Source organism: Oenococcus oeni, from assembly GCF_020510245.1.
In the GTDB taxonomy this organism is placed as follows: Bacteria; Bacillota; Bacilli; order Lactobacillales; family Lactobacillaceae; genus Oenococcus; species Oenococcus oeni.
On the sequence record NZ_CP084701.1, the window covers coordinates 1,094,858 to 1,152,528 of the forward strand.

At 36.0% G+C, this 57,671-nt stretch carries 56 protein-coding genes, 2 pseudogenes and 1 other annotated feature (1 of these 59 cut by a window edge); of the genes and pseudogenes, 19 read left to right on the forward strand and 39 right to left on the reverse strand.

All coding sequences use genetic code 11. The features are described 5' to 3' along the window. From pheS to J3U91_RS05890, 22 genes are all read right to left on the reverse strand, one after another. Window positions 1–622: the 5' portion of a phenylalanine--tRNA ligase subunit alpha gene (gene pheS, locus J3U91_RS05785; RefSeq protein WP_002820541.1), read on the reverse strand. Its footprint begins 422 nt before the window's first position; only the first 622 of its 1,044 coding nucleotides appear in the window; the start codon lies at window positions 620–622; its stop codon lies off the left edge, out of view. 41 nt (window positions 623–663) lie between these two features. Further along, window positions 664–866: a binding site (T-box leader), on the reverse strand. Then, window positions 862–1,170, reverse strand: coding sequence for a winged helix-turn-helix transcriptional regulator (locus J3U91_RS05790; protein ID WP_002816374.1), 309 nt, complete (start codon window positions 1,168–1,170; stop codon window positions 862–864). (Overlaps the previous feature by 5 nt.) Window positions 1,171–1,191: 21 nt before the next feature. Continuing rightward, window positions 1,192–1,959, reverse strand: a complete 768-nt coding sequence (locus J3U91_RS05795) for a TrmH family RNA methyltransferase (RefSeq protein WP_002820543.1) — start codon at window positions 1,957–1,959, stop codon at window positions 1,192–1,194. Beyond that, the gene (gene yidC / locus J3U91_RS05800; RefSeq protein WP_002826725.1) at window positions 1,959–2,993 is read right to left on the reverse strand and encodes a membrane protein insertase YidC; all 1,035 of its coding nucleotides are present in this window, start codon (window positions 2,991–2,993) and stop codon (window positions 1,959–1,961) included. The genes J3U91_RS05795 and yidC overlap by 1 nt, the downstream gene beginning before the upstream one ends. Before the next feature lie 11 nt (window positions 2,994–3,004). After that, complete coding sequence (locus J3U91_RS05805) at window positions 3,005–3,550, reverse strand: DUF177 domain-containing protein (RefSeq protein WP_002820545.1); 546 nt, start codon at window positions 3,548–3,550, stop codon at window positions 3,005–3,007. Then, the gene (locus tag J3U91_RS05810; RefSeq protein WP_002820546.1) at window positions 3,547–4,680 is read right to left on the reverse strand and encodes a nucleotidyltransferase; all 1,134 of its coding nucleotides are present in this window, start codon (window positions 4,678–4,680) and stop codon (window positions 3,547–3,549) included. The genes J3U91_RS05805 and J3U91_RS05810 overlap by 4 nt, the downstream gene beginning before the upstream one ends. Next, window positions 4,680–5,420: a class I SAM-dependent DNA methyltransferase gene (locus tag J3U91_RS05815; protein WP_002820548.1), complete on the reverse strand. Its 741-nt coding sequence runs from the start codon at window positions 5,418–5,420 to the stop codon at window positions 4,680–4,682. The genes J3U91_RS05810 and J3U91_RS05815 overlap by 1 nt, the downstream gene beginning before the upstream one ends. 3 nt (window positions 5,421–5,423) lie before the next feature. Further along, window positions 5,424–5,786 carry a ribosome silencing factor gene (gene rsfS, locus J3U91_RS05820; protein WP_002820549.1) on the reverse strand — a complete coding sequence of 121 codons (363 nt, stop codon included), beginning with the start codon at window positions 5,784–5,786 and terminating at the stop codon, window positions 5,424–5,426. 4 nt (window positions 5,787–5,790) lie between these two features. Next, window positions 5,791–6,360, reverse strand: coding sequence for a bis(5'-nucleosyl)-tetraphosphatase (symmetrical) YqeK (yqeK, locus tag J3U91_RS05825; protein ID WP_002820550.1), 570 nt, complete (start codon window positions 6,358–6,360; stop codon window positions 5,791–5,793). Next, window positions 6,360–7,022, reverse strand: coding sequence for a nicotinate (nicotinamide) nucleotide adenylyltransferase (gene nadD, locus J3U91_RS05830; protein ID WP_002821125.1), 663 nt, complete (start codon window positions 7,020–7,022; stop codon window positions 6,360–6,362). The genes yqeK and nadD overlap by 1 nt, the downstream gene beginning before the upstream one ends. Continuing rightward, window positions 7,006–7,326 carry a YhbY family RNA-binding protein gene (locus J3U91_RS05835; protein ID WP_002820552.1) on the reverse strand — a complete coding sequence of 107 codons (321 nt, stop codon included), beginning with the start codon at window positions 7,324–7,326 and terminating at the stop codon, window positions 7,006–7,008. The genes nadD and J3U91_RS05835 overlap by 17 nt, the downstream gene beginning before the upstream one ends. Window positions 7,327–7,340: 14 nt before the next feature. Next, window positions 7,341–8,498, reverse strand: coding sequence for a ribosome biogenesis GTPase YqeH (gene yqeH / locus J3U91_RS05840; protein ID WP_002820553.1), 1,158 nt, complete (start codon window positions 8,496–8,498; stop codon window positions 7,341–7,343). Next, window positions 8,485–9,006: a YqeG family HAD IIIA-type phosphatase gene (locus tag J3U91_RS05845; protein ID WP_002820554.1), complete on the reverse strand. Its 522-nt coding sequence runs from the start codon at window positions 9,004–9,006 to the stop codon at window positions 8,485–8,487. The genes yqeH and J3U91_RS05845 overlap by 14 nt, the downstream gene beginning before the upstream one ends. A gap of 39 nt (window positions 9,007–9,045) precedes the next feature. Further along, the gene (locus J3U91_RS05850; RefSeq protein WP_002820556.1) at window positions 9,046–10,014 is read right to left on the reverse strand and encodes a 3'-5' exoribonuclease YhaM family protein; all 969 of its coding nucleotides are present in this window, start codon (window positions 10,012–10,014) and stop codon (window positions 9,046–9,048) included. Continuing rightward, the gene (locus tag J3U91_RS05855) at window positions 10,007–12,472 is read right to left on the reverse strand and encodes an ATP-binding protein (RefSeq protein WP_002820557.1); all 2,466 of its coding nucleotides are present in this window, start codon (window positions 12,470–12,472) and stop codon (window positions 10,007–10,009) included. Before J3U91_RS05855 ends, J3U91_RS05850 begins: the two co-directional genes overlap by 8 nt. After that, on the reverse strand, window positions 12,472–13,713 hold the full coding sequence (locus J3U91_RS05860; protein ID WP_002820558.1) for a metallophosphoesterase family protein: 1,242 nt from the start codon (window positions 13,711–13,713) through the stop codon (window positions 12,472–12,474). Before J3U91_RS05860 ends, J3U91_RS05855 begins: the two co-directional genes overlap by 1 nt. Window positions 13,714–13,731: 18 nt before the next feature. Continuing rightward, on the reverse strand, window positions 13,732–14,076 hold the full coding sequence (locus J3U91_RS05865) for a YlbF family regulator (RefSeq protein ID WP_002820559.1): 345 nt from the start codon (window positions 14,074–14,076) through the stop codon (window positions 13,732–13,734). Window positions 14,077–14,118: 42 nt separating this feature from the next. Further along, window positions 14,119–16,182, reverse strand: coding sequence for a transglycosylase domain-containing protein (locus tag J3U91_RS05870; RefSeq protein WP_002820560.1), 2,064 nt, complete (start codon window positions 16,180–16,182; stop codon window positions 14,119–14,121). 2 nt (window positions 16,183–16,184) lie between these two features. Beyond that, window positions 16,185–17,885 carry an arginine--tRNA ligase gene (argS, locus tag J3U91_RS05875; protein WP_002820561.1) on the reverse strand — a complete coding sequence of 567 codons (1,701 nt, stop codon included), beginning with the start codon at window positions 17,883–17,885 and terminating at the stop codon, window positions 16,185–16,187. Window positions 17,886–17,960: 75 nt separating this feature from the next. Further along, window positions 17,961–18,242 (reverse strand): hypothetical protein, encoded by a 282-nt coding sequence (locus J3U91_RS05880; RefSeq protein ID WP_002816692.1) that lies wholly within the window; start codon window positions 18,240–18,242, stop codon window positions 17,961–17,963. Window positions 18,243–18,268: 26 nt separating this feature from the next. Then, window positions 18,269–19,768, reverse strand: coding sequence for a Mur ligase family protein (locus tag J3U91_RS05885; protein ID WP_002820562.1), 1,500 nt, complete (start codon window positions 19,766–19,768; stop codon window positions 18,269–18,271). Between the two features lie 91 nt (window positions 19,769–19,859). After that, window positions 19,860–21,053 (reverse strand): AAA family ATPase, encoded by a 1,194-nt coding sequence (locus J3U91_RS05890; protein WP_002820564.1) that lies wholly within the window; start codon window positions 21,051–21,053, stop codon window positions 19,860–19,862. Between J3U91_RS05890 and J3U91_RS05895 the strand changes: the two genes are divergently transcribed. The 6 genes from J3U91_RS05895 to J3U91_RS05920 all read left to right on the forward strand — a co-directional run bounded on the left by J3U91_RS05895 (window position 21,052) and on the right by J3U91_RS05920 (window position 27,897). After that, window positions 21,052–22,233 (forward strand): aminotransferase class I/II-fold pyridoxal phosphate-dependent enzyme, encoded by a 1,182-nt coding sequence (locus J3U91_RS05895; protein WP_002820565.1) that lies wholly within the window; start codon window positions 21,052–21,054, stop codon window positions 22,231–22,233. The two genes, J3U91_RS05890 and J3U91_RS05895, sit on opposite strands and share 2 nt — an antisense overlap. Beyond that, complete coding sequence (locus J3U91_RS05900; protein WP_002820567.1) at window positions 22,226–23,404, forward strand: pyridoxal phosphate-dependent aminotransferase; 1,179 nt, start codon at window positions 22,226–22,228, stop codon at window positions 23,402–23,404. Before J3U91_RS05895 ends, J3U91_RS05900 begins: the two co-directional genes overlap by 8 nt. A gap of 35 nt (window positions 23,405–23,439) precedes the next feature. Next, entirely contained in the window at window positions 23,440–24,012 is a 573-nt protein-coding gene (locus J3U91_RS05905; protein ID WP_002820568.1) for a LemA family protein, read from the forward strand. A gap of 257 nt (window positions 24,013–24,269) precedes the next feature. Then, a complete protein-coding gene (gene gndA / locus J3U91_RS05910) occupies window positions 24,270–25,703 on the forward strand; it encodes an NADP-dependent phosphogluconate dehydrogenase (RefSeq protein WP_002816698.1) in 1,434 nt (477 codons plus the stop codon). Window positions 25,704–25,845: 142 nt separating this feature from the next. Beyond that, on the forward strand, window positions 25,846–26,310 hold the full coding sequence (locus J3U91_RS05915) for a nucleoside 2-deoxyribosyltransferase (protein WP_002816702.1): 465 nt from the start codon (window positions 25,846–25,848) through the stop codon (window positions 26,308–26,310). Between the two features lie 159 nt (window positions 26,311–26,469). Continuing rightward, window positions 26,470–27,897, forward strand: a complete 1,428-nt coding sequence (locus tag J3U91_RS05920) for a nicotinate phosphoribosyltransferase (protein WP_002820569.1) — start codon at window positions 26,470–26,472, stop codon at window positions 27,895–27,897. Between the two features lie 2 nt (window positions 27,898–27,899). On the opposite strand, the gene J3U91_RS05925 is transcribed toward J3U91_RS05920, so the two are convergent. Beyond that, window positions 27,900–30,182: an ATP-binding cassette domain-containing protein gene (locus J3U91_RS05925; RefSeq protein WP_002820570.1), complete on the reverse strand. Its 2,283-nt coding sequence runs from the start codon at window positions 30,180–30,182 to the stop codon at window positions 27,900–27,902. 293 nt (window positions 30,183–30,475) lie between these two features. Here J3U91_RS05925 and J3U91_RS05930 point away from each other — a divergent pair, with 293 nt between their 5' ends. Next, entirely contained in the window at window positions 30,476–30,958 is a 483-nt protein-coding gene (locus J3U91_RS05930; RefSeq protein ID WP_002820571.1) for a glutathione peroxidase, read from the forward strand. Between the two features lie 62 nt (window positions 30,959–31,020). Here J3U91_RS05930 and J3U91_RS05935 read toward each other — a convergent pair. The 4 genes and pseudogenes from J3U91_RS05935 to J3U91_RS05950 all read right to left on the reverse strand — a co-directional run bounded on the left by J3U91_RS05935 (window position 31,021) and on the right by J3U91_RS05950 (window position 36,945). Next, window positions 31,021–32,444 (reverse strand): annotated as a pseudogene (locus tag J3U91_RS05935) (MFS transporter). Between the two features lie 282 nt (window positions 32,445–32,726). After that, window positions 32,727–34,112, reverse strand: a complete 1,386-nt coding sequence (locus tag J3U91_RS05940; RefSeq protein WP_226489924.1) for an MFS transporter — start codon at window positions 34,110–34,112, stop codon at window positions 32,727–32,729. Between the two features lie 353 nt (window positions 34,113–34,465). Beyond that, window positions 34,466–35,209 (reverse strand): LytTR family transcriptional regulator DNA-binding domain-containing protein, encoded by a 744-nt coding sequence (locus J3U91_RS05945; RefSeq protein ID WP_002818822.1) that lies wholly within the window; start codon window positions 35,207–35,209, stop codon window positions 34,466–34,468. Beyond that, entirely contained in the window at window positions 35,206–36,945 is a 1,740-nt protein-coding gene (locus J3U91_RS05950) for a sensor histidine kinase (RefSeq protein WP_002818821.1), read from the reverse strand. Before J3U91_RS05950 ends, J3U91_RS05945 begins: the two co-directional genes overlap by 4 nt. A 234-nt stretch (window positions 36,946–37,179) precedes the next feature. Here J3U91_RS05950 and J3U91_RS05955 point away from each other — a divergent pair, with 234 nt between their 5' ends. Continuing rightward, on the forward strand, window positions 37,180–38,715 hold the full coding sequence (locus J3U91_RS05955; protein WP_002818818.1) for an amino acid permease: 1,536 nt from the start codon (window positions 37,180–37,182) through the stop codon (window positions 38,713–38,715). Between the two features lie 21 nt (window positions 38,716–38,736). Here the strand turns inward: J3U91_RS05955 and J3U91_RS05960 are convergent, their stop codons facing one another. Then, window positions 38,737–39,984 carry a peptidoglycan bridge formation glycyltransferase FemA/FemB family protein gene (locus tag J3U91_RS05960; protein WP_002818817.1) on the reverse strand — a complete coding sequence of 416 codons (1,248 nt, stop codon included), beginning with the start codon at window positions 39,982–39,984 and terminating at the stop codon, window positions 38,737–38,739. Window positions 39,985–40,231: 247 nt separating this feature from the next. Here J3U91_RS05960 and J3U91_RS05965 point away from each other — a divergent pair, with 247 nt between their 5' ends. Further along, the gene (locus J3U91_RS05965) at window positions 40,232–40,747 is read left to right on the forward strand and encodes an FMN-dependent NADH-azoreductase (protein WP_235043484.1); all 516 of its coding nucleotides are present in this window, start codon (window positions 40,232–40,234) and stop codon (window positions 40,745–40,747) included. Window positions 40,748–41,174: 427 nt separating this feature from the next. On the opposite strand, the gene J3U91_RS05970 is transcribed toward J3U91_RS05965, so the two are convergent. Beyond that, window positions 41,175–42,029, reverse strand: coding sequence for a metallophosphoesterase family protein (locus J3U91_RS05970; protein WP_002818810.1), 855 nt, complete (start codon window positions 42,027–42,029; stop codon window positions 41,175–41,177). A gap of 192 nt (window positions 42,030–42,221) precedes the next feature. Then, entirely contained in the window at window positions 42,222–42,686 is a 465-nt protein-coding gene (locus J3U91_RS05975; protein WP_002818808.1) for a MerR family transcriptional regulator, read from the reverse strand. 171 nt (window positions 42,687–42,857) lie between these two features. Between J3U91_RS05975 and J3U91_RS05980 the strand changes: the two genes are divergently transcribed. Together J3U91_RS05980 and J3U91_RS05985 are read left to right on the forward strand one after the other, a co-directional pair. Continuing rightward, the gene (locus J3U91_RS05980; protein ID WP_002818807.1) at window positions 42,858–44,348 is read left to right on the forward strand and encodes an MDR family MFS transporter; all 1,491 of its coding nucleotides are present in this window, start codon (window positions 42,858–42,860) and stop codon (window positions 44,346–44,348) included. Further along, window positions 44,348–45,076: a DUF4811 domain-containing protein gene (locus tag J3U91_RS05985; RefSeq protein WP_002818806.1), complete on the forward strand. Its 729-nt coding sequence runs from the start codon at window positions 44,348–44,350 to the stop codon at window positions 45,074–45,076. The genes J3U91_RS05980 and J3U91_RS05985 overlap by 1 nt, the downstream gene beginning before the upstream one ends. A 115-nt stretch (window positions 45,077–45,191) precedes the next feature. Here J3U91_RS05985 and J3U91_RS05990 read toward each other — a convergent pair whose 3' ends face one another. Continuing rightward, the gene (locus tag J3U91_RS05990; protein WP_002818803.1) at window positions 45,192–45,749 is read right to left on the reverse strand and encodes an NADPH-dependent FMN reductase; all 558 of its coding nucleotides are present in this window, start codon (window positions 45,747–45,749) and stop codon (window positions 45,192–45,194) included. Window positions 45,750–46,028: 279 nt separating this feature from the next. Here J3U91_RS05990 and J3U91_RS05995 point away from each other — a divergent pair, with 279 nt between their 5' ends. The 3 genes from J3U91_RS05995 to J3U91_RS06005 all read left to right on the forward strand — a co-directional run bounded on the left by J3U91_RS05995 (window position 46,029) and on the right by J3U91_RS06005 (window position 47,178). Beyond that, entirely contained in the window at window positions 46,029–46,175 is a 147-nt protein-coding gene (locus J3U91_RS05995) for a ribbon-helix-helix domain-containing protein (protein ID WP_002818801.1), read from the forward strand. Window positions 46,176–46,556: 381 nt separating this feature from the next. After that, on the forward strand, window positions 46,557–46,781 hold the full coding sequence (locus tag J3U91_RS06000) for a hypothetical protein (protein WP_002816438.1): 225 nt from the start codon (window positions 46,557–46,559) through the stop codon (window positions 46,779–46,781). A gap of 166 nt (window positions 46,782–46,947) precedes the next feature. After that, window positions 46,948–47,178 (forward strand): hypothetical protein, encoded by a 231-nt coding sequence (locus J3U91_RS06005; protein WP_002816439.1) that lies wholly within the window; start codon window positions 46,948–46,950, stop codon window positions 47,176–47,178. A 53-nt stretch (window positions 47,179–47,231) separates the two neighbouring features. Here J3U91_RS06005 and J3U91_RS06010 read toward each other — a convergent pair whose 3' ends face one another. Further along, on the reverse strand, window positions 47,232–48,479 hold the full coding sequence (locus tag J3U91_RS06010) for a threonine/serine exporter family protein (protein ID WP_002818799.1): 1,248 nt from the start codon (window positions 48,477–48,479) through the stop codon (window positions 47,232–47,234). An 801-nt stretch (window positions 48,480–49,280) separates the two neighbouring features. Between J3U91_RS06010 and J3U91_RS06015 the strand changes: the two genes are divergently transcribed. Then, entirely contained in the window at window positions 49,281–50,564 is a 1,284-nt protein-coding gene (locus tag J3U91_RS06015; RefSeq protein WP_002818797.1) for an MFS transporter, read from the forward strand. A 76-nt stretch (window positions 50,565–50,640) separates the two neighbouring features. Here J3U91_RS06015 and J3U91_RS06020 read toward each other — a convergent pair whose 3' ends face one another. The 7 genes from J3U91_RS06020 to J3U91_RS06050 all read right to left on the reverse strand — a co-directional run bounded on the left by J3U91_RS06020 (window position 50,641) and on the right by J3U91_RS06050 (window position 55,637). Continuing rightward, window positions 50,641–51,165 (reverse strand): GNAT family N-acetyltransferase, encoded by a 525-nt coding sequence (locus J3U91_RS06020; RefSeq protein WP_002818796.1) that lies wholly within the window; start codon window positions 51,163–51,165, stop codon window positions 50,641–50,643. A gap of 39 nt (window positions 51,166–51,204) precedes the next feature. Next, window positions 51,205–51,420, reverse strand: coding sequence for a hypothetical protein (locus tag J3U91_RS06025; RefSeq protein ID WP_002816443.1), 216 nt, complete (start codon window positions 51,418–51,420; stop codon window positions 51,205–51,207). A gap of 39 nt (window positions 51,421–51,459) precedes the next feature. Then, the gene (locus J3U91_RS06030; RefSeq protein WP_002818795.1) at window positions 51,460–51,963 is read right to left on the reverse strand and encodes a GNAT family N-acetyltransferase; all 504 of its coding nucleotides are present in this window, start codon (window positions 51,961–51,963) and stop codon (window positions 51,460–51,462) included. Window positions 51,964–53,042: 1,079 nt separating this feature from the next. Then, entirely contained in the window at window positions 53,043–53,684 is a 642-nt protein-coding gene (locus tag J3U91_RS06035) for a hypothetical protein (protein ID WP_002818792.1), read from the reverse strand. 75 nt (window positions 53,685–53,759) lie between these two features. Continuing rightward, window positions 53,760–54,260 carry an acyltransferase family protein gene (locus J3U91_RS06040; RefSeq protein WP_002818791.1) on the reverse strand — a complete coding sequence of 167 codons (501 nt, stop codon included), beginning with the start codon at window positions 54,258–54,260 and terminating at the stop codon, window positions 53,760–53,762. 168 nt (window positions 54,261–54,428) lie between these two features. Further along, entirely contained in the window at window positions 54,429–55,268 is an 840-nt protein-coding gene (locus J3U91_RS06045; RefSeq protein ID WP_002818790.1) for a hypothetical protein, read from the reverse strand. Between the two features lie 90 nt (window positions 55,269–55,358). Next, window positions 55,359–55,637 carry a hypothetical protein gene (locus tag J3U91_RS06050; protein WP_002818788.1) on the reverse strand — a complete coding sequence of 93 codons (279 nt, stop codon included), beginning with the start codon at window positions 55,635–55,637 and terminating at the stop codon, window positions 55,359–55,361. Between the two features lie 226 nt (window positions 55,638–55,863). Between J3U91_RS06050 and J3U91_RS06055 the strand changes: the two genes are divergently transcribed. The 4 genes and pseudogenes from J3U91_RS06055 to J3U91_RS09870 all read left to right on the forward strand — a co-directional run bounded on the left by J3U91_RS06055 (window position 55,864) and on the right by J3U91_RS09870 (window position 57,665). Then, a complete protein-coding gene (locus J3U91_RS06055; protein ID WP_002818787.1) occupies window positions 55,864–56,151 on the forward strand; it encodes a DUF3892 domain-containing protein in 288 nt (95 codons plus the stop codon). Between the two features lie 673 nt (window positions 56,152–56,824). Then, window positions 56,825–57,193: pseudogene (locus J3U91_RS06060) on the forward strand (helix-turn-helix domain-containing protein). 114 nt (window positions 57,194–57,307) lie between these two features. Then, window positions 57,308–57,523: a CsbD family protein gene (locus J3U91_RS06065; protein ID WP_002816448.1), complete on the forward strand. Its 216-nt coding sequence runs from the start codon at window positions 57,308–57,310 to the stop codon at window positions 57,521–57,523. Between the two features lie 16 nt (window positions 57,524–57,539). Next, window positions 57,540–57,665: a hypothetical protein gene (locus tag J3U91_RS09870; protein ID WP_002818783.1), complete on the forward strand. Its 126-nt coding sequence runs from the start codon at window positions 57,540–57,542 to the stop codon at window positions 57,663–57,665. Window positions 57,666–57,671: the final 6 nt, after the last annotated feature.

Consider the following 57,671-nt stretch of genomic DNA (forward strand, 5'->3'; position numbering starts at 1 on the left):
TTGCATCATCATTATCTCGACGATAAACTTTTCCTGGACTAATCATCTTTAAAGGTCCGGTCGAGAAATCATGCTTATCCATCGCTCGAGCCTGCATAGCTGAAGTCTGTGTTCTCAAAAGCACATTCGGCGTAAGGTAAAAGGTATCTTGCATATCACGAGCAGGATGGTCCTTTGGCAAATTCATTCTTTCAAAATTATACTCATCTGTTTCAATCTCTCGGCCATACATTACCTGATATCCCTGGCTTAAAAAATGATCTTCAATTTGATCTTGGATTTGTTGCAAAACATGTTTCGTACCAATTTGAAAAGTTTCACCAGGCAAAGTTACATCGATTTTCTCAGAAGCAAGCTGAGCATCCAGCTTATTTTCCTCAAGAATATGTTTTTTTTGAGAAATCATTGTTTCCAATTGAGTCCGGATTTTATTAGCCATTTGACCAACGACCGGTTTTTCACGAGGGTCCAAATCTTTCAGTCCTTTAAGGATCTTCGTCAAATCGCCCTTCTTGCCAAGCAGGTGTACGCGAATGTTTTCAATCAGATCAACACTGCTCGACTTATCGATCTCAACGGAAACTTTCTTTTTTAATTCTTCTAATTCTTCCTTAATATCCATCTTTTTTCCTGACTAATAAAAAAAATCCCTCGTGCAAACGCACCAGGGACGAATTTATCGTGTTACCACCCAAATTTATAGAAAACAAAAAACTTTTCTAACTCTTAAAGCTTATAACGGAGCCATCCGCCAGCTATTAACTAGAATAATTGGAAGTGAAATTCAGCTTTTACTGTTATCGGCTTCCACCAATCCCGATTCGCTTGCAACATCACAGCCTACTAATCTTCCACAAATTTTTAAATATTTTCAGCAGCCCAACGAGAAATTTCCGACATCAACGGTCGCATTGAACTACCCTTCTCTGTTAAACGGTAGCCCAGTTTCCCATTATCGGGGCAACAGACACGTTTAATAATACCAGCGTCTTCCAACTCTTTCAACCTAACTGTCAGAACCCGATCACTGCAGGCATGCACGCTTCTCGATAATTCGGCAAAATGAAGAGAGCCTCGATCACTATCCAATAAGGACTGGATAATTAATCCATTCCACTTTCTTCCTAGAATTTCAAACGCCGACTCTGTGAACTCTAATCTCTCGGTCATACTTACATATTATTAGGAAAATCAATTTAATGCAAACATTAAAATTCCACCCGCAACGGCGACGTTTAATGATTCGGCTTTGCCTAAGAAATTAATATGCAAATTTTCACTAGTTTTAGCTTGAATTTCCGGATCGATCCCCTGTCCCTCATTACCAAGAATCAAAGCGAAATTCTTTTCCGGAACCACTGTTTTATAGTCAACTGAATTTTCTGACAAAGTACTACCGTAAACGTTATAATCATTAGCTTCAAGTTTATCGACCCAATCATTCAAATCGACTTCTTTAACCAACTTCAAATGAAACTGACTGCCCTGCATTGCCCGAACGACTTTTGGATTAAAAGGATCAGCAGATTCTTTTGATAGTGCAACGCCAGAAAAACCAGCGGCATCCGCCGTTCTAATCAAAGTACCAACATTTCCCGGATCCTGTATTCTGTCCAAAAGAAGCCAGGAACCATTATGCACATATTTAGGATCAAAAGAATTGTTTGGAAGGCTTGTTTGAGCGAAAATCCCCTGTGGAGTATTGGTTTTAGCAATATGGCGGGCAACCTCCTCGCTTACTTGAAAAGCCGGTACACCCTGAGGAACGTCAATCAAATGCTGATCCATCTGCTCTTCAGTAGCAATTACAGCCTGAATTGGTGCCGCTTGATTCAAAGCCTCTTGAACCAGGTGCCAACCGTCAAGCATATAAGTTCCGGATTTTTCGCGGCCCTTTAAAGTTTGTAGACTAGTCCAAATTTTAACTCTTGAATTTTGATTCGAAGTAATAATTTCCATTATATTTTTGGTTTCCTTTGCTGTTTACCAGCATTGCGCTTATGAGCGTTATTTTTTTTGTTATTTTTTTTAGGTGAAACTTCTGTTTCCGTTGAAACTTCATTCGTAATATCCTTGACGAGTTCTCCTTGACTGGAATTATTGGTTGCCTTGGCCAACAAATCATCAACGACATTTTTCACTTTAAATTCTTTGCGAATCTTTTCCTGCAATTTTGGATGAATTTTGAGCAATATCAAGGTTTGAATCAAAACGAAAAATCCACCAACAACAAAGTAAAGTCCTAAGGCTGCTGATTGAAAAATTGCAAAGAAGAACATCATAATCGGTGTAAACCATATCATTGTTTGCATTTGCTTTCTCTGAGCTTCAGGAGTTGTTTTCAACATAAACCAAGACTGGGCAAGATAAAAAATTCCGGCAATAACAGCAATCGTTATCGAAGGTTTATATAATGCAATACCAAAAAAATGAGACCCATTCAACAAAAAGGAGGAACTATAAGTTGCCGGGTTAATGTGATCAGTTTTTAAAACACTTGTTGACAATCGGATAGCTGTATACAAACTGGAAATAATCGGTAATTGAATCAGCATTGATAGAAAATTAACACCACCAATCATCGATACATTGTTTTCTCGATATACAGACATCATGGCTGTATTCACTGCAACTTTTTCTTCTTGAGTCTGAGCCGTTTTCATAGCAGCTTGGACTTTTGATAGCTGCGGCTGAAGCATTGCCATTTTTTCCGATTGAATGGTAGCCTTGCGCTGTTGATCAAACATAATCGGAAACAGAACAATTCGAATAACAGCTGTTATCGCAATGATTGCAAAACCAATACCATTGGTTGATTTGAAAACATCATTTGCCATCCAATGCATAAAAGCAACCATATATTGACCAATCCACAACCAGGTTCGACCGGTCTTCGTATACCCGCCAGTCATTAATAAAATTTCCAAAGCAATCAAGAGCAGTATGATTAATCGTCTAACTGATTGCCATGCACTCGTTTTTTCTTTACTCATAAGATAATATTCTACCTGTCTTCATCGTTGTCTGGAAAGAAATCACCAAGATTCTGTGTTGTTTCTTTATGATCTCCGCTTTCAGGTTCAACGTAATCCTCTTCATCGATCAATTTCCAACCCTTGCCGGAAATAGGTTTCTCCTTTAATTCTTCATCAGTATAAACAGCAATCGGCAATTCGGTAACAATATTTTCCAAAATAGCCGCATCCAAATCCAACTGGTTTCTTTCGATTAAAAATACCTGTTCGGTTTGCGCAAACGCATCAAGAGTTTCCTGGTCCTGAACGTAAAGTTCATCCATTGGTATTTCAAAAGAATATTGAACCGGATAAAAACTGCGTGCCGAAGGTAAAACAGCCACCCCTTCGATCTTCAAAGACACAGATATCTGGTCATTTTTCTCGTAACTAATTTCGCCTGTGACATGTAAAGGTTTTAAGTCTAACAAACGATCGGAAAAATTCTCGCGAGCCGGAGCAGACAAATCAATTGTTTCATCAACAAGCAGCGGTGTTCTTTCATATTTCCGTAATTGTTGAATTAAATATTTCATGATTGAATGGGCGTCCTTTTAATATCCTGCGTACTTTTATAGTCCATAATCTGGTTATAAACCAAACCAGCCTTATAGTCGATCGCTAATGATTTATTAGCCGTTTTTTGATCAACATGACTAATCGTTGGAAAATTAAATCGGCCTTTTTTTTCATGCAAATACTGTCTCCCTTTTTCTGTAAATCCCAACAAACGGTGGTATGGATTCTGCATTGCCAAGTTCATTTGATCAACTTTAATATTCAACAATATATACACCAATACTCTATGCAAACGCGCAAAAGTATATCGCTTTGACTTAATTAAAGCAAGTAATTCGCCAAAATCGGACGGATTTTTTTCAATCGCTTGTTTGATTAAATACTCCATTCCTTCATTCACTTGATAGATTGACCTTATTTGACCCAAACCGTCCGTTGATAAACGATATTTTAATAGTTGAAAGAGCCTTGCTTCATAATCAGTATATTGTAAATCACTCATCGGTGTGTAAGAGTCAACATTTTGCCCTTCCGATAAAGCTTTTCGAATGGCAGTTGCCGAAGCAATTTCACCATCATTTAGAAATTGATCATGGTAATCCGCGGAAACTCGCGAAATCGTTCGCAGTTTTATTTTTTCTGTTAAATTCTGGTTCAAAATTGCTTTTGCATAACTAAAAGCCAGAATGTCATTGGCGTTTTCGAGATAGAAGCCCGTTTTTTCCTCCAATGCTGCTGCATAATTACTGGCAAAAGTTCGATTTTTTTTATCGAAATTCGAATTTCCCGAAATATCAGGTTCATGTGCTGCTAAATTAATAAAATCAATATCAGCATGTTCCGATCCGCATATGATCGAGGAAACCTGCAAATCAGAAAGTAAGCGAACAGCTCCCTGCGCAAAAATCTCACCCGCTTGAACAGCATAATAAAAAGGAAGCTCAAAAACCAAATCTGCTCCAGCATCAATCGCGGCCTGAGCCCTTTTCCATTTATCGGTGATTGCCGGTAAACCCCGTTGAACCCAATTTCCTGACATCAAAACGATCGTCACATCGGCCTTCGTCAATTCCTGAGCTTTTTTTAAGTGATATAAATGGCCGTTATGAAAAGGATTGTATTCAGTTATTAAACCAGTTGCTTCCATTACTTCTCCGCAACAAAAAATGCCCGCGTAGTATCCCTGGTGATTTTTCCACGACCAAAATCAGAAGTCAAATGAATATTTCTAAAGCCAATCTCTTTCAGTAAAGAAAGATACTTTTCAGGTGGATAGGTTTGTTCATGATGAACCTCGCGAACCATTTTAAAGGCATCGATCCCTTCTTGATAAACAAAAAACTTTAAATCGTGATCAACAGAATTTTTTATATCTCCAGGAAAACTCGTCCACATAAAAATTTTCTCAGGATCATCGTCATTATTATACATATAATTCCTGTAAACAACATTGACCTGATAAGGTGTAATAACATCAAAAAGAAATTTGCCGTTTTTTTCAAGATGATTGAATACCTCGAAAAATGTTCTTTTCGTTTCTCCAATATTTGATAAATAATTTAAAGAATCGGCAAAACAACTAATCAAAGGAAAACGCTTATTTAAATGCCAATTTTGAGCCATATTGGCTTGAAATAAATCAAAACTAAAATTATTGTTCTCAGCACGTTGCTTTGCCAGAGATAACATTTGACTCGACAAATCTAAAATCGATACCTGATAGCCGGACTTAGTCAATAAAACAGCCAGTTTGCCAGAACCACCCGCTAAATCCAATATCCGATTATTGCGACTATTATCCTGAACAAAGCCGTTCCAACTAAGATACATATTCGGGTCAAAAAGTTCATCATATAATTCCGCGAAAATTGAATAATTAGGATTCATTAATCAAAATTCCGCAGTAATCCAGTCAGAAAGATCAACCGTCTTTGCTTCACTCCACAAATGTTCAAGCTTGTAATAATCGCGTTTTTCCGTTGTAAACAAATGGACCACCACATCGCCATAATCAAGCAGAACCCAATCATCTTCGCCCAAACCTTCAACATGAGACGCCGAAATACCTTTTTTATGTAGCTGATCAATAATTTCTTCGGCAATTGCCTGAACCTGACGACCAGTATCAGCACTGGCAATCAGAAAGTAATCAGAGATAATTGATAAGTCACGAATATCCAAAGCAATTAGATTCTCGGCTTTTTTGCCATCGGCAATTTGAACAATTTTTTCTAACAATTCTTTGCTTTCCACTTATTTATTTTCCTCCAACCCAGTGATTATATGCATAAATCGTTTTTGGATAAATTGCCCAGTGATTTCGTACCAAACGTGTAACCGAAAATTGCAGCTGCCAGGCCACACCATCATTTAAAGATTGGTCAGTCACTTCACGAGCAACATCTGTATCGGAAAAATTACGACCAAGTTCCAAAAAATCAGACATATAAACTATTTTATCAAGAGTAGTCATTTCGATGTCGGCAGTCGTATGACGACGAATTGAGTTTAATAATTCTTCATCATCAATTCCTAATTCGTCTTTAGCAAATTCAGCGCCGACAATGCCATGCCAAATAGAACTATCCCATTTCTTTAAATCAGGATCTAAATTTTTTTTGTCGATCTCGGCCAAAAAATCAGCCCTGCTGCGTTCTTTGGCATAATCATGAATCAAACCTCCGATTTGGGCCTTGTCCTGATCATAGTTGTTTAATTCCGCAAGATGAACCGCGTATTCGCCTGTTCGAACAACGTGTTCAAAACGTTCACGAGAAAGTGCCGCTTTCACTCGAGGATATAAATAATCATATTTTGGATAAGCCATTAGGAAAACCTCCCTTGGTATAAACCATACTCAGCTATATCAGCTATATATGCAGCAACAGCATCCGGGATTAAATAGCGAACAGATTGACGAGTTCTTAAATGAGAACGAATGTCGGAAGAAGAAATATTCAACCAATTAACATATGTCCAAATCGCCTCAAAATCAGAGACACGCCTTACTCCAGGCTCTTCAATCGCAACCAAATGAACTAACTTGTTCAGAGCGGAAACATTATCCCAACTGCTTATTTGGCGAATTAAGTGAGCTCCCAAAATCAGGTAATATTCGTTTTCCGGATGCTTCGATGATATTTTCTTTAAAACATTATAGGTCGACTGCTGGCCACCATCGTGAATTGGCGTTAATTCAATACCAAACTTTGAATTACCACGAATTGCCAGCCTGATCATCTCGGCTCTGGCAGATGGTTCAACAGCGTTTTTATGGGTTCCGCCAAAAAGAATTGCGTCAGGCATAAAATAAATCTTATCAAGCCCTAATTGGTTGCAAACCTGTTCGGCAGCTATCAACTGCCCGTTATGAATCGGATTAAAAGTTCCACCAAAGATACCGATTCGATGTTTTTCCTTTTGACCATCCAATGCTGCCTTCGGATGAACAAAGGTTTTTGTAGAAGCAAGACTAGTGAGCAAGTTCATTTACCTCAACTGAAATTTTTTGATAATCAGGATTTGAAGAAGGCAAATATAGAAGAAGCGTATGACCGATTTTTTGTGCAATCATAATCTGAGAATTTTTTTGTATGAATTTAATCGCTGCATCGATGTCGACAACTGCACTTTGTTGTAAACTAATTTTAATTAATTCGTGAACTCTTAGAGCATCCAATACCTGGCCCAACCAAATTTTTGTTAAACCATTTTTCCCTACACTAAAAATAGCCGGTAGCTGATTACCCTGCGATCGCAAATATCTTTTTTGTTTACCTGATAAAATTTCCATTGCTTTTATTCTATCTAAATTTCAGCCTGGCGTACGGAAAAGGCCAAACCTTTTGGCAAATGAAAACAAATTGGAGCCGAATCGTGAAAAGTAAACCATCCAAGTCCGGCAATCGCAAAATCCTGATTAGCTTTTAATTTAATTTCTTTCTTTTCAAGCTCCCGATATTCTTTCAAGACGGTTGGTTTAAGTAACCTTCCGGCTTGGGAACTGAATAATTTTTCAGCATTTTCAATTTTTCCACGATGCAATTCAATATTGTTCTCAAAATAAGCCGTTACAGAAATTTTCGACTTATTCAAGAAATCGATCCATCCAAGGCCAGCAAGAAAAATAGCCTGGCCTTTCGATAGTTGAAGAGTTCCTGCTTTCACTTCCTTATTTGGAAGCAAATATTTAAAATCTTTAGAATCAATAAAATGGGCCATTTGAGAATCGTGAATAATTCCCGGAGTGTCAATTACTCTCGTTTTTTCTGTCAAAGGTATTTCAATTTTATCGAGTGTCGTTCCAGGGAAACGAGAAGTGGTAATAACCGATCCGCGACCGGATATTTGTTTGATAATTTGATTAATTAATGTCGACTTGCCAACATTGGTCACCCCAACAACAAAAATTTCTTCATATTCATCGATATAATCGGAAATTTCTTCAAGTAAATACTGACCCGAATCACCCTTGTCAGCGGATAAAACAACCGTTTTTAAAACTTTAATTCCTTCGTTCTTAGCCTCTTTTGTCAACCAATTAGCGATTTTGTTTTTTTTCACGGATTTAGGCAGAATATCGAATTTGTTCCCTACTAGAACAACCGGATTATTACCAATGAAACGAGTCAATCCATTAATCATCGATCCACCAACATCAAAAAGATCCACAAGATACAAAACGAGGGCCTTTTTATCAGATATAGAAGTTAATATCTTTTGAAAATGATCCGAATCAAAAGCAACTGGTTCTATTTGATTATAGTTTTTTAATTTAAAACACCGCTCACAAAGTAAATTGATCGGATCATCGACTGAATTTAAGGAACTCAAATAACTGCGCAATTTGTGTTCATTTAAATAACCGGGAACACCTCTTTTTGTGGATTGAAATCTTGCGCCGCAACCGATACAAACAATTCCATCATTTAATAATTGTGTAACTTGGTCTTCACTCAGGGTCAACTATGTCGTCCTCCCAATTTTCCTTTTTATTTTTTGTGACCAGTTTTGCAAAATAACGATTAATTCTAGTTGGAAAGCCATCCGTTTCGATCAGAGGTTTAACCAATACACTCCTGACTCCGGCTAAGTTCGCTGCAACAATGTCAGTCATAATTTGATCGCCAACCATGATAACCTCTTCCTTTGACAAATTAAAATCCCTAAGAGTTTTTTTAATCCCTCTTGGTAGTGGCTTTAAAGACCAAGACTCAAAGGGTACCCCCAAGGCTTTAACAGCTTTCTTGACTCTACCGGTAGAGTTATTCGAAACAACGATTAAATTTATTTTAGCATCCAATAATTTTTCATGCCACACAAAAAAATCATCTCCACCTTCTGGTTTGTTCCAAGCAACCAATGTATTATCCAGATCGGCCAGTACAGTTGTAATTCCATGTGATTTAAGCGCCCGAGGACTGATACCCCAAGCTTTTTTAACTCGATAAGTTGGTTCGTAAATCCCTTGCATTGAGTTTTATTGTAACAATCAACTCAGACAATTTGTCCGTCAATCATCATTTTGATCGCTTTTTTCCGATAAATCGGTTTTTGGACGATAATAAGCCTGATTATCAGCAGCAAAAATCTTTTCCGAAAAATTACCAGCCGAAGTCTTGTTAACGGCGGTTGTGATTAATTGAATATGTGAGTCAAGATCGTCTAATTTAGATAAAACAAAGGCTTCTAATTCTCTTGGCTGAATTGGAGAACCAAATTCCAGTTTATTGTGATGACTCAAAATCAAGTGTCTCAACAAAAGCATATCCTCGGAATTCAAATCAAAGCCAAGTTCTTCTGCAGCCTGAACGATAATTTCATCGCCAATTACAATGTGTCCGAGCAACTGTCCTTCAGTTGTATATTCTGTCCCAACAGGTCCAGAAAGCTCTTTTGTCTTGCCAATATCATGCAATAAAGCACCAGCCAATAATAAAGAACGATTAATTTGAGGATATAAATCAGAAACAGCCAAGGCTAGCTTGGCAATTGAAAGTGAATGAAACGCCAGTCCACCGCGATAAGCATGGTGAATTTTTTCAGCAGCCGGGTATTCATAATATTTGTCAGCATATTTATTTAAAATATTGCGAACAACCCGATTCCAAGTCGGATTGGTAATTTGAAACAAAAGATCGTTAATTTGCGATTGAAGTTCTTTTTTCGAAACTGGCGAACTAATTTCATACAAAGAAGGGTCACTGGGTTCAGTTTCATTGGCCAATCTGATTTCTTGAATCTTCAACTGTGGCTTGGATTGATACTCATCTTGTAGAACATTTAAATAAACAACTTTTCCAGGCACGTAATTGGCAACGTCTTCCTCACTTGCGTCCCAGAGATTAGCTTGAATCTCACCAGATCGGTCCGTTAAAGTCAAACGAATATATGGGGAACTTTTGCTAGTCATTCGTTTTTCAGCCGATTTGATCAAAAGATAAATACTATAATTTTCACCTTTTTTATGTTCGTTAAGCATTGGCAGCCTCCCCTAGATTAATAATATTGCTTTGCGAGAAATTTTGGTCCGGATTAGCTGTAAAGTAGATGATCTGATATTTTTCAGCCAAACGGTGCAAGATATTGTCCATGATACTTTTTCGTTCAACGTCAAAATTGACAAAACTATCATCTATCAAAAAAGGCAAGGAGTTTTTTTCGGCAACTGATTCGGCAAAGGCCAAACGCAAAGAAACATACAGTTGCTCGGAACTGCCCTTGGAAAGTTCATAAGAATAAAACTTTTCGTTCTGTTGATTTGCCACTAGCAAAGAATTAACGCCAAAAATAATACTTACATATTTATTTTCGGTTAATTCGGCAAAATATTGTTCTGCTCTGGATCTGATCTCCGGCATACGTTTATGGCTAATCTGATAAAGACTTTCATTAATCCAGCTGAAAGCTAACTTATTAGCAAAATACTCAGTTAAATCGTTATTTATGTCTGTTTCCAAATCCGATTGCTGTTGCAATTTAGTCTGATAGTCTGTATCGGAGCTGGCATTCAACAAAGTCGCATTCAAATTCAATAACTGCTGATTTTCCTGTTTGATTTCCCCTTCAATACTATCGATCCGAACTTTTAGGGCCTGTTTCTTTTTAGTGATTTCTTCAACTCCACCAAGTTCTTTAATTTGATTTTCTTTTTCCGGCGTTAAAAGCTGGTTAATACTCTCAAGCTGATTGAGTCTCTGTTTATTTTTAATCTTCTCAGCTTGAAGGTACTGGAAATTTTGATAATTATCGACCTTGAGATAATTAAAAATCTGTTGTTGCTCACTTTTTAAATTCTGCAAATGGCCAATTTGCTGCTGACGATTTTCGTCAACGAGTTTTTTTTGCTCTTTTGATAATATGGCCGACTGCCTTTCATCTCTAATTTCATTCAAAATTACCTGAATTTGATCAATTAAAGCATCATGGTCCTGTTTAGCAGATGGTAAAAATTCGCGAAGCGAGTTTGCTAACTTGAGAATCGAATTAATTTTAGAAAGATGCGACTGCTTTTCATTTTGTAGCTGTTGGAATTGATCGATTTTCTGGTGATATTCCTGCAAATGATTTTGCGAATCAATAATAGTATCCAAGCTCACTTGATTGGAGTAACCATATTGGGAAAGATTTATCGACTGTTTTTTTGGCCTTTCAAAAAATGACAACAAGCCGCCAATGAACAAAACTCCAGCACCGCAAATCCAAAAAGGATAAGGGAATGCAGGGGTCTGAAATCCTTTAACAATTCCAAAAACACCTAAAAGCATCAAAATAATTCCGATAATAAAAAATACAGTAATTGATCTGCTTGGCTGAATCGAAACTCCCTGCGGCAATGCTCTTGGAATTCGATCGCCGAATTTAGTTTTTAGATCATTTTGCAACTCGCTTAAGCGGCTTGAAATGTTCTTAATTTGATTATCATTCTGATCGAATAAATTATTTTCGGCAATCAAATTAGGAATCGACTTATCAAGTAAGTCAATATCGGTACGATTATTTTTATAAATCGTTAATAGTGGATTTTCAGCAATAATAGTCGATTTGTTTTCGCTTTTATCTAGATTTATTCCTTTAATTTGGCTTTGAAGTTTTTCAACCCGCTGCTCAATTTCGTCGGTTAAATTGCTGATTTGCTGATCAGAAAAGCGATCATTGGTCTTCGGCATCGAAATTCTTTCTTTTCGATTGAAAAGGCCCGATAATTCGATCAGTTTGGAGAATTCATCCATTTGTTTCTTTAAATTATGTAATTGAGAATCTAATTCGGCAATTCGTTTCAAAGTCGATTTTTTTTGTTGGGAGCTCTTGCGATAGTCACTTAACTGCCCACCCATTGAATTCAATTGGTTGGAGATCTGCTGGTGTTCGGCCAGCAACTGATTAATCGGCCGTTTAGAGGTTTTCGTGAGACCAAACATTACGCTGGCATTTTTATCCAATTCTTTACTAAGGGACTGCCACTGATCGGCATTGACTACAGAAAAACTAAGTAATCGATCAGAAAGTTCTTTGCCGGACAAACTTCTGATTTCATTTAACTGCTCTTGATCAAAGGAAAAAATATCTTCAAAACTGTCCTGACTAAAAGGTGACAATAATTTAGTTAGGAAGATTTCGGGATTATTGACGTGATTACCATTTTGATCGGTAATTTCAAGCTTTGACTGTGTTCGGCCGAGACGGGACACATCCCAAAGACTACCGTCCTGTTCAAAAACAAGGTCTCCACCGTATTGAGATCTATTCCGCGGCTCGTATAAATTACTACTTTGCCGTTTATTTTGAGCAAAACCAAATAAAATCCCCGTAATAAATTGACGAAGTGTTGATTTACCGGCTTCGTTTTGACCATAAATAACCTGCAAATCATTTTTGAAATCCAAGTTAAAGTCTGAAAATTTACCAAAACCGGAAATATGAATTCTCTTAATTTCCATCAACTTATCCTTTCTGAAATTATTTGTTCTGCTTTGGACATCAGTTTTGCCTGAACATTTGGATCAGTAAAATGCCGAATCACAAACTGCTGATTAGAATTGAAGGTTCTCAACAAAGCCTGATTAAAACTTTGTTCATCAAAAACATCATTTTTGGCTGCCTGCCAGTATCGTTCTTCCAACTGATTAAAATTATCTTTTTTTTGATCAACATTTAAATCCATTTTGATCAAAAACTGCTTTTCTCTAATGGTTTTTGAATTAACCAGATCCAAAAAACTTGTATCAGTAAGCTGATCAAGAATTTTTTCCGGAAGCGAAGCCGATAAATTAACTCGAATCGCATTTAGACTCATTTTTTTATGATTAAAACTTAATAATTCTTGAACAATTAAATCGGAAATATTTGAAATCGCGCTCTGGTCGTTAATTGATAACTCAAAACTATCAAATACAAAACTGCTGCAAGGAACAAATTCCGCTGTCAAACCGCCCTGATCATTTTCATCACTGACAAAATAAACACCTTTTTCACCCGTTTCAGTCAGATCAAGGCCCTGGGGATCGCCAGAATAAACAATTGCTGGATTTTTTGAAAGTACTTGCCGAACATGAATGTGCCCTAAAGCCCAGTAATCGTAATTTAAAGCCTGCAAATCACCAACCGAAAAAGGCGCGTAATTATTTGCCGATGAATTTCCTTGGCTCCCGTGATACATGCCGATTTGGTATGTGGCAGATTGATCGCGGCTTGGATATAAAGGTACAAGACTTTCCCGTGGGTTGCGAACAACAAAACTTGTACCGGTTATCGCAACTCGCTTGCCATCCCATGAATCATGAAAAAAAGTTTTTGCTTTAGATTTTGGAAAAGCATGGACATTTTCAGGCCAGATAAAATCATTTTCGACATCCGATTGAAAATCATGATTACCAAAAGATATGAAGGCTTCAATTCCGGCTTCTTTTAAATTTTGAAATTGTTGATTCAAAAAATTATAAAGATAAGCGCTTTGTTGACTAGAATCGAAAAGATCACCCGGAAAAAGAACGAAATCAACATGTCGATCTACGGCTAATTTGATAACGTTGGAAAAAGCTGTAAAAGTTGCTAAAGCAATTTGTTTTTTTACTTCCTCCGGAAGATTTATTTTACGATCAATTCCACTGATCGGATTGCCTAAATGAATATCTGCTGCGTGAATAAATTTCATTTTTCCTCGATTATAAAAACCGGACATGCCGGATTTGAATTTCTTTTAATTATTCAAATAAAGCTCATTAAGCGGCGCAGTGATAATTTCATTAACTTCGCCAAGCATATTATTTAAATTTTGTTCAACAACACTTAAATCTTTAATTGGTTTAAGTTGCTGAGCTTTTTGAGCGGTGGTTTGCCAACGCTGAATTTGTTCCGGCTTTGGTTCCTCACCCTTAGATTGAAGTTCTTGAATTTCTTTTTGAGCCACTTGAAAATCATGAAAAGCACTGTTGGCCTCCTGATCGGCTCTCACTTTTGCCAAAGCTGTCGAAAGCTGTTTAAACTCATCTGAATCCTGTAATTCTCTTGCCATTAATTTAGCTTGATCAAATAATGTTGCCATATTATCTCCTGTCTCATCAATTTTATCAAAGCATCGACACGATTACTGTTTTAAATGTTCCTGAATGAAATTAGACAAGCTATTCCAAGCATCAGAAATCTTATCTTTGATCCCGGCGAATTGGTTGCTGATATTTTTGCCTGTTTTCCCAGAGTTATTAAATAAATTTTTCAATTTATCAAGCCAACTTGAACTACTTTCTTTTGTACTTGATTGACTGCCGAAGGCTGTCTGTGGAGAATTGGAAATTAATTGTTCGGTTTGAACCTTAAATAACGGGCCTAACGATTCGCTCAGATAGGTTGGCAATGTTTTACCAGTCGTTGAAACATCATAACCCTGCCAGGAAGCAACTACCAGATCAGGTGTATAAGCAATTGCCCATAAATCTTTTGAGGCATACTGGATACTTGTATTATCGACATCTTGTGTTGTTCCGGTTTTGCCGGCAACTTTGTAACCGCTTGGTGCTGCCGCGGCTCCCGTTCCGTCTTTATAAACGCCGAACATCATAGTAGTCATTTCATTTGCGACTTTTTTTGAAATAACTTGTTTTTGTGTAACGTCGGGACGATTGACAATCACGCTACCAGTCGCATCAACAATTTTCGTAATGTAATGGGCAGCCGACATCTTCCCATTATTTGCAAAAGCTGTATAAGCCTGTGCCATTTCCTGGGGTGAAACGCCTTCTTTCATCCCACCAAGTGCCAATGCAAGATTTTCATCGGATTTTTCTACTGGGAGACCAAATTTTTTTGCATAATCGTAGCCTGTCTTAACACCAATCTTATCCAACAAATAGACAGCCGGAATATTATACGAATCCGCAATAGCGGTCGCCATATCAACTTTGCCTGATTCATATCCCAAAGCATTTGTTGGACGATAGTTTCCGGAAAAAGTTATCGGCGTATTCGGAAAAGTACTTGTACTACTATATCCTCGGCTTAAAGCAGGTGCATAAACGACCAGAGGCTTGATTAAAGAACCAGGAGAACGTCTAGCCTGAATTGCTCGATTGAAGCCTCGGAAAACATGTTTCCCACGGCCGCCGATTACAGCCAATACGCCACCGGTTCTGGCGTTTAAAGCAATTGAAGCGGATTGGTCATCTTCGACTGGAAAAAGATATTTATTGCTGTAATCTTCCTGCAAATCTTTTTGGTCTTCCTGATCAAGTGTGGTGTAGATTTTATAGCCACGGTTCATAATTTCTGTTTCGGTCAAATGATACTTGCTGATTGCCTCATCGATTACGGCATCAAAAAACCAAGGATATTGATAATTTGTTTTTTGACTTACATTGGGTGTCTTCGCGACTACTTTCGTTTTCTCGATAGCGGTGGCTTTTTTTTGACTAAGCTTATCGTTTGAAACCATGTTCTGCAAGACTGTATTTCGTCTCGAGGTTGCATACTTCAAATACTTTGTTGGATCGTAAAGAGTTGGATTAGCCAGCATTCCGGCAATCGAAGCTGCCTGAGAAACAGAAAGGTTAGCGGCCGAAACACCAAAATATCCCTCGGCAGCATCTTCGACACCATAAATATTATGGCCAAAATATGATGAATTAAGATACATTGAAAGAATTTTATTTTTAGAATAATTTTTTTCGATTTCAATCGATAAATAAAGTTCCTTAAACTTTCGCGTAAAAGTCTGTTCCTGACCAAGATAAGCATTTTTGGCTAGCTGTTGGGTTATCGTTGATCCACCACCGGAAATATAATTCCGACCGGTTATTTTGTTACGAACAAATAACCACAAAGCCCGGGCATATCCGCTAAAAGAAAAACCAAATTCATGATAAAAATTACGATCTTCAGTCGAAAGAACGGCCTTCCTCAAATTTGGAGAAATTTCTTTCAAACTGACCTGAGTTCCTTTTTGGTCAGCTAATTCACCGGCTTTTTTTCCACTTTTGTCATAAATAGTTGTTGGCTTGGCCAACTGCTGAGACAATTTGTCCACATCAGCCATTTGAGCCTGAACAATCAGATAAAATGATCCAACAAAAAAGACCACAAGGAAAAACAAAATAACCCAGCGGACTAGTTGGAATTTTTTAATGAAGAACTTAAATTTTTGATTCTTTTTAAACAAAATTACATTTGGTTAGGTGCAGAAACTCCTAATAAATTTAAACCACTCTTCAAAACGGAACATACGCCCTGGACTAAAGACAAACGCGATTGCATTTTTTCATTGTTAACAAGAATCTTGGTGTGTGCGTAATAAGAATTGAAATCACGAGCCAGACTCAATAAATATTTAGCAACAATACTTGGTTCCCGAAGCTGCCAAGCACGTTTAATCATTTCCGGATAAGCCGATAGTCTTGAAACAATCGGCCAGGCTTCTTCATCAACAAAAGTTACCCCAGTATTCAAAATGGCTTGCTGCCCGGATTTCCTCAAAATGCTCATTGCCCGAGCATGTGTATACTGCACATAAGGCCCAGTATCTCCCTCAAACTGAACGATTTTTTCTAAATTGAAATCGATCGATAGATTTCGATCCTTCTGTAAATCATTAAAAACAACCGCACCTGCACCAACTTCTTCGGCAACATGATCCGCATTTTCAAGTCCCGGATTTTTTTCAGAAATTTGTTCGGCAGCCAATTGACGAGCTGTATCCAAAACATCAACCAAAGGAACAATATTTCCTTTTCGAGTCGACATTTTTTTTCCGTTCATTGTAATCATTCCAAAACCAATATGTTCGATATCATCAGCCCAATCATCTCCGGCTAACTTCAGAATTGCTTTCATCTGATCGAAATGGTCCTTTTGTTCAGCGCCAACAACATACAGGGACTTAGCAAAGTCATACGCATCGTGACGATAAATAGCAGAGGCCAAATCTCGAGTAATGTATTGAGTCGCCCCGTCAGAACGTTTTATCATTGCTATTGGATAATTATCTTTTGGCAATAAATTAGGCAAATCAACTATTTCCGCCCCTTGAGACTCAGTTAACAAACCTTTGGAAGCAAGCATTTTCACAACCGGCTCCATCTTATCGTTATAAAAAGCTTCACCATTCATCGAGTCGAAACTAACTCCCAAACGATCGTAAACTTCCTGAAATTCCTTTAAAGAAACGCTTTTAAACCAATTCCACAGCTTAACAGCCTCTGGATCGCCGTCTTCTAATTTCTTAAACCAAGCCCGTCCAGAATCCTTTAAAGATTTATCTGTCTCCGATTCTTTGTTAATTTTGACATAAAGTTTAACTAATTCATCGACCGGATTTTTGTTGATTAGCTTATCATCGCCCCATAGTTTGTAAGCGGCAATCATTAAGCCAAATTGAGTTCCCCAGTCACCAAGAAAGTTTATTTTTATTGTTTGGTAACCATTTGCTTTGGCAATCTTGGAAATTGCTTCGCCAATTACGGTCGAACGTAAATGTCCCATACTCATAGGTTTGGCAATGTTGGGAGAAGACATATCAATAACAATTTTTTTACCGGCACCTTGGTTATTCCTGCCAAAATCATCATTCAGTAGAATTTCTTTCAATAATTGATTAGTAAACTCAACTCTTTGGATAAAAAAATTAACATAAGGCCCAACAGCTTTTACATTGGCAAAATTGGTTCGATCAATTTCATCGGCAATTTTCAAAGCAATTTTTTGAGGTGCCTCATGAAATTTAGCGGCTAAAGAAAAAGTCGGAAAGGCATAATCGCCCCTATTAAGATCCTTGGGTTTTTCAACCAATTTCTCAAGTTTGTCTAAATCAAAAGTATTTTCTAAAGTTTGATTAATTTTTTCTGCAATAATATGCGTAAAATTCATAAATCTAATTATACAGACCCTTCCGAATTAAAAAACCGCAATCGCGGTTGAAGTATTATTATTCATTATTTTCGATTACTTTTTATTGCCATCGCCATCTGCCGGCTTTGGTTTCGGTCCATGTTTGATAATTTCAACTGAATCCATCGGCACAACAGCTCGATGATTCATCTCCGTAACGGTTATCTGATCATCTTTTTGGTTATCGGTAATTTCGATTAAAAGCGAATTTTCATAAATTCTTTCAACCTGCCCGGTAATAGGGTGTTGCAAACCTCCGTAAGGCTCAGCCAACAAAACATCACCGATTCGAAACTTCGAATTTTGTTCAGCTAATTCATTTGGTTTAAGTGGCATATTTTCTCCTTAACCGTGCTATTCTATCAGACTTTCTCAATTTCGACTAAAAACTCTTCAGCAACCTTTTTATCTCCAAGATAAGGAACATCGACGTGATTTGTTTTTTGAAAGGCATCTTCCCCTTTGGCTGCCAGAACAACCAGGTCATTTATATTTGCTTTTTTAATTGCCTCCTGAATTGCTTTGCTGCGATCGAGTTCTTCGTGAAGTTCGACATTCGGATTGCTGATTGCTTTTCTAATCTGATTATTTATTTGATGTGGATCCTCGGTACCCGGATCATCAGTCGTTAGATATGCAACATCGACAAATTTACTTATAACTTCACCGAATTGAGAACGACGATCTTTGCCTTTATCTCCTGGAGATCCGAGAACAATGATAATTTTGCCTCCTTGATGCTGAGATTTCAAGAAAGTTAATAAAGTTGTGACAGCTTGACCGTTATGGGCGTAATCAACAATGATCAAACCATGCGATTTGGTCTTTATTTTCACCATTCGACCAGGGATTTGCAATTCTGCCAGTGCTTTTTTAGCTTTTTCCGGTTTAAAACCCATTTCGCGAACCATTGCAATTGCAACCGAAGCATTATAGATATTAAAAACACCAGGAATGTCCAATAAGAATTCTTGACTATTCCCTTTTTCTGTTAAATAGAAAATCGATTCGTCAAGGTCCGCTTTTTTAATATGGAAATTGACATCAGCTTTTTTATTTTCGGAAACAGAAACTGTTTTTGCTCCAAAAGATTTTGCATGATCAATAAATTCCTGTCCATGAGCATCATCGATATTCGAGACAAAAACGTCGGAATTCTCCGCAAGCATTTTTTTATGAGCCAAATAATCAGCAAAGGTTGGATGCTCATTAATACCAATATGGTCAGGACTAATATTTAAAAAGGCACCCACTTTAAAATGAATTCCAAAAACGCGATTTTTTAAATAGGACTGGGAACTGACTTCCATCACTAAGTACTTATTACCGTTATCGAGTGCTTTTTTCATATTGGAGAAAAGTTCATAAGACTCTGGGGTTGTCAATTCGCTTTTAAATTTAATTCCCCGACCTAAAAAGGTATCGATCGTTGAGAACATAGCAGTTTGATGGTTGGTCAGCCGATCTAAAAGACTATAGGCCATGTAAGTAGAACTCGTTTTTCCTTTTGTGCCCGTGATTCCGAGAATTTTCAACTTCTTTTCCGGATGGCCAAAAAATTCTGCAGACAGAACCGCCAAAGCAATTTGTGAATTAGAAACAATCCAATGCGGCAAATTCGGAATATTTATTTTTTCTTTCCGACTCGTCACAATGCCGGAAATTTTATCAAGTAAAGAAGCTGTTAAATATTCTATTTTAAAAGCGCCTTTTACGACGAAAAGTGTGTTCTTCTTTGTGACTTTACGAGAATCAAATTGTAAATCATCAAAGTGCCGCCTTATTTCGGAAGGTTTCTCCACTAGAATACCCGCTTCATTCAGCGATTCAGTAACAATTTCATTTGTAAAATCTTCTCTCATACCTTAAATATTGTAGCGGTTTTAATAAGTGAGAAACTAATAATTAACAATGCGTAAAATATGGAAACGAAGAAAAATACCGTCCAAAAGATTATCGATGATGTTCAATATCGAAACTGGTGTATTTTTCAATTGCATCAAGAGCCTGCAAGTAACGCGCATAATATCCGGCCGGATCGTCAGTCTGGTTCTTTGCATTTAAAACAACCATTTTATCGGAAAAACCATAAAAATCGATTAAACGGATTAATTCCTGATAATAAGCAACTGGATCAATTGCTGCTCCGGTGAAACGAATAACCTTTCTTCTCGGATCGCTGAAAGGTGGAATCACAAGAATTAAATCGAATTCCTCAGCCGAAATAATTGTATTATACAAATGTTTTAGCTGCAGCCGCTCATCCTGATTTAATAATAAATTCGAATAAGCTTGAAGGCTGATGGCATCCCCATTAAAAATTGCCAAACCATTATTTGCTGGTGAATTGATTTCCAATGAATTAGCCTGATACTGACCTTGAATGATATTCGAATAGTCCTTAATGTCCATTTCCGAATCAGCAACATTCGATTCTTCCTGATAAATCGCCGCAAAGTCATCTGAAAAAGGCGAATTGGCAGAACGGGCCAATCGTCTAATCAAGGTTGATTTCCCAGAATTGGAAGATCCCATTACAACAACTTTTTGGACAAAATGGCGACGAAAAACACGATTGATATAATCCCAGTATTTTAAAGGCTCTTTTCTTATTTTAGTTGCCGAAATATTTAAAATTGTGCGATCCATTAAAGAAACGCGAAATTGAGGGTTATCCCCTAGTCGCTTTTCTATCTCCTTTTTATAATCCGGTTCACCGGTATAAAAAGTAATTTTCGCATTTTTGTTAACGATATTCCGTTTAATAATTCCTAATAATTTATCCAGCCAAACGTCCCAGCCGTCAGGCATCTTTGGAATCCCATCTTCATTTAAATAATCAACTTTAATCTGCCATTCGTCGGCAAAAGCCTGTCGTAAATAACGGAAACGTTTCCGCAACGGCAGGCCAATTTGTTCGCCCCGATCGCCGGTGTATCCCGAAGTTACAACGAGTACGCCATCATTTAAAGCAGCCGCTTTGTATATTTCAGCTTGATGACCAACGTGTAAGGGCGCGAATGTACCGAAAAAGACGCCTATTCGCTCCCCGGCAAGATTTTCTTTTGTCAAATTTGTCACATAATTCATCACAAATATATTAACATTCGATTTTTGTCGATTTTTCCTTTCGTATAATGTAAACATGTCTAATTTTATACTTCCATTAAATAAAACCGTTGATAATCTAAGAAGAGACCCGATTCTTGATTTTCAAGCCAAAATTAGGAATATCGACGATTTGATTCAGTTGACATTCGGTGAACCTGGATTTACCGTAGATGATCGAATCAAGGCGGTCGCTAAAGTTTCAATCGACCATGATCGAAGTCATTATGCAAATTCACAGGGAGAAATCAATCTACGTCGTGCTGCTGTCTCCTATTTCAATCGCCATTTTCAGTTGAATCTTAAAGGGGTTAATGACGTCTTGGTAACTCAAGGCGTCAGTGAAGCAATCAATGTTGTTTTCATGACAATTCTGGAACGTGGAGACGGAGTAATAATTCCCGAACCAAGTTACTCACCGTATTCAACCAGTCTAGCTTTGGCGGGAGGAGTAAAAGTGCCACTTGATACTTGCGAACACAATTTCAAAATTACTCCTGAATTGATCGAGAAAACAATTGATAACGCAAATATACCAGTCAAAGCAATTTTAATAAATTATCCAGCCAATCCAACGGGGGTGACCTATTCAAAAGAAGAACTACTGGCGATTGCAGATACCTTGAAAAAACATAAAATCTGGGTTATTTCCGACGAAATATATGCTGCATTGACATATTCAGGTGAACATACTTCGTTATATAAAATCATTCCGGAACAATCGATCTTATTGACTGGATTATCGAAGTCTCATGCAATGACCGGTTACAGAATCGGTTTTATCTTTGCAAGCAGCGAATTGATCGAGAAAATGCTAACAGTACACGAAGCTCTGGCCTTTGCCGTTTCAACTCTAAGCCAGGACGCTGCTTTTGCCGCCTTGACAGTTGGCGAAGATGTGCCAGAATACGCTTTAAAAGCATATCGTAAACGACGTGATCGTCTGCTAAAAAAATTGACTGAACTGGGTTTTGAATCAGTTAATCCGCAAGGTGCTTTTTATGTTTTTACCAAAATTCCGAAAAGTTTCGGCAACAATGGTTATAAATTTGCCGTTGATTTGGCGAACAATGCCAAAGTTGCTGTCCTGCCGGGAGAAGCCTTTAGCAAAAATGCAAAAAATTATATCAGAATTTCCTACGCAAGTTCCGATTCGGATTTAGATGAAGCTTTAAGGAGAATGACAAACTATATAGAAAAGGGAACAAAATATGAATAAAGCGACCCATCCTTTAAGTGACAGAATTAAAAACATTCCCCATGATCCAATGCTCGACTTTTTGGATAAAGTTGAACAAAGCGATGATTTAGTGGACCTTGGTTTTGGCGATCCGGATTTCGCTGTCAGCAAAAAAACAAAAGAAGCTTTTAAAACAGCAATTGACGCGGATCGTTCACACTATGCCGATGGTCAGGGAATCCTTGAATTAAGAGAAGCCGCTAAAGGTTTTTATAATAAAAAATACGATTGCCGAATTGAGAGTGCTAATGATGTTCTCGTAACCGTCGGTGCTGCCGAAGGAATTAATCTGGCCTTATTAGCTCTTGCGAATCCCGGTGACGGAGTGATGATTGTTGAACCTGAATATTCGCAATATTCAACAGCTTCGTGCTTGGCAAGAGCCGCTAAAATTCCGATCGATACCAAGCAAACCGCTTTTAAACTGACACCTGAATTGATCAAAAATGCTTATAACGATGCCATAAGTAAGGGAATCAATCCAATTGCAATTGTTATTAATTATCCAAATAATCCCACTGGGATAACCTATAACCGGTCTGAATTAAATGCTCTGGCAAATGTTTTTAGAGAATTGAAAATCTGGGTTCTCAGCGATGAAATTTATGCCGAACAAACCTATATCGGAAATCACGTGTCCCTCTATTCGATTTTACCCGAACAAACCATCCTAATTACCGGTTTATCAAAATCCCATTCAATGACTGGATATCGATTAGGTTTCGTAATCTCTCATGGGCAAGTAATGAAAGCTATGCGCAAAATACATGATACCCTTCTAACCTGCGTTGCAACTCCAATACAGGATGCAGCGGCTTTTGCATTAAAAAATGATCCAGATGCCGGCGTAAAAACACGCTCTACATATCTTGAGCGTGTTACAAAAGTTACCAATGCTTTAAATGCACTTGGATTTCAAGTAAAACTTCCTCAGGGTGCTTTTTATGTTTGGGCAAAAATTCCAGATAAATTTGGTGATGATGCCGACAATTTTTGTCTTGATTTAGCCCAAAGAGCCCGGGTGCAAATTTTCCCTGGTTCGATTTTTTCAGATACGGCAAAAAACTACGTCAGAATTTCTTGCGCAGGAAGTGATGCTCGTCTGGATTCAGCCCTAAGAAGAATAACCGACTATTTACAGAATTGCTGAGCGTCAATGTTAAAATTGACTTAGTGGAGGAATTTATGTCGATCTGGTTAATTATTATTTTGCTCCTAATAATTCTGCTGGCTCTTTACACAGCTGTGACCTATAACGGACTCGTCAAAGGAAAAAGCAGCGTATTAGAGGCAGGCTCGGCAATCGATGCGCAGTTAAAACATAGAAACGACTTAATTCCTAATTTAGTTGAAACGGTTAATAAATTTGCATCAAATGAAAAAGATGTTTTAGGAGATGTTGTTAAAAGTCGAGATATTAGCCAAGCCACTTTAGACAGTAATGCTGATCTGAATGAAAAGATGGCGGCCTCGGATAATTTGACAAGTGCATTAAACCGTTTAATTACTGCTACCGAAGCTTATCCGGATTTAAAGGGCAACGTTGATTTCGACAAATTGATGAAAGACCTATCAAATACCGAAGATAAAATCTCTTATACTCGCCAAATGTTCAAATCGACTTCTAATAATTTTAATAACAGCCTCCGGCAATTTCCAGCAAGTATAGTCGCACAAAGTTTTAAATTCAGCCCTTTTGAATCGTTAAAAACCGAAGAAGAGAAAAAAACTGCTCCGAAAGCTAATTTTAAGGCCTGAATAAAAACGTGAAAAATGCCCTTTGATTTTTAATCGTTTTTATAAAGGCTTTTTATTTCTCGATAAATATCAATATTATCGACTTTTTATACATACAATTAGACTTGTGAAAAAGATAGAATTTTTCAAACATTTTCTCCCATTTTTACAAATATGATTCTTATTCAAACAGCCTATTTTTTTGAGATATAATGAAAATGTAATTGTGAAAAATCTATCAGATATAATTTCACAATTCTCAATTTGAAAGGAAATTTATGACTCAAGCAGATTTTGGTGTTGTTGGGATGGCCGTTATGGGCCGAAACCTAGCATTAAATGTTGAAAGCCGCGGATATACTGTGGCAATCTTTAATCGTTCTCGTTCAAAGACGGACGATGTTATGGCAAAACATTCCGATAAGAAGTTAATCCCTTCTTTTACGATTGAAGACTTCGTTAAGTCGATCGCTAAACCACGTCGGATTATGTTGATGGTTAAAGCTGGTGCCGGTACCGACGCTGTTATTAACGAATTGATCCCACTTTTGGATAAGGGTGATATCCTGATCGATGGTGGAAATACCTTCTTTAAAGATACAATTGCCAGAAATGCACGTTTGGCAGATTCCGGCATCAATTTTATCGGAACAGGTGTTTCCGGTGGAGAACTAGGTGCCCTAAAAGGACCATCACTGATGCCTGGTGGCCAAAAAGAAGCTTACGAACTTGTTCGTCCAATTTTTGAACAAATTGCCGCTAAGGCTACTCAAGATGGTAAGCCATGTGTTACCTTCTGTGGTGAAAACGGTGCTGGCCACTACGTAAAAATGGTTCACAATGGTATCGAATACGGTGACGAAGAATTAATTGATGAAACCTATAACATTATGAGAAACGTGCTCGGACTTTCGGTTGACGAAATGGCCGACATCTTTAAAGAATGGAATAAAGGCGAACTTGATTCATATTTGATTGAAATCACGGCTGATATTTTGACTCGTAAAGATGATCTTGGATCTGATAAACCAATTGTCGACATGATCTTGGATCGTGGAAACAATAAAGGAACCGGCCGTTGGTCTTCCGGAGATGCTCTAGAAGTTCAGGTTCCTCAATCAGTTATTACTGAAGCCGTATACGCTCGCTATATTTCTATGATGAAAGACGAACGTGTTGCCGCCTCTAAAGTTTTGAACGGACCGGCGAAAAAAGTTGAACTTCCCGAAGATAAAAAAGAACTAGTTGAAAAAATTCGTCAAGCTCTTTACTTCGCCAAGATCATGTCATATGCCCAAGGATTTGAGCAACTGCGTTTCGCAGCTAAACAGTATAATTGGGACTTTGATTATGGCAAGTTGGCTCAAATTTGGCGTGCTGGTTGCATCATTCGTGCTGGTTTCTTGCAAAATATTACCGATGCTTATGATAAAAAGCCTGATTTAACTAATTTGTTGATGGATGACTACTTCAAAGATATTGCTAATAAGTATCAAGAAGCCGTTCGTGATGTTGTTGCTCTAGCTGTTAAAGCCGGTGTTCCGGTCCCAGCTCTCTCAGCAGCGGTTATTTACTTTGATTCTTATCGTTCTGAAGTTTTGCCTGCTAATTTGCTGCAAGCACAACGTGATTACTTTGGTGCTCACACTTATCAACGTGTTGACAAGCCATTTGACCAAGCTTTCCATTACCCATGGTATGCTGAAGCTTAATTGAAATTGTCTAATTAAAAATCGGTTTTTAACGGCCGGTTTTTTGTTTGCAAAAAATTAAATTAAAGCGCCAATCGACCTATTTGATAAAAAAGCCGGTAGTATAATAAATCGTGCAACTCTAAACGAAAGGTTAATTTACATGAATAAAGTTTATTTTGCTTGTTCTTGGTTTAGCGATTCTCAGACCAATTATATGAATCAAGGAATCGAACTGATCAAACAGAACAAGACAGTCGACTGGAAATACGCTTTTTATCCCCTCGATCACCAATATAAAGGTTTTTCAATCCCTGATCATCCGGAACTTTTAGAGGACACCGAATGGCAACTGGGAACTTTTAATGGTGATATGAATGGCATTAATAGCAGCGATTTAATCGTGGCTATGTACTTACCTAACGAACCGGATGAAGGCATAGCTTGGGAATTGGGATATGCCTATGCGATCCACAAGCCGATGGTTTTAGTGGTTCCAAACGAAAAGAACAAGCCGGTGAATCTAATGCCGGCCATGGGCGCAACAAAAGTCATCACAATTGACGAATTAAAGGACTTTGACTTTAACAACGTTGTTTATACGCCTTATACCGGTCAAGTCTATTAGAATAGTAAGGCATCGCGATTAAAGCGGTGTTTTTTTATGGGTAAATATATTTTCATTGACCGAAAACAGTCTAGATATTATACTAATTCACGATAAGAATTAGCGTCAGGATTTTTAATTTAAAAATCCGAAACGAATTTGTGCCCGAAAGAAGAAAAAATGAATTTATCAATGGTTACCGATCTTTACGAATTATCAATGGCCAACGGTTATCAGCAGGCCCTCGAAAAAGAAGATGGTGTTTTCGATGTGTTTTTCCGCCACGTTCCCGATGACGGTAGTTTTGTGATCACGGCTGGACTGGCTCAAGCCATTCAAGCAGTTTCAGACTTTCATTTCGACGAAAAAGATTTAGCTTATTTAAAGAACCTTGATTTATTTACGGATAATTTTCTGAATTTTCTAAAAAAATTCAAATTCAGTGGAAATATTTCGGCAATTCCGGAAGGAACACCGGTTTTTCCAAGGGAACCACTATTAACTATCAGCGGTCCCTTAATTGAAACTCAACTTTTTGAAACAATTTTGCTAAATATAGTGAACCACCAGTCTCTAATAGCTACCAAGGCTCGGAGAATCTGTTATGCAGCCCAAGGAATGCCGATTATGGAATTCGGCGCCCGAAGGGCTCAAGGACCCTCAGCAGCAACCTTAGGGGCTCGTGCGGCAATTATTGGCGGATGCGCAAGCACCTCTAATTTATTGGCAGCTGAAAAATTTGGTTTAACCGTCGCCGGAACAATGGCTCATAGTTGGATTGAAGCTTTTCCCAATGAACTAAGCGCCTTTGAAAAATGGGCCGAATTATATCCCGATAATTCTTCCCTGCTTGTCGACACATATGATGTCGTCAGTTCGGGCGTGCCAAACGCAATTAAAGTATTTCAAAAACTTGAAGAAAAGGGCCACAAACCAATTGGTATCAGAATCGATTCAGGTGATATTGCCCATTTATCAAAACTAGCAAGAAAAATGCTCGACGATGCCGGTTTTTCCGAAGCTAAAATTACTGCTTCGAATGCCTTGGATGAAACAACGATCCAGTCATTATTGTTCAGCCAAGGGGCTCCAATTGATAACTTTGGAGTTGGAGAAGAACTAATAACCAGTGCCAGCGATCCTGTTTTGAGCGGTGTTTATAAATTAGTAGCAATTAAAAAAGAGGGTAAAATTATCCCGAAAATAAAAATAAGCGACAGTCGTGAGAAGGTCACTCTACCAGGAATCAAGCAACTTTATCGATTGTATAAAAAAGGAACCCGACAAGCGTTTGCCGACGTAATTGCTTTGAAAGAAGAACGCTTGTCAAAAAGAATGTTGGTTAAATCGGCAGATCCATTAGACACAAAACAAAATATTAATCTAATGGATTTTGATTTAGAAACATTGCAAACGAATATCTTTGAAAAAGGAAAAATTGTTTACAGCTCACCCACTGTACAGCAAATCAAAAAAGTATCTCAGCAGTCCCTTAGCGAACTGCCAGAAGAAACAAAAAGACTAAAGAATCCTAATAAATATCCTGTTTACATTACCGAGAAGCTTGCTAAATTACAGGATGAATTATTGAACGATCAAGAATATTGATCCTAGTCCATTGCTTTTAATAAAGCCTTTCCGGTCAAAGAGTTTGAGCAATCGATGATCCCTGCTGGAACACCACTATAAATAACTTGGCCGCCAAAAACTCCCGCTCCAGGTCCAATATCAATCAACCAATCGGCTTGGCTTATTACCGTTTGATTATGTTCGATAACGATGACACCGTTGTGAGCATCAACAAGTTGATTGATCAATTTAATTTGTTCGGCGATATCTTGCATATGTAGGCCGCTGGTTGGTTCGTCAAGTAAAAATACAGTTCCCTTTTCATTAATTCGAGATGCCAACTTGATCCGCTGCAATTCACCACCGGAAAGAGTGGTTAGAGTTTGATTCAAATGAATATAACCCAAACCGACACGTTTTAAACTAGATAATTTTTCTTTTAACATTTGATTCTTTTCTTCTCCAGAAGAAAAGAAATTTAAAGCCTGATCAACGGAAAAATCAAGAATTTCAGCAATGTCCTTGCCCTGATAGTGATATTGAAGGGCTTTTTTGCTATAACGTTTTCCATGACACGCCTCGCAAACTTCCACAACCGGATCCATAAAGGCCATATTCGTGATCGTGACTCCCTTGCCTTTGCAAATCGGACAGGCACCCTGGCCGTTATAACTGAACAACCCTAAACTAGTTTGATTACTTTGAGCAAATAATTTGCGAATCGGATCAAGGATATCCAAATATGTTGCTGGAGTTGAACGAAGATTTGTTGAAATATCTTTCTGAGCCAGATCTATATAAGGAACGTCCAAAGAATTTTTCAACTCTTTAACCAGAGAACTTTTCCCTGAGCCCGCAACGCCAGTTAAAACCGTCACTACATCAATCGGAATTCTAATATTAATATTTTTCAAGTTATTCGAATTTAGATTAGTTAATTGAACAGAATTAGAGCTCTTTCTAACTTTCGTTTTAAAAGCAATTTTTTCCCTGAGCCATTTTCCTGTCAAAGAACTGGAATTTAGAAGTTCTTCATAAGTTCCTTGAAAAGTTAATTGGCCGCCGGATGCGCCGGCAACCGGTCCCAATTCGACGACATAATCGGCAAAGGACATCATTAAGGGATTATGCTCGACAAGTAGGATTGTGTTCCCTTTATTCCGCAATCTTGTCAGACCTTTCTTAACCAGATCGATATCATGAGGATGAAGACCAACACTTGGTTCATCCAAAATATAAACCATATCCGATAAAGAACTATTTAAGTATTTGGAAATTTTAATCCGTTGAGCTTCCCCACCGGAAAGGCTGTTGGTTCCCCGCGCCAAAGATAAATATCCCAAACCAATATCAATCATTGAATGAAGTTTTACCTGCAATTCCCTAATAAGATCGGTGGTTAGTGTTGCATTAATAGTGTCCAAAAACTCGCTTAAATCCTTCAGACTCATTGAACAAACTTCAGCAATGTTTTTGCCATTAATACGGTTTCCAAGAACAGTCGAATTCAAGCGGGTTCCATGGCAAATCGGGCATGCATGATGAGTGACGATTTTTGAGATCGCTGCCTGATGATGCTTAGCTTCCTTTTTATGGAGAATCGAACGTCTAATTCTCGGGACGACCCCTTCATATAAAGCTGATTTTGGAAACTTAGGGCCGGGATGCTTTAATTGTTGTTGAGGTGCATACATTAGGAGTTGCCATTCCCGGTCGGTAAAATTTTTGACAGGTTTGTCGTTATCGAATAAACCACTATTGACATAACGACGCCAACGCCAAGTATCAGGTCCAAAACTGACAAATTTAATTGCTCCTTGGTTAAGCGATTCGTTTTTGTCAATCAACAAATCTTCGTCAATATCGTCGACATACCCAAGTCCTTGACAATTAGGGCACATCCCTTTTGGCATATTAAACGAAAAAGTGTCAGAATAACCGATAAAAGGACGGCCAATTCGCGAAAAAAGTAGACGGAGTAATGAATAGGCCCCTGTATATGTCCCAACGGTTGAACGAGCATTTTCACCAATTTTCTTTTGTTCAATTACAATCGCGACTGGTAAATGATCAATTTCGTCAACGTGTGGTTGACCGTATTTAGGAAGATACTGCTGGGTAAAACTGGCAAAAGTCTCGTTCAACTCTCTTCTTGATAAAGCCGCGATGGTATCAAAGACCAGAGAAGATTTGCCTGCTCCTGATAAACCGACAAAAACGGTCGTTTTATATTTTGGAATTTTAAGGCTAAGATTTTTTAAATTATTTTCTCTGGCACCTTTAACATCGATAAAACCATCAGCAAAGATATTATTTCGATTCATTAAAATTCAGTTTCTCCTCATAATTATTCTTAATTTTTGATAAAAAATTTTCGACAATCACAAATAAATTCACAAACTATTTATTGAAAAATCCTCATAACGCCCACTATAACTCAATCTGGTCATTAAACCAGTTGTGAATTTAAAAAAATCAAAAGAGTAGAATTAGATTAAAGAACGATGCGTTTACAATTTTTTTAGCAATCAACTGCATTTTTCTGACGAAGTTTTAAAAGTCTGATTTTCAAGACCAACTTTTTCATGAGTCATCAGATTGAACGGAGGAATTAACGATGTCGATTTACGATTACAAAGCAACTTTAGAGAATGGCGAAAGCTACAAATTGGACAAATATAAAGGAAAGATCATGGTGATTGTTAATACGGCCACCAAATGCGGATTCGCTCCACAATTCGAAGAACTTGAAAAAATTTATAAGCAATTCAAAGATTCCGGATTAGTTGTTCTCGGTTTCCCTTCAAATCAATTTAAGCAGGAACTTGATTCGAGTCAAGCTGCTGCCGAAGCTTGTCGAACAACTTACGGGGTAACTTTCCTAATGCATGAAATCAATGACGTTAACGGAAAAGACGAATTACCCCTATTTAGTTATTTAAAAGATAATGCTCCAGGAGCGATTGGAAAATCTATTAAATGGAACTTTACAAAATTCTTGGTTAAACAGGATGGTGAAGTTGCCAAGCGTTATGCGCCAAAGACCGATCCAGAAAAAATGATTCCCGATATCGAAGAACTATTACAATTGCAAAAGTGAAAAGGCGCTTCCGACAAGAATATCGGGGGCGTTTTTCAATTCCATGATTTTATTGATCAAAATTAATTGATTTTCTTTTCGCTAATTCGTCGATGATGTTGATAATACAATAATCCGGCGAGCAAAAACAGAGCGCTTATAATCATCCCAAAAGCGAAGATATAAGCAAAATGCATCCCAAAAACAAACCAATCCGGATGTTTATCGGGATAGGTTGTAATTCGGTAACCGGAGCGAAGGCTGATACCAAAATACAACAAAGAAGTTGCCAAAGCCAAGCCAATTGACATACCCATATTTCGGCTTAAAGAGGCAATCGAACCTGCAATTCCTTGAAATTCGGGTGCTGCATTCCCCATAATCATCGGATTATTTTGAAACGCGCCATTAGCAATTCCGAAAGTTGCCAAAGCAATAATCAGCCAAGCCAGGGACCAAACCGGTCGAACAGAAATAAAAATTAGCTCAGGAATGATAAATATGAATAAAGCATAAAAAGAAACTCGTTCAGCGCCAATATGATCGGAAATATAGCCGCCAATCGGAGCACTGATTATATTTAGTATTGGAACGAACATAAGAATCAATCCGGCAACCGCTGAAGAAAGCAACAAAGTATCCTCTAAATAAAATGGAATAATCATGTTATTGAAATAGCCGACAGTGAAGACAAGCATTGTTGAAAAAATTCCAAAACTAAAACTTAAATTGTGAAAAATACGTAAATTGATCAGTGGATTTTTTGTATGGTTCTCAACTAAAACGAATCCTATCAATAGAATCAAAGTCAAAAATATTAACGCAATGATTTTCAGATTCCCAAAACCAATTACCTGGCCCCAGAAAATCATGATGAAAAAGCTTGAAATAGTTCCTGCATAAGTGATAAATCCAAAAATATCTATTTTAATATTATTAGGAGCTATTTTAGAATGTGGAAAAAAATGATGACCAAGAAAATAGGCAATTATACCAATTGGAACATTAACAAAAAAATATAATGCCAATTAAAATAAGCCAAGATCAAACCGCCTAAGCCGGGACCCGCCAGATTGCCGACCTGAACAAAAGAACTGTTTACCCCTAAAGCCAAACCATGTTTATTTGAAGGAAAAATTTGAGTAATGATGCCGAAATTTGTCGACATCGTCATTGAAGCGCCAAAGGCCTGAACAATTCTTGCAGTAATTAAGAGCGGTAAATTAAGACTCAATCCACAGGCCAGCGACCCAATTATAAAAATCAGCGTACCAACTTGGAAAATTGGTATTCGACCAATTTGGTCTGACAATTTACCAAAAAAGATCAGCAGCACGCAAATTAAAACTAAATAAACAGAAACGACCCATTCGGCCTGATTAGTTGGTACATTCAAGTCGCGAGACATTTTTGGGACAGCGATGTTAACAATGCTGGCATCTAGTGTTGACATAAAAGACACGATCGAAGTTGATATAAGTAAAATCCATTGACTTTGTTGTTTCATTCCGATTGACCTTTCTCACTAAATAAATTGATCAAATCATCTTAGACTAAGATTAATTAAAAACTTTCTGCTCTAACAGCAAATGTAGGCTTTCGATAAAGCACTATATAATAGTAAGAATAATCCTTTTATTAGTCAGATTCTTAACTAAATTCGATGATTTGTTCTTTATTTAAATAGAGAAAAAAACAAGCATCAAACTAACCTAAAATAAAAAACATTTTCTAAAAAAAGAAAATGTTTTAAAAAAATAAAAATACTTATACAAAAGTCTAAACCACTTTAATTTTTTATATTGGAATTCTTCTTAACGGGCTTTTTGATAAGTACAAAAATTACTAGTGAAATAATCACCATAATTAACAATACCCAGTAAGTCAAATTAAAGTTCTGAGTCAGAACAGCACCGTTTGAAAGCGTAATATTTTTTGGATTCAAGGGATTTCCTGAAGCCATTAAAAAGCCCACGATAATGGCACCAATTCCAAATCCTTGATAGATTATCGAATAATTACGCGATGTGTTTTTCAAACCAAAATAATCAGACACACAAGTTGGAAATACGGTAATGTTACCGCCAAAACAAAATGCCATCGCAATAACGATGATATACATCATGCCAATACTCATGGCACCAGGTTTTGTCGATAACAATATAATTAATGCTAATAATTGAACGATGTAAGTAATAAAAAAGACTGTTTTTCGACCTGTAATGTCGGATAGCCACCCCATGATAAAGCGACCCAAAGTATTGGCAATAGCAACAATGGCAACGAATGTTGCAGCTGCGCTGGTTCCTCCCCAAACAGCCACTTTGTTAGGAGTCTGCGTACCCGCCGCTGCCATATTAGTAACCGCGGAACCCAAGAGCCCCATAAACAAAACGGCCGTTATCAAGCAAAAAAAGATTAAATAAGCTTGAGATGTATGCAGCATTTCAGAGGTTGTAAAATTTGTTTTGTCTATGAAAATCGAATTATTGGAATTATTATTCGTATCAAGCGAAGAAGCTGAATCTTCCGGAGCATTTTTAAGAAAAAACGAACCAACAACTGACAAAAGTAATGCTAGAGTTCCCCACCAAAAGAGAACTCTATCAAGATTTTGAGCCGTAATAGCTCCGGCGCCACCGGCAATTGCCATATCGATATATTTAAAAATAAATGACCCGAGGCCATAACTAGCAACACACACACCTGAAATTAAACCTTTCCTTTTTGGAAACCACTTAATAGCGTTCGTAAGTGTCGTCAAATAAAGAATCCCATTCATTGCACCCAAAATAACTCCTCCAAATAACCAAAGCAGCCAAATAGATGAATTCTTACCAACCAACATTAGCCCAAGTATCGAGAGACCGTAAATAATCGACGCAAAGATACTAATTATTTTAATTCCATACTTCTTTGCGAGTGGAATTCCCGCCAAAGTAGCAAGCGATAGAAAAAGCATTCCCACAGTAAAGGTAAAACTAACAGATCCAGCCGGTAATCCACCAACAATCTTTTTGACACCATTGACTGCTTGAACAGTACCACCGGATTTTAACATGAAGCCATTATTAAAGATTGACCAAGCATAAAATGAACCAGCAGAAATCTGAATCAAAACCGTTCCCAAAATAATAAGCCAAGGATTTGATAATTTCCGACTATTTTTTTCCATAATATGATATCCCCTTCCTAATTAATTAAGTTTTTAAGAAACACTTTCTTCCAACCTTCTCAGTACTATCAACTTTAAAGAAATTCAAACAAAACAAATAAATATAAAGTTACTAGTATCGAAATTTAAAAATTTACCAAGAATGAAGGTATTCGTCGAAAGATCCGCTGTTTGAATCCTCTTAAGAAATTGTTCCTGTATATAGATCAGTCTTTGCAAACCCATCAACAGCCTAATTGTAAGAAAAAAAATTTGGAAAAAAACTTTTTTGTGCAAGAGGTATCAAACTCGGGCCGAAGTGCCTTTTACCTAACTTTAAATACCCAAATAATCAGCAAAATTAATCGTTATGATCACATCATCAATCTTTTTTTAACTGCCTTTATAAAAGAACGACTAACCGGAACCTTCATACCATTCGTTAATTTTAATTGGTAGGTATGATTAAACCAAGGTTCAAGCTCCGAGATAGAATTTATATTTACAATGATACTTCTGTGGACCTGCAGAAAATCATTTTTGTTAAGACGACTAAGCAACCAACCAAGAGATTGACGGGTACTGTATGATTGACCGTTTGTAATTAAAGTCAAAGCCCCATCCTTAATAGTCGCCATAATTAAATCGTGTTGTTTGATAATTTTCGTTTTATCATCACTGGTAATCGATATAATTTTCGTTTTCTCCGACCCGAAATGGGAATTTACAGTCAACGAATTGTCTTTTTTTGCTTGAAGCTTAAAAATTGCCTGAACTTTCTCCAAAGCCTGATTAACTCGAGACTGTTCAAAGGGTTTGAGAACGTAATCGACTGCATCGACATCAAAAGCTTTGACAGCATAGCTATCAAAAGCAGTTGCAAAAACAATCAATGGTGGATGAATAAGTTTTTTTAATTCATTTGCTAATTGAAAACCATTTTCATCATTTAATGATATATCGATAAAAATGACATCGATTTTTTCCTGCAGCAATTTATCAACTGCCGTTCCGATGGAATCAGCCTGATAAACAGAATCGGTTAATCGATTCTGTTTTAGCAAATAACTTAATTCGTCACGAGCCAAAGGTTCATCATCCACGACTAAAATTTTCATATCGTTTTCACCTTTCTTGGAATGACAATTTTTACGTCGGTTCCCTTAGAGCTACTATTAATTTTCAAAGCAGATTTCGGTCCATAAAGACCGGTTAAGCGGCGATTCAAATTTTCAAGCGCCGTTCCGCTACCCTGAATAGAATCCACTACCCGTTGGCCCAGATGTGGTAATAGTTTCTGAGGAATTCCGTTTCCGTTATCACTAACCAGAATATGTAAACAATTTCTCTTTTCAGTGACGACAACATTGACACAATTATTCTTCTTGCGGCCGCTGAAAGCATGACGAATGGCGTTTTCGACCAAAATTTGAATTGTGAAAGGCGGTAATAAATTTAATTCATTGCTTTTTACCGAAAAGTTAACACTGTACTTATTCGGAAAACGACTTTGTTCCAGAGACAAGTATGCTTGAACGTGTGCCTCTTCTTGTTTAAGGGTAATTTCCGTTTCACGGGCTCCTTGCAGGTTCGTCCGAAAATAAGTACTAAGCTCTAATAATAAATCATGAGCTTGAGTGGCATCAGTCCTCATTAAAGCCGAAATAGTGTTGATCGCATTGAAAAAGAAGTGGGGATTAACCTGTGCCTGTAAAGATTTAATTTCGGCATCGCGAACGAGTTTCGATTGCTCTTCAGCCAATCCAAGAGCCAATTGACTAGAAAAAATTGATGCAAGACCGGTTGCCAATTGTTCTTCGACCGGTGTCAATTTTCTTGCATCGGTAAAATACATTTTTAAGGTCCCAACCACTTGTTTATCTACGATTAAAGGAATTACAATCGCAGCTGCCAGTGGACAACCAGGGATCGGACAGCCAATCATTTCTTTGGAATTGGCAACTTCCATCTTTCCGGAAGCCAAGACTCTTTTTGAAAGATCTGTAACCACATGACGCTCAGGGACGTGATGATCAGAACCTGGACCGACATGTGCCAAAACATTTTGCGAATCAGTGATTCCGATTGCATCAAAATTCGTATAATGCTGAATAATCGTTGCTGCCTGCATTGCCGAACTTTCAGTCAAACCGGAACTGAAATAAGGCAGGGTTTTGTTCGCCAATTCGAGAATATCATGTGTCTGAACTGACCTTAATTGTTCTTCTTGATGGAGGTAAGCACTAATAATCGACATAAAAACCCAGGTTCCAAAACTGTTCAAAATCATCATCGGCAGAAAAATTAATTTCACAAGTTGTAGACCGGAAACACTGAAAACAAGAATAAACAGCATTTGGATAAATTCCATGCCAAGTCCGGTTATCGCTGCGACCCCAGCTGTCGGATAGGTTCGTCTCTTTGAATAGCTGTGGCCGATCATGCCAGAGATCCAACCGATAATAATTGAACTGAAAATATAAAAACTATCAGCTCCATTCCCTTGAAAAACACGATGAACACCAGCAATTAAACCAGTTATTGTCCCAACAACCGGTCCACCAACTAAACCGGCAACTGTAATTACCAGAGTTCGCGTATTCGCTATTGAATCGCTCGACGGCAAACCGGTAAGAAAAGTTGTTGAAACAAGGTTATTGTTTTTTGTAATTTCAACGCCGGTCAAGTTGGAGAACAGGGCAAAACCCGCAAAAATAAGAATTAAATAAAATTTCGTACTGATTTGATCGAGTTTTGGTAAAAGACGACGAAAGAAAGGAACATTAACCAATAAAAAAGCCAAAATCAAAATAGTTCCGACCCGCTGCATTAACAATAAAAATAAGGTAATCATGAGTTTTCTCCAAAAAAATCAGGTTGTTTTACTTTTGTTCGATATGGATTCTTAAGAATGTCAAAAAATTCTGATTATCCAATCCCGTTGATCATTATAATCTCTGATAACAATAGTATATAAAGACAGACAGGACGAAGAAATAATTCGAAATAATCTGAAAACCAGCATTACAGGCAAATGAGCATTAGAATGAGGTGGAATAAGTCTGAACGATAACTGTGAGGAAACAAAATGAAAAGAAATATATCCAGTAACTCCAAAATGTCTCTGTTTGGTTTCTTTACTTTAACCGCTGCCATGCTGATGTCAGCTGACGAATATCCGGCTTTCGCTCAATCTGGACTCTTGGCTGTTCTGTACCTTGTTTTAGCCGGATTATTGTGGTTCCTTCCAATTGCTCTCTGTTCAGCGGAAATGGCGACAGTTTCCGGATGGGAAGAAGGCGGCGTCTATGCCTGGGTCAAAAACACTCTTGGGAAACGGGCTGGTTTCATTGCTGTTTTCTTCCAGTGGCTGCAAATTACTGTTAATTTTATTACGATGATTTACTTCATCATCGGGGTATTGTCATTTACGCTCGATCTTTCGATTTTAAATACCAATCACTGGCTAAAATGGATCCTCTTTTTGATAATTTATTGGGCAATGACCTTTTTTCAAATGCGTGGTATCAATGGTACGGATAAATTGGTTAAAAATACTTTCATTTGGGGAATACTATTACCCGCATTTATTCTGTTAGCGGTTTGTGGTATTTATTTATCCCTAGGTAACCCACTTCAATTCAACAGCAGTTTGACCGAAAATTTCAAAACACTGACAAATACCTTTTCAATTTCAACTATCGTCCCTTTTATTCTCGCTTTTACAGGGATCGAGGCATCCGCCTCATATATAAATAATTTAAGGAACCCAAAAGTAAATTATCCATTAACGCTGATTATATTAGTACTCTTTGCAATTATTATAGATTCCTTTGGCGGCTTATCGGTTGCATCGGTCGTTCCATTGAATAAATTGTCCTTGAATCAAGGAATGATCGATGCCATCAGTATCATGTTTACAAAAATCAGCAAGACTGTCTGGGCAACATGGATGATTAAAATAGTTGGTCTGTTGATGGCTTTTGGAATGCTTGGCGAAATTAGTTCTTGGATTATCGGTCCGGTTAAATCCCTATTGGCTACAGCTGAAGACAGAATTCTGCCTGCCTACTTCGACCATGTAAACGAACAACAAGTCCCAGCACGGTTAGTTATCTTTCAAGGGATAATCGTCAGCGTCATCAGTGGCGTTCTTACGGTTGGTTTCGGTGGCAATAATGATGCTTATAAAATGTCGATGAGTATGACCGTGATGCTGTATCTCGTGACCTATATTCTAATTTTCATTGGTTATTTAGCATTAACAGCAAGTAAGAAAACAATATCCCGTAAATTCAAAATTCCCGGAGGGAAAATTACCCGTTTCGCCGTTGCTGTCCTCGGATTAATCAGTTCACTGGCCGTGTTTGCTTCAACATTTGTTCCCAGCGGAATTAAAGGAATAAGTTTGGTGGCTTACGTGACAATTATGCTGACTTTCTTTATCTTGATCTTTGCCCTGACTCTTTTGATCTATTCAAGAAGAGCCCGAATTTCAAAGCGAAACTACAAGCTGCGTCATAAAAAAGTGGAAGAAGTTTTGCCTTTCACTTATCTACGTGGACGAGCAGAAACTGTTATTGAAGACATTGAAAAAGACATCTCAGAAGATAAACATCCCTAATTTGTTTTAAAATCGGTTTTTCTAACGCCTTCTGATAATTTTCTTAATAGTTTGTAAAAATTGATAACGAAACTTGTTAATCGGAAGTATGAAAGCACCCATATTGTCGACCATATATCCCTGGAAACCTTTTTTAAATTCGTAAACGCCATCATGCCCGGAACGATCGCCGGAAACGCCATAAAAATTATAAACAGGCACCTTTTCCTTCAAAGCAAATTCAAGCATATCTGCTTGAGTCCGATAGGGACCGTAGAAGTTTTTAAATTCGGCATTAGTATAACTAAACATATACGACACTTCCTGCGGCTGAATAAAAAATAAAGCACCAGCTAGATTGATTTTTTTTCCATATTGTTCAATTAATTTTTTTGCTTGAACAATTCTTTTTTCATGCTGTTCGACTTGACTTCTTAATTCTTTAATCTGTCTGGTCTTTGTTGGCTTCTCCCTTTTAGAATCAATCAAAATCATCTGATCAATTTTATCCTTCAGATTTCTGATAATTTCCTGGAAATGACCAATATAATCGGATAAATTAATTTCAGCAATCATAAATTTGGCATTATCGCCGAACGTCCTATAAACAGATTGATAATATGAAAGCTCTTTGTCATAAAATCCGAGCCTCTTGGCTGTTTTTGTCGTATTTTCATGAAACATTTCCAATTCGTCATAAGAAATATTTCGTGTCGTGATACCGAATTCATATGTTTTTTTAATCGAATATTGAGTCTTCTTACTGTAAGACTGAAACAAAGTTTTTTTATTCAGTCCCTCAATTCGTTTTTGGTATTCATAATGGGGAGTAGCAAAACCGTAACCAACCTGTTCAAATGAACGATAAATAAATCCCTCCGCAAAATAAAGTGAGCTATAATTTTTTAAATCGTAATTAACAACTTTGCCATTGTTCTCAACCCGCTGGGTCTTTTCATTAGGAACAATTCGCAAATAATAGGCATGCTGTTTTTTTAAATACTTATGTAATTCTTTCAAAAAAAAGGCAATAATTTGATTATTATTTTCATTTTCAAAATCAACCAAAGGGCCACCCGTGATCTCATAAACATCCCCGGTATGATTTTTAATTTTTCTCATAAGAGCTGTCAAAAGAACTTCATCTTTTTCTTTGACTCCCAGCAAATAAGAATCCTGATGACTATCTTCATAATATTTTTTTTGCAAAACACTCTGATAGAAAGAACCCTTCGGGTTTTTTTGCTCGAAACGGTTATACTCATCTTCATTTAAATTAACTAATTCCACATCTTTATTATCAACTATATTTGTCCTAAATTATTAGAAATATTTTATTTTCGTCTAATTGAAATTTCGGTTTGTTTTGTTTTAAACTTAGTTGTTACAAAAAATAATACAAGATAAGGAAAACTTCATGAATAAAGTTTTAGTTGTTAAAGCCCATCCAAAAAGTATTGATTCATCAAAGTCTTTATAAATAGGTAAAGTTTTCATCGAATCATATAAGAAATCCCATCCGGATGATCAAGTCACAATCAGGGACGTTTACGCTGATAAAGTACCTTTGATTAATAACGAAAATTTTGATATTTGGAAAAAATTTAAATTCGGCAAAGATTTTTTTGATCTCCCGAAGGATCAACAGCAATTAATGAAGGGTCACGTCGAATGGCTGGATGAATTTTTGGAAAATGACAAATACGTCTTTATTAATCCCATGTACAATCTTTTTCTTCCGGCAGAACTAAAACAATATTTCGATGTCGTCGCTATCGTTGGAAAAACTTTTAAATACACCGAAAAGGGTCCGATTGGTTTGTTGAAAAATAAAAAAGCCTTTCATATTCAATCAACCGGTGGCATTTATCAAGGCAAAGATAATGAGGACCAAGATATAGGTGATCTTTATCTCCGAGCAATTATGAAGTTATTCGGGATAAATGATTATCAATCGGTTCTACTTGAAGGAGTTGACAATTTCCCTGATCAAGCAGAAAAGATGTTGAATGAAGCATCTCTTAAAGCTATGGAAAGTGCCAAAGTTTTCTAATTTTATATTGCAACTTCTAAACTTATAACAGGATAATCATCCAGCAAAAAAGCGAAGTAGAAGCAGTCAGAAACAAATCCAATAATCTTAAAAGAAAATGATTTAAAAACAAAAGCCGTTCGCTAGGAACGGCTTTTTGATTAAGCTATCTAATTAACATAATTAATTTGTTTGGCCTAAAACCAGACCAATTTTCTCGATCGGTTACAACCTAAGGAGTTTGTTGAGCACCTTTTGCTTTTAGATAGTCAATATATTTTTTGTCTCGACTAATATTGATTTCCGTGTATTCAAGTTGATGATTATCTAGCCATTTTTTGTCATATAACATTGAGGGCAATCATCTCTTGTATATATTTTTATCATTTCAATTCTCCCCTCTATCCGATAAATAACACGAATCCGGTAAATTGATACTTTTTAAAAACTAATCATGAGTAGAAGAATTTATTTGACTTATAAATTCCTCTGCTAAAGAACGATAACCATGTTTTTTGTTTTCGATAATTAAGGACTGATCGTCGTGGGTGAATCCCTTACCAGTTTTAATCAATCGTTCATAAAGGTTAGCATATGGTAAATCGCGCGAGTAAGCCAAATCAATTTCCTTTTCCAGATTATATCCAATATGCTTAAATTCGAGGTTGGATATTCCGCCATTATCGACATCCATTAAGAGATAATTTGCTCGTCGATTAAGCAATAAATTAGATGAAACGGCCCATGGTTCTCCAACAGATCCAGGATTTAAAATCATCTGTCCGCTATCCGTATATCTAAGCAACTGCTGATGAACATGAGCATAAATGATTATGTCTGCATTTGTATCTTTAGAAAAAAGATCGAAGTTTTCCTGTCGATTGGTCGGAAGCATTTGATGGCCGTGATCAGAATCGGGACTATTATGATATAAAGCAAATTTAATTCCTTCAAACGAAAATTCTTGTTTAAAAGGAAGACCGGCAATTTGTTTTCTAATATCTGCTGAAAAATGCAATTCATCGAACCTAACCTGCATCACAGCAGCAATATCTTCCGGGTCTTCAAGATTAACAAGATCTTTTTCTCTAACCTGTCCATAAATATCTTCCCAGTTGCCCCTGAGAAAGTGTGTTGTATTTATTTGGTCTAAGAGCCTATAACAAGCTTCGGAACCAGGTCCAGTCAAAGCAATATCACCAAGAGACCAAAACTGGTCGGCGTGATTCTTTTGTGCGTCTTTAATCACGCTAGTCAAAGCAGTAGCGTTTCCATGGCTGTCGGAAACAATCGCAACTTTCATATTTTAACCCCCTAAAACAAATATCTCATAATACCAACAAAATATTTGCAATAATTCGCAAAGTAATAAAAACATTCTTAACTTTCTTTAAAAAAATCAATATATTTCGATATGCCATATCAATCGTCTTTACAAGGTTCGCAAGAAAACAAGGCAAATAAAAAAGACGATTATAAGAATAATTATCCTTTCTTAATGCAGCTCAAATTTAGTACCGTTTTCGGTAACGCTGGCAAATAAATGTTTATTTTCCTGAGGATCAAAAACACCAAGATCAATCAAAGTAGACTTTTCTTCCTCTTGAACGTTCTCCAATCGGTCAAAGACCATTTTTTTGATAGCTTTAATCATCGTTGAATGCCTTTTTGTGTGTTCAACAGCTGATGCTAAGGTAAAGCCCTCATCTTGGTATTTTTTAATCATTCGAACAAAAAAGACCGTGCCATAAATGAATTTCTTCTTCTTTGCAGTTCCACGGCTTTTCAAATAACCTTTTTCCAGCCAATATCGTAATTGCGTTTGAGAAACTCCTGTAGCATCGGAAAGATCCGATATACCGATCAAGACATTATCGTCTTTTACCATCGAATGAATAATATGTTGAAAATCAACTAATTCGTTAACTTTTCGGGATTTTAATTCTTCATCCATTCTCATATTTACCTATCTTTTATATAATAACACGCAACCATTATTACTTTTTCTAGAATTATTATATTTTTAATAACTATACTATTAAAAAAAGTTTACAATAATAAGTCAAAGAGTTATATTGGATAAGTTCGTTTTTTGACGCAAATTTAAAATTATTGAAAGAAGGTAAAAAATATGTCAGAAGCTATTGACAGTAATGGCAAAAAATACAATCGAATAATGTTGATTGTTGTTTTGCTTATTGGTACTTTTTGTACCGTCTTGAACCAGACGATCTTAGCGACCGCCTATCCAACTCTAATGAAGGCATTCGATATTTCAACTTCAACCGTTCAGTGGCTGACAACTGGTTTTTTAATGGTCAACGGAATTATGATCCCGGTTTCTGCTTGGCTATCAAGCCGTTTTAACTCAAAATGGCTTTATATTAGCGCAATGGGAATTTTTGAAATCGGCACAATTATGGCTTGGGCTGCACCAAATTATGGTGTGCTTCTAGCCGGTCGTTTGACGCAGGCGCTTGGTGTGGGTGTTGCAATGCCCCTTTTGCAAACCATTATGCTATCTATATTTCCAGTCGACAAGCGTGGAACAGCCATGGGTCTCGCCGGCGTCGTCGTTGGCGTTGCACCTGCGATTGGTCCAACTCTTTCAGGATGGATTATCGACACATGGCAATGGCGCGATTTGTTTGGAATGATTATTCCAATTATGGCTGTCGTTCTCGTATTAGCCTTGTTCTTTATGAAACCTGTTATTGAAACCGGCAAGCCAAAATTGGATTGGCTCTCACTTGCTTTATCAACAGCTGGTTTCGGTTCCCTGCTTTATGGATTTTCATCGGTTGGAGATGATGGTTGGGGATCAAAAACTGTGATCTTTACTTTAGTTATTGGAACCATTTTAATCGCCTTCTTTGTCTGGCGACAATTAAAAATGGAAAAACCATTTTTGCAATTACGCGTTTTCACCTCCAAAGAATTTACAATTGCAACTATTTTAAGTTCAGTTGTGATGATTGCATTGGTTGGCGTTGAGATGGTAGTGCCTCTTTACTTGCAAATTGTGCATGGCATGAGTGCTTTAAATTCAGGATTAACTCTGCTTCCAGGTGCTTTAATGATGGCTGTTATGAGCCCGATTACTGGCCGCGCTTTTGATCGAATCGGCGCTAAACGCCTGTCGATCGCCGGTTTATTCTTATTAACCGCTGGAACATTGTCTTTTGTCATGATCACAAAGCAGACACCAGTTATCTATATTACTTTCCTATACGGTGTTCGTATGTTTGGAATATCGATGGTTATGATGCCCGCAACAACTGCTGGCATGAACGCCCTGCCAACCAATTTAATCTCGCATGGTACAGCCGTTAACAATACGGTTCGACAGGTTGCCAGTTCAATCGGAACGGCAATTTTGATTTCCGTTCTATCAAACGTGACTAAAAATCAAATGCCCGGTAAAGCTCTTTTATCATCTTCCCCGTTAGAATACAAAGTTAAAGCATTCGATGCGACGATATCCGGTTATCATGCGGCATTTTGGATTGCAGTTATCTTTTGTTTAGCCGGTTTTGTAATCTCCTTCTTTATGAAAAACAAAATTGACAATTCGCAGGTTGTCAACAATGAAAAAGAAAATATTCAAGGAGGCAAAGCATAATGATTCTTGTATTATTAGTTATTTCCGCAGTCGCCTTCTTCGTTAGCTTCATCTATACCGATAACCCGATTTCCCGAAGAATGCTGACACTTATTTCCGGAGCCGTTGTCCTGCTTTCCCTGCTTGCAATTGTGGCAAATTATTATGACCATTATGGTTTACACAAGGTATCAGTCACGAGTACAAAGAAAATTTACTCGGCCGACCAAAGCAGTTCAATGAACTTGATTTTGTATCAAAAAATTGGTACAAGCGGTAAAGAAAATGTTTATATCTATTCTACAAAGTTAAAACAAAAGACACCCCAGCATACTCAGGCCGATGAATATACAACAAATAAAGTAAAAAATATCAGCAGCAATACAGCAAAATTGAAAACCACAAAAACTTATTGGGAATATAAATCCAACGCATCGAAATTTTGGTTCGGAATAGCCGAAAACGGTCATGAATTGGTAAAACGAGTCAACAATTTTGAAATACCAAAAACATGGATACGTTTATCGACCAGTCAAGCAAAAGAATTAAAAAAAGAATTAGCTGATTCCAAATTTCAGCAACAGGTCAAAAAAGAAGCTGCCGCCTATGTGGAAGAAAAAATGAAAGCGGCAGTTATTAAAGATCCTAGCTTGGCAACAAATAAAGTCGAACAGGAAAAAATGGAAAAGCAACTAGCCGCCAAATTCCAGTCCGAAATGATTAAGAAACTTATTTCAAAATTAAAATAGAATTTTGAAACTATTAGAGTTATCAGCTCCGATAGTTTTTTTATGCAAAAATGTTCGGAATTTTTGCATAAAAAAAGAACGAAATACGCAAATATTCCGTTCGTTTACAAAGAAATTAATCATTAAAACGATTAACTAAATCATCAAAAGTATCCATGGCAGATTGCAAAAAATGGAGTGTGCCGGGATTAGTGATTTTCAAATTATCATCAAGAACACTCGTAACATTGCCAATATAAACTTCCGGTTGAGAAACAACAGGCATATTTAAGAATACCAACGACTGACGTAAATGATGATTGGCACCAAAGCCACTGATTGAACCGGGAGAAACACTTAAAATTATGGCTGGTTTTTTATCCCAGATACTTTTACCGTATGGTCGCGAGCCGACATCGATTGCATTTTTTAAGGCTCCCGGAACTGACCGATTATACTCAGGGGTTGCAAAGATAACTGCATCTACTTTGCTCATCTGTTGACGAAAATTTTTCCAGCTCTGAGGAACACGATCCTCATCATCCAAATCCTGATTATATAGATCAAGATTTCCAATGTTAATGTCGATTACTTGATAGTTATCGGGCAATAATTCAGAGGCTTGTTTAGCAATCGCTCTTGTATACGAATCCTTTCTTAAACTACCAACGACCAATCCAACTTTTATTGTCATTTACTTCTCCTTACTTTTAATAAGTAAACTATAAAGCATTTTAAAAATATTGGCAAGCGAAATAATTGATCGCTTTAAGCTATTTAAGAAATATATTTATTTTTTTATCATGATAAGTACTTTTCAATTTAGCCTGGAATCGGTTCCCTCTCGTCATCATTGTGAGTATCTGTAACAAGAATATTAATCATCAGAATTTTTTCAAAAATATAATGGAAAGAAAAACAATTAAAACTCGAAATTAACAAAGATGCAACATAGAAGACGTATGATTGAAACATGAAGCAAGAAACTACATTTACTTTAGAGGACAACCTAGTTCAAAAATTGAATACAATTTCAAAAGAGACTTCCATTCCAAGATCTGAATTGGTAGAAAAAATGTTGGAAAATCTAACCAAAGAATACGAAAAAAAGACTAATTAAGTCTTTTAGTAGTTCATATATTCAATTTATTATTTATATTTAAGGCTTTTGAGACACTGCCATAAAACAAATACAAGACAAGTTGATAAAAAGACTAAGGCTGCTATTATGGTAACTTTTGTAAACATTAAAAAGAAAAAATATAAAGGTAATGCGATTTCCATTTCTGCCACCTTTCGGTATCAAGTTCTGTTGTATTGATAATATGTTGTGTTAATTAAACCAATATATAAAGTAGCCTAAAAAAAGATTAAATTCGTTTATGAATTGATAATAATTCAGTAATTCGCCTATTCGTTTGTCAAATTATTGGTCGTTTTTTTATACTGTAAATCTGATCTTATCAATATTAAAGTACAATAATTGAAAGGAGGATTTTTAATGTTTGATGTCATAAAGAGTTTATTAAAAACAAATGATCATGTTGTTATTAACTTTTCCGATTCAAGTTCCCGGGAAATAAAGAAAATCGAACGTTACCCCAAGAACTTGGATATTTTAGTCGGAACAGATACAGCAAATTTTTTGATTTATTTCAGTACCGATAAAATTGTAACGGTTATCCCCGATGCACATACAACGCATATCAATCCGCTTAATATTTAATAAGAATTACCATTCCAGAGATTTTTAAAGCTTTCTTTGTTTATCTTGAATTATCCGACTTATTAAATTCAATATATTGCTTTTTCTTAGCATAATTTAATCTTCGTTTTACTTAAGAACAATATGATATTGCCATCAGCAATTAACTGATGATAGGAGATAGAAAATGAAATTAACAAATACAATCAAATTGCTAAATAGGTTTCATAAAGAAAGTAGTTCGAAAGTTAATCTATCAAAAAAAGAAATCGTTAATCACCAGTATGTTAAAAAAATAGAGCTGTTCATTGAGGTTATCAAAAATAAAATTTATATTGTGCCAATTAATACTATCTATGCATATAAGCCAGTTAGAATAGAAGTTAGAAATACTAATAACTGTAATGACCGTGCTTAACAGTAATAAAAAACCAGCCTTTTCGCTGGTTTTTTATTACTGTTATTTTTTTATTAGTCACTATAACGCCACTTCTTGTCCATGAGAAAACGAGCCACAAAAAGTCCCATTGGGAGAAACATAATTATAAGGGCAGCTTTGGTTAACCACAACATGCCGGCATTAATTGAATCAAGACCAATATAATAAACAGCTCGATAGATATATAATCCAGGAACCATAATAACTATTGAAGGAACGGTCAAACTAATACGGGGATAACCAGTTTTCCGGTTAATAAAAGAAGCGAGAATACCGGCCACTAAAGATCCGAAAAAGGCCGCCGCCGCAGCTGGTATATTCGTTAGATCGACCAATTCCAGTCTTAAAGTATTTGCAACAGCTCCGATACATCCGGATAAAGCAGCTATTTTCCAAGGACTATTAAACATCATGGAGAATCCATAGACGCCACAAAAACTTGCCGGTATTCGAAGAAGCATTAAAGTTAAAACACTTAATCCAAGTGGCAAAAAATTCCCCGGTTTAAAATCAACCAGCAAAGCGACTAACCATCCGACTAGGGTCGCCACAATTGTAATCATTAGAGCGTAGGATAATCTTTCCAAGCCAGAACGCATATCCGATTTGGATAAATCAAGCATGCTTGTTATAAAAGGAAAACCAGGAACAACGAAAAGCATCGCTCCAATATAACCGACTTCATGCTGAGATGATATAGCAAAAGATAATTCAAGCAATTTGAAAATAAAAAGATAAGATAAACATGCAACAGCGACTCCGGATGCCGTACATACCAATGTCGTTATCTGATGGTCGATCATCTTTCTACGGGTTAAATTACCAATACCGGCCCCAATAAAAGAACAAATCATTTCCACTAAACCACCGCCCAACAGAAAAATAAAGGCGCTACATGCCAAGGCAGCTCCAAATGCTGCTGAAAAAGTTGAATAAATAACCGCTTTTCTCTGCACTGTGTCCAATTTATTGTGTATTTGGCGAATAGTCAATGAAGAACAATCGTTTCCGAATTCTTTGACAAAACGTTCCATCTGATCGAGTTTATCCGTATTGACACCAGTTTTTGGAAGCGAGAGAACCTGAGTGTAACTTAAATTATTACTGAAACACGTATACTCGATCGAAATCAAACCAATATCCGCGGAACAGGTTATGCCAAGATTCCTGGCAATTGTGTTCATGCCCTCTCTTACCCTCCAAGCACCGGTTCCGCATGAAAGCATCAAGATACCAACTCGCCCAACAATCGAAGCTTTTTCTTCCAGACTTGCCCCCAAGGATAATATATCCCGCTTTTGAATGAATTTACCCCAATGTATCGTCATATGGTGGTTATATAATTGCTTGACTTTACTTTGTGGTTTTATATTTTTTTTGATAATCCCTCCCCTTTGAAAAAATAATGATTTGAAACTTATCCCTGAAATTTATGAAAAATGAAATGAAATTTTTTTTCATCCAAAGCTAAAAATAATTACGTATTAAAACGTCATTAGACAAAACTTAAATCCTAACCGGATAGAATATCTCATTTATGGAAAACGGTAATTATTTCTGAGAAAATAAATTTAACAAACATACTTTAATTTACAAAAAAATAGTTGAGATATCAAGTAGTAATTGCCGATTCAACAGTAATCCTAGTATATTTCCCGTTAAAACAAATAAAAACCGTCAGTATTTTGACTGACGGTTACGCAATGTGAATTAGTTACAACTCAAATGTTCAATTTAAAGTTATTTTATGTTTTCTGTAGTCGACTATCGGCTACACAAAATAATATATTTCAAAATTATTAAGCGAACATAAAAGAAAAATTAAAAGAAAATAAAAATGCAAATTATCCTAGTTTTTGATCAGCTGATACAATTATCAAGGCTCACTTTTTTTAATAGAATTTTATATAAAGCACATTTTAAAAAGTTTTGTTTTTAAATCAGGAAAGGAAAATATATGTTATTCAGATTTTTGGCCATGCTTATTTTTACCCATATCAAATGTAATTGATTGATATGGGTCATTAAAATTAAATTGCATTTGGAAACACTCATATTATCTCAATATAAGGAGCAGTTAAATGCAAAAACAGAATTATAATTTTTTTATTTTAATATGGTCGACACAAACGTTATCAACTCTCGGTAATCTGATTATCTCTTATGGAATCGGCATCTGGATCTTCCTGCAAACACACCGCGCCTTGGATGTCGCTTTAGGAATTACGGCCTTCTACTTACCTGCCTGGATATTTTCCAGAATGGTGGAAAAATATATAAAACTGTATTCACCGGAAAAAATCCTTTTATACACTAGTTTATGTGGTTTATTTCTCTGGGCGCTAATAGAAATAATAAGAAACTATCAGCAATCTTTAATAACAATTTACTTTGCACTAATCATTAGTGGCTTCCTAAAATCCTTTCAAGTACCAGCACTTGCTATTTTCATTAGAAAATATAGTGAAAATAACGATTATCAAAAAAATATCAGTCTTTTTTCACTAGGAAATGCTACAACAGCATTAATTAGTCCTGAGATAGCGACCGTATTATTAAAAGTTGGAAATGGAAATATAAATAGTTTATTAATTACTAATATAATCAGTTATTTTGGAATAATTTATGTATTGCTAAGAACCTTGAAAATCAAAAATATTTATTCAAAAGAAGAAAACAAAGAACAAATCAATCCGACAAAAATAAATATTAAAAAGAAATATCCTACAATATGCATATTAATAGTATTTACTTCAGTTATGAGTTTCTGTTCCAATAGGACTTACGAGAGTATACTATCGCCGATGATTCTATCTCGTAGTAATGAGAATCAAACCGTGTTGGCTATCGTCAACAGTTTTTTCGGCTTAGGAAGTATCTGTGGTGGAATATTGCTTACCAAAAAAATTTTCACGATAAAAAATCCTTACACAGTATTTTACTTATCAGCGTTAATATCATTTTTATTTGGCGACAGCCTAATGGCTCTTGGACAGAATTGCCTTATTTGGTGTTTAGCGGCTATCGCGGCAACGATTCCAATGCCCTTTGTAACGGCAGCAAGCAATATGATAGTGTATCAAAATGCGAGTGTAAATGATCATCCCAAACTATTTACACAGATAAATTCTTGGGAAAGCCTGATGATACCAATTGGCGCTTTTCTAGGAGGATATCTGGCCGATAATTTTTTTACTCCCTTAATAAGCAGAACAAATAATTTAAGTTTTTTACTAGAAAAAGTCGTCGGAAAGACCGAAGGAAGTGGTATGGCTCTCATGTTTTTGGGTACGAGCATAATTGGCAGCTTTTTGAGTATCAGCGGATTTTTTATTAACAAAATGATATCAATAAACAAAAAATAGTTTTGGTCAAATAATAATTATTTTGCTTTTATTAAAAACGGAAAAAATAAAAGTTCTATGAATCAAAAACATTAATTTAACGAGTGATACCCAAACTCATTTCATATTTTAAAATTCGAGACTTCATTTCCTCTGAATATAAACTTCCAATAAAGATGCCTTTATTTTTCTCAATGATTTTTTTTGAAGCAATATTATCTACTTCACAAGTTACGATAGCTTTTTGTAAATTCATTTCACGAGCTTTGATCAAAGCAAGTTTTAGTATTAGTGATCCGTAACCCTTTTTTCTATATGCAGGTGCAATATCATAGCCTATATTCCCGCCGAATTCTAGTGCTTGTTTACGAATTCTTGTAACGCCCAAAACGTGAAAGTTATCATCAACCGACCAAAAAGTCGCCTGAGCTACACGATCTTTGGGCAAATCGGTTCCTTGGCCTTCTTTCTCTAAAAGCTTTATGTATTCATGAAAATTATCTAAAGCCATTTTATATTTGTCGTAATAAGATGTCTCGCCTTCGGCCAAATAAGACTCAATGTATTTATAAAAACTTTGTTTATATTCAGCTTTTGCTTTATCCAAGAATATTTTTGCCATCAGAATCTCCTTAAAGTTAATTAATTGATGAATAAAAAATTATTTACTCTCAATTTTAGAAAATTTGACTGTTTTATTCTTTAAAGATATTTTGCTAACAGAATATCCATAATCAGGTAATTCCTTTTTATAATTTAAAAAAGAATGATCAATCTCAAACCCGAGAATTTGTTTGATTTGCTCAAAAGACAAAAAGAAATCTTCTTGATCTAATTTTCCTATGTAATTCCAAAGGGGTGCGTATTTGCTTGTCATCTATAATATCCATTTCATGTTAATAATTATTAAAAGTTTTCAATTGTTAAAAATTTTCGCCATATAAAATTCGCTAACATAATTCTGTTTTTGAAAAATAGAATCTTGGCGCAATCCTTCAACAACAAAACCATGCTTTTTATAGAGGCTTTGAGCGATTAAATTATTCTGCATAACGGTTAATTCTAAACGGTGAATATGATTATCAAGTGCCCATTGATCCATTGAATTAAATAATTGATCACCAATTCCCCGATGTCTGACCGCTTTTAAGACACCAACAACAACATAACCGAGATGCTCAATTTTTTTAAAAATGGATCTATCAACGGTCAAATTACCGATAATTGTGCCCTTTTGGTCTTCGGCTAAGAGCCATAATCCATGCTTTCGATTTAACTGGCTAATTTTATTTTCAATATCCAAACAACAATCTTGCCGTTCTTCAGGATATAAAAGCATTAAGTCAGTTTGTTGATCTAATTCTTTTTGAAATTTCAATATCTTCTGTGCATCTGAAATAACTGCCTGTCTGATTAACAAAATTCGCTCCAAATTCAATTCAAAAAACTTCAATTGCTAAAAATTATAACAAATCATTTCTTTGAAACATAAGCTATCTTATAAAAATAGTAAGTAAACTGCTTTCAAAAATAATTTGTTTTTCCAGAAAATAGGATTTTAATCGAGTTGTTTCAGATGGAAAATTTTATTATAATATCTCGTGTAAGCGTATACAATGGTATATCGCTTACAGTTTTAGTTTTCATATGTTTTAAGATTTGAATTGTATTGGTTGTAAGTGTTTGTTTGAATAACTGTTGTTGATGATAAAGGCGGTAGTTGTAAATACTCAAATTGTACTATTTGAAATAATCAAAATAATCTAATGAAAATAAAATTGCTCCTGATTTAATATCAGGAGTTTTTTTACATTAATTATTAAAAAAACAGCCATTTAATGGCTGTTAATCATAGGAAAAACGGATTTTAAATAAAGGAGAATCTCTGCGAGGGCGTTGTTTCAAGCGCCAAGTTCTATTATAATACATTAATGTAAGCGCATACAAAATATGTCTTACAAAATTACTTTTTTATTAAATTATCAAATTAAAACCGCCACCAATAAAGGTAGCGGCTGTAGCAAAAAATGCCTTCTCAGGATTTTTTGTGTGCCTTACGGCACAAATCAATTATACAAAAACTCTTGGTTTTCGTTTGCCAAGAGTTTTTGTTTCCAAATTTTGTAATTGACTTTAAATTCAATCACTATCAAATTAAATTTAAAATCAAAAAAATAAGATATTTCATAAAATTATTCTTAAAGTCGAAAATTAAAAAACCGCTACTAATTTAATAGTGGCGGTCCCAATATCGATCTTTTCATCAATCGATATCACATGAAAACTGAATTAGTTAATAAAAATAATTTAGTTCTAGGCATCAAAGATACCCGTGGTTAATTTTACCAAATCGATTAATTAAAAGACAATCATAAAAATAATTTCCATTCAGCTAAAAATTTTAATTGTCAGTCTTACTTATTAAGCAATTGGCAAACTGAATATTTTTTAAATAAAAAAATCCAGTCAAACTTGAAAAATTTTATAGAGTCGCCAGAACTATCTTTCAAAGGTCGATGATCTAAATAAACGCTCATTAACAATCCGAAAAGGATGCCAGTTCGGTCGCCCAACCAAAAATCCAAAAGGTGGCACTTTATAACAAAACCAGGCAATCATAAATGAAATAGCAATTACAAGTACCCAGCCAAATGGAATTAACATCATCATAATCCAGTCCGGGAGCGAAAATACAGATAGCAACCAACTCAACATTAGTAAACCGAGTGTTTGATTAAGATACATACCAAAACTTACTTTCACTGCTAGATTGATAAAGTTTTCAAGCCATTTGGGAAAACCGCGTTGACGAAAGGTAGCATACTTCTTACCAAGCCAAAAAATAAGATTCAACATCACAATATCGTAACAGGCAATATACGGTTGATGGAGAGATAAGGAACTATCGCCATCCATCCCAAGAATTTTTTGATCCCAAATACGATAGTAAAACAACATGCCAATAGCCATGATAATCGCAAGAGTTGCAATCGCATGTATATTTCTCTGCAAAAAGGAATAAATCTCTCGATAATGCAAGCAGGTATAAACACCATAGAGCATGTAGAATTGATAGGCAAAAATGTTGATGCTCGTTGCCTTAAACCAGTAAGGCCAGCTGGAAACATCCATTTGTGGCATGATAAATTTAACGAAGAAAACTAAGGTTAATTGACAAACAAAACTAATAAACAAGATTTTATTATGAGAATTCGGTCATTTTTTGAAAATCCAAACTACTAGAGGAAACAGCAAGTACAGTTGCATTACCAAAAGCATGTAGTACATATAAAAACTGCTTCCATGCATAACTAATGTTAAATATTTGTTTCCAAAATTGCTAAAATTATAATCGGTACTTCCCAAAGCAATCATCAATAACATTAATAATCCATTCCATGTTAAATATGGCCATAAGCTGCCATTGAATCTTTTTTTAAAAAAAGCCGGCCAATCATTGCGATTAAAATAAGTTAAGGTTAAAACAACACCGCTGATAAATATGAATCCCATGCGAGTGTAGTGAAACATAACCCGCAAAGTCCGTACAGTATAATATGTTTCGCTTTGTGACATTGCAAGAGTAAATTTATTAACCGTGTGATTAAATAAAACTCCAAAAGTAAAAAAGATACGCATAAAATCGATTTCATGTAAATGAGTTCGCTGGGATTGTTTCGGTGGATTAATTTGTTTCAAAGAATCATTTTCTTTCATGGCTCGTTTCAATAGCCACAATTTTAGGCAATTACAATGGATTTTAATTTAAATATAGATTAACTTTAAATAAAAAAACTGGCTAAAATATTTGAGTGATTCTCCGCTTTTATTAACAAAAATCTTCAATCTTAAGATTGAAGACTAGGACAAAATTAAAAATATAGATTAAAAAATACCAGGAAAATTGTTTTTAATATACCCGATCGCAAATGACTTTCCCGACTCGAAAATAATTTGAGTTATTGTATTGATACCATTTATTAAATTCGGATGTTGGTCAAAAAAATCATTTAGTTTCTCCTGATCGAAATCCCCATTTTCAGAAATCGAATTCAGAAAGTTGCGAAGCTTTAAAATATCGCCATCAGAAAGATGCTTTAAATTTCGACTGAATTCGTTGAGAACTCTATTTCTTTGCATTTTTATTTCAGTCTTTTTATCAATTTGACCAAAAATAATTCGATTGTTTTTACTGTCAATTTGACCATTTTCAACTATAACCGAGTTAGTGATATTAGGATTAGAAAGATTTTCTTTATTTTTATTAAGGTAATCATTTATATCGGTTAAATCGGTTGCAGATAAAAGATTGTAGCCCCTATCCCTAATTAAGATTTTTTCGGGTTTATAAATAATTATTCCCTTCGCAGTAATTTTTGTTTTCCGATTGAAATTTATTAAATCATTATCACTCAAATAATTTAGTAAATTTAATTTTGCTTGAGTAATGAGGGAAAAATTACTAAATTCTCGATTAAAGATCTCCTCTAGAACTTCAAGTGATTCAAAGAGTATCAAAAAATCTTTCCCTTTTTGTGTCAATCTCGGATTTAACCAATAAGAATACCAATTTCCACCAAAATTAGGTTTTCCAACAAATAGCTGTTCACCGGAAAGTTTATCGATATTATCTTTATATCGATTTAGAAAATTAGCTTCAATTTGTGTTTTTCCAGAATCGAACTCTCTCAATATTTTCAGATCATTGATCAATTCATTAGTCATTTAAATGACATCCCCTGTATTTTTCAACCAGATGAACCCAACAACTAAATTTTATTATTTTTGCTTATCAAATGAAACAAAAAAACAGTCCTATAACTGTTCAAGTAATTCTTTGTTCAGTTTTGCCTGCAGTCTTTTGATTGTTTTATGATCCTTGTCATAGACCGTATAGATTGCAAACAAATGTGTTTGTCCATCAGTTAAAGCAGCAATACTGTCGCTGTCTGCAATCGATAGCTGCTGATTGTTGAAATCCATATCGACAATTGCCTTGTCGTTTTCTTTGGCATTTGAGATTATCTCTTTAACGGCCGTTTGTGCTGCAGGAGTCAATTGGTTAATACTTGCTCTTAAATTATTCACAATCATCAATTGTAGGACAGACAGTTCCACTCTTTAAAATAGTAAAGGTTATTTAATAATTAAAACTGGATCAAAAAGTTTACCAAAAAGCATGAAACAAGTTTAAAGACAGTATCGCTATTATCTAAATAAATAATATGTTTTATTTTGTTCTCTGGTCTTTCGTTAAAATAGACTGAGGATGAAATTTAATCGTATCGAGTTTATGACTAAAAAAGGAGAATTATCTTAGATGAAATATGAGATTGTAGCCATCAAACTTTCTAAAAACGAGCAACGAATTATTGGAGTGAAAATTAAACAAAGCAGATTTAAACAAACCTTCGGAGTACCGGATATAGTTGAAGCTTTTGATATTACCAACAGAATTAAAAAAAATGATAAATATTTTTATATAGATCAGCAAGGTCACAAAGCTGAAGTAGAATTTGTAAATAAACACGATATATTAAAGGCCTATATAAAAACTGCCGGTCAATCGAAAAAAAATGATAGTCTAAGAAGCTTACCCACTTTTTAAAAATTAATTTTTAATCGAAAGCAAACAAAAACTGTTGAATTGCTCAACAGCTGAAGCTCACTTTTTAGATTTGAGCTTTATTGGTTTTGAAGACCAATAAATATTATACAAAAAACACCAAGTAACATTTAAATATTGATTTATGATTTTTAAGTTATCGCAATAAGCTAACACTCCCTAAAAATACATAATCAATGAAACGATCGCAAGAATCACAGTAAAAATACTAATGCCCCAAAATCCAGTTATTCTAGTGATTAATATCCCGCCTGCTAGACCGCCCAAGGTCTCCCCTAAATACATCGCTGCATTTGAAATGGACGATACTGTACTTCTGGCAGTATCGGTAGTTTCCTGTAAGCTCTTTAATGCACATATTAACTGATACGTTTTCAGTGACAATTAAAATTCAGTCACTCGATTAAATATATTCATAGCGAAAACACATTTTTCAAACATCCGATCAACGAATCAAATATCTTTCGCAACCGGATAAAAGCTTTCGAACCGGTATTTTTGGCTAACAAAGCAAAAACAACTTGCGCAAAGATAGGTTAATTGATGCGAGATATCATGGTTTGGTTGCTAGACAGAGGTATGTTTTCAGAACATACTTTATTGTGTAAGAGATTAATTCATGGATTCGAAAATCTAAGAAAAGAGATAATTAAAAATGGCTAAATTCCCAGAACAGTTGAAAAAATATCGTAATAAGAAAAATTTGTCCCAAGAAGATTTAGCGGGAAAATTATTTATCTCCCGCCAGGCCATCTCCAAATGGGAAAGTGGCGAAACAACTCCCGACTTAAATAATCTAATTAAATTATCCGAGCTTCTGGACGTTAGCTTGGATACTCTGGTGTTGGGCAGCGAGTAACAGAATTCCAGAATCGATAACAAACAATTCTCGTTTGATCCAAACAGCGGTAATTATAAAAGAAAATATGGTCAAATGAACGTTTGGGATTTTCTGGCTCGTTTTTGGTGGCTAATATTTGCAATCGGTGGTTTTATTGCCTGGATAATAAGAGGTGGAAACTAGATTTCAAGTTATCCCCTTTAAGTAGTGGATTTAATTTAACTTTCATCTCAATCTCGTATAATGAAGTTATCGGTAAGCGTTTAATCTTGCTGAAATAACCTTAAGGAGAGTAATATGTCATCAAAAGATAAAGCTGATTCACTGAAGGACAAAACCGCTGGTACTGCCAAAGAAGTCGAAGGCAAAGTTACCGGTGACAAAACTCGCGAAGGCGAAGGTAAGATGCAAAAAACAGTAGGAAAAGCAAAAGATATTTTGTCAGATGCTAAAGACGCCGTTAAAGAAAAAGTCGACGAAGCAAAAAAGAACATGAACAAAGAAAAGAAATAAATCACAGTAAAGGAATATGACCAATAAAAAGAAAGTTCAAGAAGAAATCGAAAAAGATAAGATTAAGCTTCAAAATAAGACTCTTCCTCCAAAAATAAAGAAGGAAGTCAATAAAAAAATTAATAATAAGAAGACCGATTGAGGTCTT

Excerpts from the sequence above, each read along its gene's own strand:
- J3U91_RS05995 (WP_002818801.1), top strand. The coding sequence starts at position 46,029 with ATGAAGCAAGAAACTACATTTACTTTAGAGGACAACCTAGTTCAAAAA.
- J3U91_RS05975 (WP_002818808.1), bottom strand. The coding sequence starts at position 42,686 with ATGAGAATGGATGAAGAATTAAAATCCCGAAAAGTTAACGAATTAGTT.
- J3U91_RS05835 (WP_002820552.1), bottom strand. The coding sequence starts at position 7,326 with ATGGAAATTTTATCAGGTAAACAAAAAAGATATTTGCGATCGCAGGGT.
- J3U91_RS05980 (WP_002818807.1), top strand. The coding sequence starts at position 42,858 with ATGTCAGAAGCTATTGACAGTAATGGCAAAAAATACAATCGAATAATG.
- J3U91_RS06050 (WP_002818788.1), bottom strand. The coding sequence starts at position 55,637 with ATGATTGTGAATAATTTAAGAGCAAGTATTAACCAATTGACTCCTGCA.
- J3U91_RS05890 (WP_002820564.1), bottom strand. The coding sequence starts at position 21,053 with ATGTTTACATTATACGAAAGGAAAAATCGACAAAAATCGAATGTTAAT.
- J3U91_RS05920 (WP_002820569.1), top strand. The coding sequence starts at position 26,470 with ATGAATTTATCAATGGTTACCGATCTTTACGAATTATCAATGGCCAAC.
- J3U91_RS05930 (WP_002820571.1), top strand. The coding sequence starts at position 30,476 with ATGTCGATTTACGATTACAAAGCAACTTTAGAGAATGGCGAAAGCTAC.
- J3U91_RS05915 (WP_002816702.1), top strand. The coding sequence starts at position 25,846 with ATGAATAAAGTTTATTTTGCTTGTTCTTGGTTTAGCGATTCTCAGACC.
- J3U91_RS05985 (WP_002818806.1), top strand. The coding sequence starts at position 44,348 with ATGATTCTTGTATTATTAGTTATTTCCGCAGTCGCCTTCTTCGTTAGC.
- J3U91_RS05940 (WP_226489924.1), bottom strand. The coding sequence starts at position 34,112 with ATGGAAAAAAATAGTCGGAAATTATCAAATCCTTGGCTTATTATTTTG.
- J3U91_RS05885 (WP_002820562.1), bottom strand. The coding sequence starts at position 19,768 with ATGAGAGAAGATTTTACAAATGAAATTGTTACTGAATCGCTGAATGAA.
- J3U91_RS06055 (WP_002818787.1), top strand. The coding sequence starts at position 55,864 with ATGAAATATGAGATTGTAGCCATCAAACTTTCTAAAAACGAGCAACGA.
- J3U91_RS05955 (WP_002818818.1), top strand. The coding sequence starts at position 37,180 with ATGAAAAGAAATATATCCAGTAACTCCAAAATGTCTCTGTTTGGTTTC.
- J3U91_RS05815 (WP_002820548.1), bottom strand. The coding sequence starts at position 5,420 with ATGAATCCTAATTATTCAATTTTCGCGGAATTATATGATGAACTTTTT.
- J3U91_RS06000 (WP_002816438.1), top strand. The coding sequence starts at position 46,557 with ATGTTTGATGTCATAAAGAGTTTATTAAAAACAAATGATCATGTTGTT.
- J3U91_RS05905 (WP_002820568.1), top strand. The coding sequence starts at position 23,440 with ATGTCGATCTGGTTAATTATTATTTTGCTCCTAATAATTCTGCTGGCT.
- J3U91_RS05810 (WP_002820546.1), bottom strand. The coding sequence starts at position 4,680 with ATGGAAGCAACTGGTTTAATAACTGAATACAATCCTTTTCATAACGGC.
- J3U91_RS05790 (WP_002816374.1), bottom strand. The coding sequence starts at position 1,170 with ATGACCGAGAGATTAGAGTTCACAGAGTCGGCGTTTGAAATTCTAGGA.
- J3U91_RS05860 (WP_002820558.1), bottom strand. The coding sequence starts at position 13,713 with ATGTCCGGTTTTTATAATCGAGGAAAAATGAAATTTATTCACGCAGCA.
- J3U91_RS05945 (WP_002818822.1), bottom strand. The coding sequence starts at position 35,209 with ATGAAAATTTTAGTCGTGGATGATGAACCTTTGGCTCGTGACGAATTA.
- J3U91_RS05795 (WP_002820543.1), bottom strand. The coding sequence starts at position 1,959 with ATGGAAATTATTACTTCGAATCAAAATTCAAGAGTTAAAATTTGGACT.
- nadD (WP_002821125.1), bottom strand. The coding sequence starts at position 7,022 with ATGAACTTGCTCACTAGTCTTGCTTCTACAAAAACCTTTGTTCATCCG.
- J3U91_RS05880 (WP_002816692.1), bottom strand. The coding sequence starts at position 18,242 with ATGCCACTTAAACCAAATGAATTAGCTGAACAAAATTCGAAGTTTCGA.
- J3U91_RS06045 (WP_002818790.1), bottom strand. The coding sequence starts at position 55,268 with ATGACTAATGAATTGATCAATGATCTGAAAATATTGAGAGAGTTCGAT.
- J3U91_RS05925 (WP_002820570.1), bottom strand. The coding sequence starts at position 30,182 with ATGAATCGAAATAATATCTTTGCTGATGGTTTTATCGATGTTAAAGGT.
- J3U91_RS06040 (WP_002818791.1), bottom strand. The coding sequence starts at position 54,260 with ATGAAAGAAAATGATTCTTTGAAACAAATTAATCCACCGAAACAATCC.
- J3U91_RS05895 (WP_002820565.1), top strand. The coding sequence starts at position 21,052 with ATGTCTAATTTTATACTTCCATTAAATAAAACCGTTGATAATCTAAGA.
- J3U91_RS06035 (WP_002818792.1), bottom strand. The coding sequence starts at position 53,684 with ATGCCACAAATGGATGTTTCCAGCTGGCCTTACTGGTTTAAGGCAACG.
- J3U91_RS05855 (WP_002820557.1), bottom strand. The coding sequence starts at position 12,472 with ATGGAAATTAAGAGAATTCATATTTCCGGTTTTGGTAAATTTTCAGAC.
- J3U91_RS05865 (WP_002820559.1), bottom strand. The coding sequence starts at position 14,076 with ATGGCAACATTATTTGATCAAGCTAAATTAATGGCAAGAGAATTACAG.
- J3U91_RS05900 (WP_002820567.1), top strand. The coding sequence starts at position 22,226 with ATGAATAAAGCGACCCATCCTTTAAGTGACAGAATTAAAAACATTCCC.
- J3U91_RS05805 (WP_002820545.1), bottom strand. The coding sequence starts at position 3,550 with ATGAAATATTTAATTCAACAATTACGGAAATATGAAAGAACACCGCTG.
- J3U91_RS09870 (WP_002818783.1), top strand. The coding sequence starts at position 57,540 with ATGACCAATAAAAAGAAAGTTCAAGAAGAAATCGAAAAAGATAAGATT.
- J3U91_RS06020 (WP_002818796.1), bottom strand. The coding sequence starts at position 51,165 with ATGGCAAAAATATTCTTGGATAAAGCAAAAGCTGAATATAAACAAAGT.
- gndA (WP_002816698.1), top strand. The coding sequence starts at position 24,270 with ATGACTCAAGCAGATTTTGGTGTTGTTGGGATGGCCGTTATGGGCCGA.
- J3U91_RS05850 (WP_002820556.1), bottom strand. The coding sequence starts at position 10,014 with ATGCTTAACGAACATAAAAAAGGTGAAAATTATAGTATTTATCTTTTG.
- J3U91_RS06065 (WP_002816448.1), top strand. The coding sequence starts at position 57,308 with ATGTCATCAAAAGATAAAGCTGATTCACTGAAGGACAAAACCGCTGGT.
- J3U91_RS05845 (WP_002820554.1), bottom strand. The coding sequence starts at position 9,006 with ATGCAAGGGATTTACGAACCAACTTATCGAGTTAAAAAAGCTTGGGGT.
- yqeK (WP_002820550.1), bottom strand. The coding sequence starts at position 6,360 with ATGGCTTATCCAAAATATGATTATTTATATCCTCGAGTGAAAGCGGCA.
- J3U91_RS06025 (WP_002816443.1), bottom strand. The coding sequence starts at position 51,420 with ATGACAAGCAAATACGCACCCCTTTGGAATTACATAGGAAAATTAGAT.
- argS (WP_002820561.1), bottom strand. The coding sequence starts at position 17,885 with ATGAATTTTACGCATATTATTGCAGAAAAAATTAATCAAACTTTAGAA.
- yidC (WP_002826725.1), bottom strand. The coding sequence starts at position 2,993 with ATGAGTAAAGAAAAAACGAGTGCATGGCAATCAGTTAGACGATTAATC.
- J3U91_RS05970 (WP_002818810.1), bottom strand. The coding sequence starts at position 42,029 with ATGAAAGTTGCGATTGTTTCCGACAGCCATGGAAACGCTACTGCTTTG.
- J3U91_RS05990 (WP_002818803.1), bottom strand. The coding sequence starts at position 45,749 with ATGACAATAAAAGTTGGATTGGTCGTTGGTAGTTTAAGAAAGGATTCG.
- J3U91_RS06015 (WP_002818797.1), top strand. The coding sequence starts at position 49,281 with ATGCAAAAACAGAATTATAATTTTTTTATTTTAATATGGTCGACACAA.
- J3U91_RS05950 (WP_002818821.1), bottom strand. The coding sequence starts at position 36,945 with ATGATTACCTTATTTTTATTGTTAATGCAGCGGGTCGGAACTATTTTG.
- J3U91_RS06005 (WP_002816439.1), top strand. The coding sequence starts at position 46,948 with ATGAAATTAACAAATACAATCAAATTGCTAAATAGGTTTCATAAAGAA.